This is a genomic window from Streptomyces tanashiensis (assembly GCF_014648895.1).
GTDB classification, from domain to species: domain Bacteria; phylum Actinomycetota; class Actinomycetes; order Streptomycetales; family Streptomycetaceae; genus Streptomyces; species Streptomyces tanashiensis.
On record NZ_BMRZ01000008.1, the window covers coordinates 1 to 56,022 of the forward strand.

General features: G+C 73.2%; 51 protein-coding genes and 3 pseudogenes (1 of these 54 only partly in view). 30 read left to right on the forward strand and 24 right to left on the reverse strand.

From position 1 onward, the window contains the following. Positions 1-149: 149 nt before the first annotated feature. Together IE237_RS23210 and IE237_RS23215 are read right to left on the reverse strand one after the other, a co-directional pair. Complete coding sequence (locus tag IE237_RS23210; RefSeq protein ID WP_189804267.1) at positions 150-506, reverse strand: DUF4118 domain-containing protein; 357 nt, start codon at positions 504-506, stop codon at positions 150-152. A gap of 111 nt (positions 507-617) precedes the next feature. After that, positions 618-2,456, reverse strand: a complete 1,839-nt coding sequence (locus IE237_RS23215; protein ID WP_189804023.1) for an APC family permease — start codon at positions 2,454-2,456, stop codon at positions 618-620. Between the two features lie 157 nt (positions 2,457-2,613). Between IE237_RS23215 and IE237_RS23220 the strand changes: the two genes are divergently transcribed. The 3 genes from IE237_RS23220 to IE237_RS23230 all read left to right on the forward strand — a co-directional run bounded on the left by IE237_RS23220 (position 2,614) and on the right by IE237_RS23230 (position 6,723). After that, positions 2,614-3,123 (forward strand): MarR family winged helix-turn-helix transcriptional regulator, encoded by a 510-nt coding sequence (locus IE237_RS23220; RefSeq protein ID WP_189804024.1) that lies wholly within the window; start codon positions 2,614-2,616, stop codon positions 3,121-3,123. Between the two features lie 105 nt (positions 3,124-3,228). Further along, positions 3,229-4,329, forward strand: coding sequence for a substrate-binding domain-containing protein (locus IE237_RS23225; protein ID WP_189804025.1), 1,101 nt, complete (start codon positions 3,229-3,231; stop codon positions 4,327-4,329). 228 nt (positions 4,330-4,557) lie between these two features. Next, positions 4,558-6,723 carry an ATP-binding SpoIIE family protein phosphatase gene (locus IE237_RS23230; protein WP_189804026.1) on the forward strand — a complete coding sequence of 722 codons (2,166 nt, stop codon included), beginning with the start codon at positions 4,558-4,560 and terminating at the stop codon, positions 6,721-6,723. Between the two features lie 433 nt (positions 6,724-7,156). Here IE237_RS23230 and IE237_RS23235 read toward each other — a convergent pair whose 3' ends face one another. Beyond that, the gene (locus IE237_RS23235) at positions 7,157-8,122 is read right to left on the reverse strand and encodes a pirin family protein (RefSeq protein WP_189804027.1); all 966 of its coding nucleotides are present in this window, start codon (positions 8,120-8,122) and stop codon (positions 7,157-7,159) included. Positions 8,123-8,225: 103 nt separating this feature from the next. Between IE237_RS23235 and IE237_RS23240 the strand changes: the two genes are divergently transcribed. The 4 genes from IE237_RS23240 to IE237_RS23255 all read left to right on the forward strand — a co-directional run bounded on the left by IE237_RS23240 (position 8,226) and on the right by IE237_RS23255 (position 10,896). Further along, entirely contained in the window at positions 8,226-8,570 is a 345-nt protein-coding gene (locus IE237_RS23240; protein WP_189804028.1) for a tetratricopeptide repeat protein, read from the forward strand. A 186-nt stretch (positions 8,571-8,756) separates the two neighbouring features. After that, positions 8,757-9,131 (forward strand): DUF6153 family protein, encoded by a 375-nt coding sequence (locus IE237_RS23245; protein WP_308433106.1) that lies wholly within the window; start codon positions 8,757-8,759, stop codon positions 9,129-9,131. Positions 9,132-9,239: 108 nt separating this feature from the next. Continuing rightward, positions 9,240-9,893, forward strand: coding sequence for a DUF305 domain-containing protein (locus tag IE237_RS23250; protein WP_189804030.1), 654 nt, complete (start codon positions 9,240-9,242; stop codon positions 9,891-9,893). A gap of 121 nt (positions 9,894-10,014) precedes the next feature. After that, positions 10,015-10,896: a F510_1955 family glycosylhydrolase gene (locus tag IE237_RS23255; RefSeq protein WP_189804031.1), complete on the forward strand. Its 882-nt coding sequence runs from the start codon at positions 10,015-10,017 to the stop codon at positions 10,894-10,896. Between the two features lie 280 nt (positions 10,897-11,176). On the opposite strand, the gene IE237_RS23260 is transcribed toward IE237_RS23255, so the two are convergent. Both IE237_RS23260 and IE237_RS23265 read right to left on the reverse strand, forming a co-directional pair. Further along, complete coding sequence (locus tag IE237_RS23260; protein WP_189804032.1) at positions 11,177-12,838, reverse strand: amidohydrolase; 1,662 nt, start codon at positions 12,836-12,838, stop codon at positions 11,177-11,179. Between the two features lie 35 nt (positions 12,839-12,873). After that, positions 12,874-14,274 carry a purine-cytosine permease family protein gene (locus IE237_RS23265; RefSeq protein WP_189804033.1) on the reverse strand — a complete coding sequence of 467 codons (1,401 nt, stop codon included), beginning with the start codon at positions 14,272-14,274 and terminating at the stop codon, positions 12,874-12,876. Positions 14,275-14,445: 171 nt separating this feature from the next. On the opposite strand from IE237_RS23265, the gene IE237_RS23270 reads away from it, so the two are divergent. Further along, the gene (locus IE237_RS23270; RefSeq protein WP_189804034.1) at positions 14,446-15,084 is read left to right on the forward strand and encodes a TetR/AcrR family transcriptional regulator; all 639 of its coding nucleotides are present in this window, start codon (positions 14,446-14,448) and stop codon (positions 15,082-15,084) included. A 43-nt stretch (positions 15,085-15,127) separates the two neighbouring features. On the opposite strand, the gene IE237_RS23275 is transcribed toward IE237_RS23270, so the two are convergent. Continuing rightward, entirely contained in the window at positions 15,128-16,570 is a 1,443-nt protein-coding gene (locus IE237_RS23275) for a dihydrolipoyl dehydrogenase family protein (protein ID WP_189804035.1), read from the reverse strand. 113 nt (positions 16,571-16,683) lie between these two features. Here IE237_RS23275 and trxA point away from each other — a divergent pair, with 113 nt between their 5' ends. Further along, entirely contained in the window at positions 16,684-17,049 is a 366-nt protein-coding gene (gene trxA / locus IE237_RS23280) for a thioredoxin (RefSeq protein WP_189804036.1), read from the forward strand. Between the two features lie 89 nt (positions 17,050-17,138). Here trxA and IE237_RS23285 read toward each other — a convergent pair whose 3' ends face one another. The 3 genes from IE237_RS23285 to IE237_RS23295 form a co-directional block, all read right to left on the reverse strand. Then, the gene (locus tag IE237_RS23285; RefSeq protein WP_189804037.1) at positions 17,139-18,326 is read right to left on the reverse strand and encodes a thiolase family protein; all 1,188 of its coding nucleotides are present in this window, start codon (positions 18,324-18,326) and stop codon (positions 17,139-17,141) included. Positions 18,327-18,475: 149 nt separating this feature from the next. Next, positions 18,476-18,745, reverse strand: a complete 270-nt coding sequence (locus IE237_RS23290) for a hypothetical protein (protein WP_189804038.1) — start codon at positions 18,743-18,745, stop codon at positions 18,476-18,478. A gap of 125 nt (positions 18,746-18,870) precedes the next feature. After that, the gene (locus IE237_RS23295) at positions 18,871-19,905 is read right to left on the reverse strand and encodes a LacI family DNA-binding transcriptional regulator (RefSeq protein WP_189804039.1); all 1,035 of its coding nucleotides are present in this window, start codon (positions 19,903-19,905) and stop codon (positions 18,871-18,873) included. A 156-nt stretch (positions 19,906-20,061) separates the two neighbouring features. On the opposite strand from IE237_RS23295, the gene IE237_RS23300 reads away from it, so the two are divergent. The 4 genes from IE237_RS23300 (at position 20,062) to IE237_RS23315 (ending at position 23,865) form a co-directional block, all read left to right on the forward strand. After that, positions 20,062-21,330, forward strand: a complete 1,269-nt coding sequence (locus IE237_RS23300) for an MFS transporter (RefSeq protein ID WP_189804040.1) — start codon at positions 20,062-20,064, stop codon at positions 21,328-21,330. 78 nt (positions 21,331-21,408) lie between these two features. After that, the gene (locus IE237_RS23305; RefSeq protein ID WP_189804041.1) at positions 21,409-22,116 is read left to right on the forward strand and encodes an alpha/beta fold hydrolase; all 708 of its coding nucleotides are present in this window, start codon (positions 21,409-21,411) and stop codon (positions 22,114-22,116) included. Between the two features lie 41 nt (positions 22,117-22,157). Further along, positions 22,158-22,361, forward strand: coding sequence for an NfeD C-terminal domain-containing protein (locus tag IE237_RS23310; protein ID WP_403537084.1), 204 nt, complete (start codon positions 22,158-22,160; stop codon positions 22,359-22,361). An 82-nt stretch (positions 22,362-22,443) separates the two neighbouring features. Further along, positions 22,444-23,865 carry a flotillin family protein gene (locus tag IE237_RS23315; RefSeq protein WP_189804043.1) on the forward strand — a complete coding sequence of 474 codons (1,422 nt, stop codon included), beginning with the start codon at positions 22,444-22,446 and terminating at the stop codon, positions 23,863-23,865. A gap of 62 nt (positions 23,866-23,927) precedes the next feature. On the opposite strand, the gene IE237_RS23320 is transcribed toward IE237_RS23315, so the two are convergent. Together IE237_RS23320 and IE237_RS23325 are read right to left on the reverse strand one after the other, a co-directional pair. Next, complete coding sequence (locus IE237_RS23320) at positions 23,928-24,098, reverse strand: hypothetical protein (RefSeq protein WP_189804044.1); 171 nt, start codon at positions 24,096-24,098, stop codon at positions 23,928-23,930. Between the two features lie 77 nt (positions 24,099-24,175). After that, positions 24,176-25,006, reverse strand: a complete 831-nt coding sequence (locus IE237_RS23325; RefSeq protein WP_189804045.1) for a TIGR02452 family protein — start codon at positions 25,004-25,006, stop codon at positions 24,176-24,178. 210 nt (positions 25,007-25,216) lie between these two features. Here IE237_RS23325 and egtA point away from each other — a divergent pair, with 210 nt between their 5' ends. The 4 genes from egtA to egtD are packed head-to-tail and all read left to right on the forward strand — an operon-like array spanning position 25,217 to position 29,512. Next, positions 25,217-26,476: an ergothioneine biosynthesis glutamate--cysteine ligase EgtA gene (gene egtA, locus IE237_RS23330; RefSeq protein ID WP_189804046.1), complete on the forward strand. Its 1,260-nt coding sequence runs from the start codon at positions 25,217-25,219 to the stop codon at positions 26,474-26,476. Then, on the forward strand, positions 26,473-27,798 hold the full coding sequence (gene egtB, locus IE237_RS23335; RefSeq protein ID WP_189804047.1) for an ergothioneine biosynthesis protein EgtB: 1,326 nt from the start codon (positions 26,473-26,475) through the stop codon (positions 27,796-27,798). The genes egtA and egtB overlap by 4 nt, the downstream gene beginning before the upstream one ends. Then, on the forward strand, positions 27,798-28,550 hold the full coding sequence (egtC, locus tag IE237_RS23340) for an ergothioneine biosynthesis protein EgtC (protein ID WP_189804048.1): 753 nt from the start codon (positions 27,798-27,800) through the stop codon (positions 28,548-28,550). The genes egtB and egtC overlap by 1 nt, the downstream gene beginning before the upstream one ends. Continuing rightward, on the forward strand, positions 28,547-29,512 hold the full coding sequence (gene egtD / locus IE237_RS23345; RefSeq protein ID WP_189804049.1) for an L-histidine N(alpha)-methyltransferase: 966 nt from the start codon (positions 28,547-28,549) through the stop codon (positions 29,510-29,512). The genes egtC and egtD overlap by 4 nt, the downstream gene beginning before the upstream one ends. Here the strand turns inward: egtD and IE237_RS23350 are convergent. From IE237_RS23350 to IE237_RS23360, 3 genes are all read right to left on the reverse strand, one after another. Then, on the reverse strand, positions 29,407-30,411 hold the full coding sequence (locus tag IE237_RS23350; RefSeq protein WP_189804050.1) for a lysophospholipid acyltransferase family protein: 1,005 nt from the start codon (positions 30,409-30,411) through the stop codon (positions 29,407-29,409). The two genes, egtD and IE237_RS23350, sit on opposite strands and share 106 nt — an antisense overlap. After that, complete coding sequence (locus IE237_RS23355) at positions 30,408-31,223, reverse strand: GNAT family N-acetyltransferase (RefSeq protein ID WP_189804051.1); 816 nt, start codon at positions 31,221-31,223, stop codon at positions 30,408-30,410. The genes IE237_RS23350 and IE237_RS23355 overlap by 4 nt, the downstream gene beginning before the upstream one ends. Before the next feature lie 138 nt (positions 31,224-31,361). Further along, complete coding sequence (locus IE237_RS23360) at positions 31,362-32,612, reverse strand: extracellular solute-binding protein (RefSeq protein WP_189804052.1); 1,251 nt, start codon at positions 32,610-32,612, stop codon at positions 31,362-31,364. Positions 32,613-32,890: 278 nt separating this feature from the next. Here IE237_RS23360 and IE237_RS23365 point away from each other — a divergent pair, with 278 nt between their 5' ends. Continuing rightward, positions 32,891-33,106, forward strand: coding sequence for a dodecin (locus tag IE237_RS23365; protein ID WP_189804053.1), 216 nt, complete (start codon positions 32,891-32,893; stop codon positions 33,104-33,106). An 81-nt stretch (positions 33,107-33,187) separates the two neighbouring features. Here the strand turns inward: IE237_RS23365 and IE237_RS23370 are convergent, their stop codons facing one another. Continuing rightward, positions 33,188-33,676, reverse strand: a complete 489-nt coding sequence (locus IE237_RS23370) for a phosphatase domain-containing protein (RefSeq protein WP_189804054.1) — start codon at positions 33,674-33,676, stop codon at positions 33,188-33,190. 196 nt (positions 33,677-33,872) lie between these two features. On the opposite strand from IE237_RS23370, the gene IE237_RS23375 reads away from it, so the two are divergent. Continuing rightward, entirely contained in the window at positions 33,873-34,703 is an 831-nt protein-coding gene (locus IE237_RS23375; protein ID WP_189804055.1) for a glycoside hydrolase domain-containing protein, read from the forward strand. A 173-nt stretch (positions 34,704-34,876) separates the two neighbouring features. After that, positions 34,877-35,539, forward strand: a complete 663-nt coding sequence (locus IE237_RS23380; RefSeq protein WP_189804056.1) for a deoxynucleoside kinase — start codon at positions 34,877-34,879, stop codon at positions 35,537-35,539. A 65-nt stretch (positions 35,540-35,604) separates the two neighbouring features. Here the strand turns inward: IE237_RS23380 and IE237_RS23385 are convergent, their stop codons facing one another. From IE237_RS23385 to IE237_RS23400, 4 genes are all read right to left on the reverse strand, one after another. Further along, the gene (locus tag IE237_RS23385) at positions 35,605-36,363 is read right to left on the reverse strand and encodes an ABC transporter ATP-binding protein (protein WP_189804057.1); all 759 of its coding nucleotides are present in this window, start codon (positions 36,361-36,363) and stop codon (positions 35,605-35,607) included. After that, positions 36,360-39,176, reverse strand: a complete 2,817-nt coding sequence (locus IE237_RS23390; protein WP_189804058.1) for an ABC transporter permease subunit — start codon at positions 39,174-39,176, stop codon at positions 36,360-36,362. Before IE237_RS23390 ends, IE237_RS23385 begins: the two co-directional genes overlap by 4 nt. Before the next feature lie 12 nt (positions 39,177-39,188). Next, entirely contained in the window at positions 39,189-40,436 is a 1,248-nt protein-coding gene (locus tag IE237_RS23395) for an ABC transporter substrate-binding protein (protein WP_189804059.1), read from the reverse strand. A gap of 91 nt (positions 40,437-40,527) precedes the next feature. Next, positions 40,528-41,205: a class I SAM-dependent methyltransferase gene (locus IE237_RS23400; protein ID WP_189804060.1), complete on the reverse strand. Its 678-nt coding sequence runs from the start codon at positions 41,203-41,205 to the stop codon at positions 40,528-40,530. A 215-nt stretch (positions 41,206-41,420) separates the two neighbouring features. Here IE237_RS23400 and IE237_RS23405 point away from each other — a divergent pair, with 215 nt between their 5' ends. The 4 genes and pseudogenes from IE237_RS23405 to IE237_RS23420 form a co-directional block, all read left to right on the forward strand. After that, positions 41,421-41,960, forward strand: a complete 540-nt coding sequence (locus IE237_RS23405) for a YbhB/YbcL family Raf kinase inhibitor-like protein (protein ID WP_189804061.1) — start codon at positions 41,421-41,423, stop codon at positions 41,958-41,960. A 101-nt stretch (positions 41,961-42,061) separates the two neighbouring features. Further along, positions 42,062-42,958, forward strand: coding sequence for an AraC family transcriptional regulator (locus IE237_RS23410; protein ID WP_189804062.1), 897 nt, complete (start codon positions 42,062-42,064; stop codon positions 42,956-42,958). A 210-nt stretch (positions 42,959-43,168) separates the two neighbouring features. Beyond that, positions 43,169-43,309: pseudogene (locus tag IE237_RS23415) on the forward strand (LLM class flavin-dependent oxidoreductase); the annotation flags it as partial. 142 nt (positions 43,310-43,451) lie between these two features. Further along, positions 43,452-43,607 (forward strand): annotated as a pseudogene (locus IE237_RS23420) (thioredoxin-disulfide reductase); the annotation flags it as partial. 198 nt (positions 43,608-43,805) lie between these two features. On the opposite strand, the gene IE237_RS23425 reads toward IE237_RS23420, so the two are convergent. Continuing rightward, the gene (locus tag IE237_RS23425) at positions 43,806-43,952 is read right to left on the reverse strand and encodes a hypothetical protein (RefSeq protein ID WP_189804063.1); all 147 of its coding nucleotides are present in this window, start codon (positions 43,950-43,952) and stop codon (positions 43,806-43,808) included. A 243-nt stretch (positions 43,953-44,195) separates the two neighbouring features. Between IE237_RS23425 and cseB the strand changes: the two genes are divergently transcribed. The 6 genes and pseudogenes from cseB (at position 44,196) to IE237_RS23455 (ending at position 51,908) form a co-directional block, all read left to right on the forward strand. Then, positions 44,196-44,918: a two-component system response regulator CseB gene (cseB, locus tag IE237_RS23430; protein WP_370468250.1), complete on the forward strand. Its 723-nt coding sequence runs from the start codon at positions 44,196-44,198 to the stop codon at positions 44,916-44,918. After that, positions 44,915-46,174 (forward strand): ATP-binding protein, encoded by a 1,260-nt coding sequence (locus IE237_RS23435; protein ID WP_229842844.1) that lies wholly within the window; start codon positions 44,915-44,917, stop codon positions 46,172-46,174. Before cseB ends, IE237_RS23435 begins: the two co-directional genes overlap by 4 nt. A 437-nt stretch (positions 46,175-46,611) precedes the next feature. Continuing rightward, a complete protein-coding gene (locus IE237_RS23440) occupies positions 46,612-47,565 on the forward strand; it encodes a D-alanyl-D-alanine carboxypeptidase family protein (protein ID WP_229842845.1) in 954 nt (317 codons plus the stop codon). Further along, a complete protein-coding gene (locus IE237_RS23445) occupies positions 47,562-48,650 on the forward strand; it encodes an endonuclease/exonuclease/phosphatase family protein (RefSeq protein ID WP_189804065.1) in 1,089 nt (362 codons plus the stop codon). The genes IE237_RS23440 and IE237_RS23445 overlap by 4 nt, the downstream gene beginning before the upstream one ends. Before the next feature lie 265 nt (positions 48,651-48,915). Next, positions 48,916-49,455, forward strand: a pseudogene (locus IE237_RS23450) (LLM class oxidoreductase); the annotation flags it as partial. An 83-nt stretch (positions 49,456-49,538) separates the two neighbouring features. Then, entirely contained in the window at positions 49,539-51,908 is a 2,370-nt protein-coding gene (locus tag IE237_RS23455) for an ATP-binding cassette domain-containing protein (protein ID WP_189804066.1), read from the forward strand. A gap of 14 nt (positions 51,909-51,922) precedes the next feature. On the opposite strand, the gene melC2 is transcribed toward IE237_RS23455, so the two are convergent. The 4 genes from melC2 to IE237_RS23475 all read right to left on the reverse strand — a co-directional run. Next, a complete protein-coding gene (gene melC2 / locus IE237_RS23460) occupies positions 51,923-52,750 on the reverse strand; it encodes a tyrosinase MelC2 (RefSeq protein WP_189804067.1) in 828 nt (275 codons plus the stop codon). A 21-nt stretch (positions 52,751-52,771) separates the two neighbouring features. After that, positions 52,772-53,152: an apotyrosinase chaperone MelC1 gene (gene melC1, locus IE237_RS23465; protein ID WP_189804068.1), complete on the reverse strand. Its 381-nt coding sequence runs from the start codon at positions 53,150-53,152 to the stop codon at positions 52,772-52,774. Positions 53,153-53,480: 328 nt separating this feature from the next. Beyond that, positions 53,481-54,230 (reverse strand): succinate dehydrogenase/fumarate reductase iron-sulfur subunit, encoded by a 750-nt coding sequence (locus IE237_RS23470; RefSeq protein WP_189804069.1) that lies wholly within the window; start codon positions 54,228-54,230, stop codon positions 53,481-53,483. Next, positions 54,227-56,022, reverse strand: partial view of a fumarate reductase/succinate dehydrogenase flavoprotein subunit gene (locus tag IE237_RS23475; RefSeq protein WP_189804070.1) — the 3' portion only. Its footprint extends 145 nt past the window's final position; 1,796 of the gene's 1,941 nt are visible here — the last part of the coding sequence; its start codon lies beyond the right edge, outside the window; the stop codon is at positions 54,227-54,229. The genes IE237_RS23470 and IE237_RS23475 overlap by 4 nt, the downstream gene beginning before the upstream one ends.

Consider the following 56,022-nt stretch of genomic DNA (forward strand, 5'->3'; position numbering starts at 1 on the left):
CCGCGCCACCACCGCCTACGGCGACATCACCGCCCGCAGCCTCTAACCCACCCCCGCCCCCCCAGTCCCCCAGTCCCCCAGTCGGCGTCCTGAGCGGATGGGCGGCGTACCCCCGACACCCACGTCGGCATACGCCGCCCCCTTCGCGTTCACGGCCTCGGGGCCGCGCCGACCGCGCCGTCGTCCAGCACCGAGGCTGCCTGAGCGGCCAGATCGGCGGCGACCAGGCCGACGTCGTCGGAGGAGGTGGCGGAGCGGGCCAGGCGGGTGGTGCCGTGCAGCCGCTCCAGATGGGTGGCGTCCGTGACCGCGACCCGCTTCATCGTCCGTCCGTGTGCCGCCAGTTGGGAGACCATCAGGCCGACCGCGAGGAGCAGGACGGCGATCTCGACGTCGGCGCGGTCCTGGATGTGGAAGCTCTGGTACGGCTCGGTGTGGAACAAGTCGAACCACGCGGCGGCCGACAGGGCGGCGAGCGCGCCGGCGAAGCGGTTGCCGAACGCCAGTCCCTCTCTGCCCCCGACACGTCAAGCCTCCGCCCGGTGCGGCGTGGAGGGCACCGGGCGGAGGAGTCCTTGACGGATCTCTGACGACAGACCCTGAAGGGGCGGTCGCGGTCAGCAGCGGAAGCGGAGCCGGCAGACGACGGCGTTCGTGTCGCGGCGGACGGCGTGGGCGACGACCGCGCCGCGCTGGTTCTGCAGGGCGCGCTGCCAGAGGCGCTCGGGTTCGGCCTCCGGGATGAGGACGGTGACCCGGGTGCCGGGTTCGGTCGTTCCCAGGTCGCGCACGTACACCGTGATGGGCCGGCCGAGGGAGCGGCGCTCGGAGGGGAGCCGTACGAGAGGAACGCCGGGGTTCCACAGGGCCCAGTCGCGTTCGAGGGCCTCGGTGGCCTCCTGGTCCTCGAGGTCGGGGTGGCAGACGGTGAGGGCGCGGACCTCGTCACCGAGGGAGACGGCGGCGGTCAGGGCCTCGCTGGTGACGCGGGTGAGGGAGGAGACGGGGACGAGGACGAGGGAGCGTTCGCGGTGCGGGGGCTCGGGGATCCGGCCGACGCCGAGGCGCTCGCCGATCTTCCCGTACGCGCGGTGCACGGCTTCGAAGGCAAAAACCAGGACCGGGAGGGCGATGACGATCAGCCACGCGCCGTCGTGGAACTTGGTGGCCGTCACGACGACCGCGGAGACACCGGTGAGGACGGCACCGAGACCGTTGAGCACGGACTTCGCCATCCACTTGGGTCCGCGTTCGCGGCGCCAGTGGAGGACCATGCCGGTCTGGGCGATCGTGAAGCCGACGAAGACGCCGATCGCGAAGAGCGGGACGAGCGTGTTGGTGTCACCGCCGGAGAAGACCAGCAGTCCGGCGGAGACGACGGCGAGCCAGACGACGCCGTGGCGGTGGACCTGGCGGTCCGCCTTCAGGCCGAAGACGTGCGGCAGATAGTTGTCGCGGGCGAGGAGCTTCAGCAGGACGGGCAGGCCGCCGAAGGAGGTGTTCGCGGACAGCGCGAGCAGCACCATCGTGGCGAACTGGATGACGTAGAAGGCCCAGTTGTGGCCGAGGGAGGCGTCGGCCAGCTGCGCGAGGACGGTGACGCCCTCGACCGGCTGGAGCCCGAAGCGGGAGATCAGCACGGACAGGCCGATCAGCATCACGCCGAGCAGCGCGCCCAGCGCGACCTCGGCGCGCATGGCCCGTCTGGCGGCGGGGGCACGGAACGACGGCACCGCGTTCGCTATCGCCTCCACACCGGTGAGCGCGGAGCAGCCGGAGGCGAAGGCCCTGAGGAGGAGCAGGGCGCCCACGGTGGTGGCGTTGTCGGCGAGGACGGAGGCGTGGCCGTCGGAGGCGGCCGTGGAGACCGGTGCGTCGCGGAAGAGGCCGACGACGATCAGTACGAGGATCGCGCCGATGAAGACGGCGGTCGGGAGGATGAACGCGCGTGCCGAGTCGACGATCCCGCGCAGGTTCACTCCCGTGATGAGCACGAGCACGGCCAGGCAGATCCACAGGCGGTCCCCGTAGAGCTCGGGGAACGCCGAGGTGAGGGCGGCGACACCGGCCGTCACGGCCACCGCCACGTTCAGGACGTAGTCCAGGACCAGGGAGCCGGCGGCCACGAGGCTCGTCCGGCGGCCCAGGTGCGCCCTGGCGACCGCGTAGGAGCCGCCGCCGTCCGGGAACGCCGCGATGACCTGCCGGTACGAGGCGACCAGGACGGCCAGCAGACCGGCGATGGCCAGCGTGACCGGGAGCGTGAAACCGAGGCCGTAGCCGCCTGCCGCCGCGAGGACGAGCACGATGGCCTCGGGGCCGTACGCGACCGAGGCCATCGCGTCGAGCGACAGCGCGGCAAGCCCGGTGACGGCCGTCAGCTTGTGGCGCGCGCCGGTGTCCGGGGGCTCCCCGACGGCGGGCGTGGCCCCGTTCTCGATGGTCAGAGCGGACATGCGGGGTGGTCTCCTTCGTACTCAGGTCCGCTCAGGCTCTCCCCCGGCCGGCGTGGTTCCCGGACTTCCTTGCGCCTTCTTGGCGCCGGGCACCCGTCCCCTCACGCCTTCTTGACGCGAGCGGCCTCGTGCCACGCCCGGAGGTACCGTCGTGATCATGGAAAACGCGATCACGAATCCCTCGGCCGGCAGCCCCACCGACCAGGCACCGGCCGACCCCTCCGCCACGGACGACATGCTCGCCACCCAGCCGATCGGCTACTGGAGCGGGCTCGCCCACACGACGGTCACCCGGCATCTGCGGGACGCCATGGCCAGGATCGACGTGACCCAGCCGCAGTACTGGGTGCTCAACCGCGTCGACGGCGGGCCCGCGGCCCCGACCCGGGCGGAGGTGGTGGCCCAGCTGACCCCCCTCGCCGACGGACCGCACGAGATGTCCCGGGTCGTCGACCAGCTGAACCACCGGGGCTGGCTTCGCATCGACGCCGAGGAGCGCCTCCACCTCACCGAAGCGGGGGAGGCGGCCCGGGTACGGCTGCGCGCGATGGTGACCGGGTTGCGGGCCGTGGTCCACAGGGGCATCAGCGACGAGGAGTACGTGGCCGCGCTGAAGGTGCTCCGCACGATGGTCGCCAACGTCGAGGGCGAGAGGGGAGCCCCGTAACGCGAGGTTCGATATCAAGTGAAGACCGTCGAGACTTTCACCCCGCACCACCGCGACCCCAGGACTGATATCGTTTGACACCCGAGGGGCGGAGGGGAGCACGGAATGCTTGCGGAGGACCGGCAGCGCGCGATCGTCGATGCGGTGCGGGAGCGGGGCTCGGTCAGGATCAGCGAGCTCGCAGAGGAGCTGAACGTCGCGGCCGTCACCGTGCGCGGCGACGTGCGCGAGCTGGCGCGGCGCGGCAAGGTCACCCGCGTCCACGGCGGGGTGGCGTGGCCCTCCGAGCGGTCGGAGGACAGCCTCTCGGGGCCGGCCTCCGGCGGAGCCCTCGCGTCGGCCGAGGAGCCGTCGGACGGGCGCGCGGCGCGGCAGCCCGCCCGGACGTACAGCCTGGGCATGGTGGTCCCGCACTCGTCGTACTACTACCCGGAGGTCGTCAGCGGCGCGAAGGCCGCCGCGGAGTCGTTCGGCGCGACGCTCAGCGTGGAGGTGTCCCAGAACGCCTTCGCCGAGAAGGCCCTGGTGACCAGGATGCTGCGGTCGGGCGTCGACGGACTGCTCCTGACGACGGCCGAGGACCCCCGCACCTCGCCCGCCACCGAGGCCTGGCTGAGGGAGCTTCCGGTCCCCGTCGTCCTCGCCGAGCGCCGTGTCGGATTCGACACGGGCGCCGTCGAACACGTCGCCACCAACCACGAGTTCGGCGCGTACCTCGCCCTGCGCCATCTGACCGCCATGGGCCGCGAGCGCATCGCGCTGCTGCAGTTCGCCACCCTGACCTCCCCCATGCTGGAGACCGGGTACCGGCAGGCCCTGGCCGCGCTGAACCTGGAGCCCCGCTCGTCCGAGGTCCCCAGCGTCCTCTCGGAGAACGACCCCGCGGACCTCGACGACAAGTGCGCCCAGCTGGTGCGCTGCGTGAAGAGCGGCCAGGTCGACGCGGTCCTGGTCCACAACGACTCGATCGCGCTGCCGCTGGTGAGCCGGCTCCAGGCCTCCGGGATCCGCGTCCCCGACGACCTGGCCGTCGTCACCTACGACGACGAGCTGGCCGCCCTCGCCGACCCCCCGCTCACCGCCGTCGCGCCGCCCCGCCGCGCGGTGGGCGCCGAGGCCGTGGAACTGCTCGTCAGGAGACTGGAGGACCCCGACCGGCCGGCGCACCACCTCATGCTGCGTCCCGCCCTGAACGTCCGGGGCTGACCGGCGGGACGGGCGTGTCCTGGACGCAACGTCACTCTTCTCGCGCCCCTTCCGGGTAAGTCAGTCGCATGACTGAGTAGAAGTGCTGCATGCAGACAGCGACAAGAGTCCAGACAGTCGAATTGGTACGGTGACCGAGTCCGGCGCTTACGCTGTGTCATCGGCTCGCCCGGACACCGTCAACCGCCCCCGGTGGCAGGCGTCCGCCCTCGTCCGCACAATTTCCCTATGGGGACCGATGTCGACGCGTTCCTGGCTCGTGTGGCTCGGGAGTTCAGGCCGCGGACGAACCAGTCGGCCGACGTCTTGCTGCGTCGCATACGCGACGAGGTTCCCGAGCCGTCACTCGAGGAGGACATCACCGCCCTCGTGGCCGAGGAGACGGCCGGACACGTCGCCGCGTTCCTGGACGTGCTCGAACACGGCGCCGACGCGGGCGATTTCACGGCGCTGCCCCAGGCCGTGGAGGTCGCACGCCGGTACGCCCGGAGCGGGGTGCCGATCAGTTCGCTCCTGCGCGCCTACCGGCTCGGCCACCTCACCATGCTCCAGCTGCTCCAGGCGGAGATCCCCCGGCTCACCGAGGACCGGGAACTGATCGACGCGGCGACGATGCGACTGCTGGAGGACGGGTTCGCCTACGTGGACCGGGGCTCCGAGCACGTCGTCGCGGCGTACCAGGAGGAGCGCGACCGCCGGCTCCAGCACCGGCTCACCCTCACGAACGAGGCCGGGCGGCGGATCGGCACCACGCTCGACGTCGGCCGCACCGCCCAGGAGCTGGCGGACGTCGGCACCACCGGCTTCGCCGCCCTCGTCACCGTCGACCTCCTCGACTCCGCCCTCGGCGGCGAGGAGGCGCGGACGCCGTCGGATCCGCCGCCGCTGCGACGCGTCGCCCAGCGGTCCGCAGCGGGCGACGACTCCGCCGCCCCACCCACCGACCGGCGCCGGACGCACACGTATCCGGTGGACTCGGAGCCGGCTCACGCGCTGGCCACGGGACACCCCCTGCTTCACCACGCCGCGGCGTCCGACACCCCCGACTGGTGGCCGCCGACCCCGGACCGGGAGCCCCTCCGCTTCACCTCGGCCCTGCTGCTCCCCCTGGTGGCCCGCGGCGACACCCTGGGCCTGGCCCAGTTCTTCCGCGACGAGAGCGCGGCGCCCTTCGACGAGGACGACCTCCTCCTCGCCCAGGAGATCGCGGCCAGGGCGGCCGTGTCCGTCGACAACGCCCGCCGGTACACGCACGAACGTTCCACGGCGCTCGCCCTCCAGCGCAGCCTGCTGCCGCCCCGCCCGGTGGAACAGTCCGCCGTCGTGGCGGCCTCCCGATACCTGCCGAGCGGTTCCCTCGCGGGCGTGGGCGGCGACTGGTACGACCTCATCCCCCTGTCCGGGGCCCGGGTCGCGCTCGTCGTGGGGGACGTCGTCGGCCGGGGGCTCCACGCCGCCGCCACCATGGGCCGTCTGCGGACGGCCGTCCGCGCCTTCGCCGACATCGACCTGATGCCCGACGAGCTGCTCACCCACCTCGACGACGTGGTCATCCGGCTGCAGCGCGAGGAGGCACGCGAGGACGGCGAGCTGGGCGCCACCTGCCTCTACGCGGTCTACGACCCGGTCTCCCGGATCTGCTCCCTGGCCAGCGCGGGGCACGTCCTGCCAGCCCTGGCCACGCCCGCTCCGGCGGCCGGATCCGACGACGGCGACACGGCCCCGCGGTCGGCCGAGTTCCTCGACATGCCCATCGGACCACCGCTCGGCCTCGGCGGACTCCCCTTCGAGACGGCACAGTTCGAACTGGCGGAAGGCAGCCTGCTCGCCCTGTACACCGACGGCCTCATCGAGCGGCGGACCCAGGACGTGGACGCCGCCCGCACCCTCCTGTGCGAGCTCCTCGCCCGGGCGCCGGGGACGCCGGACGAGGTCTGCGACCGGCTCCTCGCCGCGCTGCTGTCCGGCCGCCCCGCCGACGACGTCGCCCTGCTGGTGGCGCGCACCCTGGCGCTCGACCCGGGGCACGTCGCCACCCTCGACCTCCCGTCCGACCCGGCGGCCGTCTCCGGGGCCCGCCGGTTCACCTCCGAGACGCTGTCCGCCTGGGGACTCGAAGAGCTGGCCTTCAGTACCGAACTCGTGGTCAGCGAGCTCGTGACGAACGCGATCCGCTACGGCAAGAGCCCCGTCCGGCTCCGTCTCATCCGTCAGTCCTCCCTGACCTGCGAGGTCTTCGACGCGAGCAGCACCTCGCCGCACCTGCGCCGGGCCCGCACCTTCGACGAGGGAGGCCGCGGCCTGCTTCTCGTCGCCCAGCTCGCCGAGCGCTGGGGCACGCGGCACAGCCGCGAGGGAAAGGTCATCTGGGCCGAGCAGGCCCTGTCGCACTGAACACGTCGCCACCCAGAAGCCGCACAACGGCGGCTACAACTGCGTCGCGAGCCAGGTCGTCGTGGTCAGCGGGGACTGGACGCAGAAGGACCGGTTCCTGGCCCACCTGCGCGCGGCGCCGTCCGACGCCCCCGCGCGCCCCGCCTGCTACCCGGGCAGCGACGACGGGGTGGCCGGCGCCCTCGCGTCGTACGCCGACGCGGAACGCATCGGCAGCACGAACCTGATCGCGCATCCGCGCACCGTCTCCGCCCTCAGGCCCGCGCTCGACGAGGCGATCGCCGAGCTCCGCCACGGCACGATCGCGCTGAACGCCTGGACCGCAGTCGGCTGTCTGACGGCGACCGCCGGCTGGGGCGCCTTCCCCGGCCACACCCCCGACGACGTGCAGAGCGGCATCGGCGTCACATCGGCCCGGAGGAGAAGCACCGGATCAGCGCACGCGCCCCCGGGCCTTGAGCGGGGTCGGGGGGACCTCCGGGGCGTCGAGGCGGTCGCCGTCGTAGCCCTTGACCTCGCCGAAGCGGTCGCCCTTCATCCAGTCCTCGCGGGCCGTGCGGATCTCCTCGTCCGTGCGGCCCACGAAGTTCCACCACATGACGATCTCCTCCTCGAAGGGCTCGCCGCCGAGGAGCATCAGGCCCGCGTCCGTCGCGGCCCGGAGGGGGAGCTCGGTGCGGCCGCAGCCGAGGTAGAGCATGGAGCCGGGCAGTACGGGGACGCCGTCGACGTGGGCCTCGCCCGACATGGCGAGGACCGCGTACTCGAAGTCGGGATCCAGCGGCAGGCTCGTCTCGGCGCCCGCCGTGAGAGCGAGGTCGGCGCCGACGAGCGGGGTGTACGTGGTGCCCGGCGAGGCGGCTCCGTCGAGCGCGCCGAGGATCACCGTGGCCGTCAGGCCGGGCGCGGTGACCCGGGGCAGTTCGGCATGGTGCTCGAAGTGCGGTGCGACGTGCCGGTGGGCGTCGGGGAGGGCGACCCAGAGCTGTGCGCCGTGCAGGAAGCGGGCGTGCGGCCGGGGGCTCTCCTCCGAGTGGGAGATCGCCCGGCCGGAGGTCATGAGGCCCAGTTCGCGCGGGCGGATCGTCTGCAGCCCGCCCGTGGAGTCGCGGTGCAGCACCTCGCCCTCGTGGAGCCAGCTGACGGTCTGCAGGCCCATGTGCGGATGTGGCGGGACCTGCATGCCGGGCTCGTCTGCGATGTCGTCGGGTCCGTAGTGGTCGACGAAGGCCCAGGCTCCGACCATGCGCCGGCCCAGGTTCGGGAGCAGTCTGCGGACCTCGGTCGACTCGCCGAGCTGGACGCGGCGGGGGCTGAGCAGCTCCCGTACCGGTTCGGCGACGACGAAGCCGCGGCCGCCGCACACGGTCAGCGCGGCCTGACGATCGAGATTGCTCATGTCACTCAACCATCCTTAGTGGAATGTTCAACCAACTGGCGGTGTTGACCTGGTCGACCACCCCACAGGGTGGCAGATCCGGAGCTCTGGAAAGGGCGGGCAAGTGAGCGACACGTACTACGAGTTCGGAACGGCCGGGGAACGCTGGGACCGCGCTCAGCTGTTCTTCGAGGCGAAGGAGTACGGAACAGCCGTCCGCCTCCTGCGCGGCCTCGTCGCCGAGCACCCGGACCAGACGGCCCAGCGGCTCCTCCTCGCCCGCGCCTACTACCACTCCGCGCGGCTCTCGCAGGCCGAGACCGAGCTGCGCGCCGTCCTGGAGCGCGACCCGGTCGAGCACTACGCCCGGCTGATGCTCGGCCGCACCCTGGAGCGCCAGGGCCGGCCGGACGAGGCCGCGCCGCACCTGCGGATGGCCGCCGCCATGACGGGCGAGACCCTGTCCTGACCCCGGACCCCGTACCGGCCGGAGCCTGACCCGGCCTATGTCGTGACCCTGCCCCGACGTCGCCCCGGCGCCGCCCCGGCCCCGTCCTGACGCGCGACTGATACCCCCACACGGTATATTCGCCGCCGGGAGGTCATGACTGTGCGTACACACCGAGCGGAACGCGGTGGACGGGCGGGAGGTGCCGTGGCGCACCTCCTGCTCGTCGTCGTGCTCGCGCTCGGGGTGTTCCTCATGCACGCCGTCGGCCACCCCGAGGGCTCCGGCGGCGGCACGGGCACCGCTGCCGCCGCGCACCACGGCGCCGCGGCGCACGCCGCCGCCCCGCACGACGGCGGGGACTCCGACGTCCGGCACGAACCGGGTACGGGGATGGACATGACCACGCTCTGCGTGGCGGTCCTCGGCGTCTGGCTCCTCGCGGGACTCGTCCGGGCCGCGCTCGGACGCCGCCCCGACTGGCTCGCCCTCCTCCTCGCGCGGCTCACGCCCGCGCTCGGCCCGCACGCCCCGCCGCGCCGGCCCCCCGACCTCGCCCAGCTGTCCGTCCTGCGGATCTAGGCCGTACCGCCACCGCGGGAGCGCCCCGCGCTGCCCGTGAACGCATCGGCCTGCCCCTTTCCGTACGCGTACTCCGTACGTACGAACAGCACACGAGGTATCACCCACATGCGTGCCTTCACCCACCGCACCGCCCGGAAGTCCGCCCTCGCGGGCGCCGTCACCGCCACCGCCCTCCTGCTCGCCGCCTGCGGCGCCGAGGACGGCACGAGCGGGATGGACCACGGCGGCGCCTCCACGTCGGTCACCGTGTCCCCCTCCGCCACCACCACGCCGGGGGCCGGCGCCGAGGCCGGAGCGCCGGGCGCCTTCAACGACGCGGACGTCATGTTCGCGCAGATGATGATCCCCCACCACCAGCAGGCCCTGGAGATGGCGAAGCTCGCCGACGGCCGGGCCGAGGACCCCGAGGTCAAGAAGCTGGTCGCCGCCATCGAGCGGGCCCAGGACCCGGAGATCCAGAAGATGAAGGCCTGGCTGAAGGGCTGGGGCAAGCCCGAGTCCGCCGCCCACGGCTCCGGACACGGCATGTCCGGGATGATGTCCGACCAGGACATGCAGGACCTCGCCGCCGCCAAGGGCAAGGCCTTCGACCGCACCTTCGCCGAGCTGATGATCGCCCACCACGACGGCGCCGTCGCCATGGCGAAGGACGAGCAGAAGAACGGCCGCAACGCCACGGCCAGGAAGCTCGCCGACGACGTCGTGCGGACCCAGTCCGCCGAGGTCGCCCAGCTGCGGACGATCCTCGACCGGCTCTGAGTCATTCCTTCCCCTCCCCCGGCCACGCGCGCGCGTGCGTCACGGGCGGCCCGTCCCTCCCGGGGACGGGCCGCCCCCGCCGCCGTGCCCCGGGGACTCCCGTACCCCTGGCGAAAGAACGATGAAGACGTACTTCTCCGGCCGCTCGGCCGCACCTCTCGGCGCCGCCCTCGCCGCCGCCCTCGCCCTGACCCTCACCGCCTGCTCCGCCGGGGACCCGGCACCCGCCGACGACGCCGGATCGACCCTCAGCCACATCCACGGCCTCGGACTGCGTGGCGACACCCTCTACGTGGCCACCCACCAGGGCATCCACAGCCCGGACGCCGACGGGCGACCGGCCCTCGTCGGCGACCGCCGCGACGACTTCATGGGGTTCACGGTCACCGCCGGGGGCGACTTCCTCGCCAGCGGGCACCCTGCACCCGGCGACGACCGCCCCGCCGACCTCGGACTCATCGCGTCCACGGACGCCGGCCGCACCTGGCGGGAGAAGTCCCTGGCGGGGAAGGTCGACTTCCACGCCCTCGACACCGCGTCCGACGCCACCGTCTACGGCTACGACAGCGCCGCAGGTCTGCTGCGGGTCAGCCCCGACGGCGTCACCTGGGACGACCGCGCCGCGCTGCGCGCCCTCGACATCGCCGTCTCCCCCACCGCCCCGGACACCGTCCTCGCCACCACCGAGACCGGCGTGGTCCGCTCCACGGACGGCGGCCGGACCTTCGCCCCGGTCTCCGGGCGGGTCCTCGCGTACGTCTCCTGGGCCGCCCCCGACGCACTCTTCGGCATCGACCCGGACGGCGTCCTCTTCCGGGGGACGGGCGGGGGAACCTCCTGGACACGGGTCGGCACCGTGCCGGGCGGCGCCCCGCAGGCGCTCACAGCCGTGGACGCCGGCCGCCTGCTCGTCGCGACGCAGGACGGGGTGTACGAGTCCCGTGACGGGGGCCGCCGCTTCGACCGGCGCATGGCGGCGGAGTCCGGGGACGGCGGCCACTGAGCGGAACCTGCGGGCGCTGACCGGCGAGCCGGCGGGCGTGGCTCGGCAGCCGGGCCCCTACCGGCTGCCCTGGGCGCCCCGGCCGGCAGGCCGGGGCGCCCGGGCCGGCTCCCCACGCTCCCGGCCGACAGGCCAGCGCGCCCCGGCCGGCTCCCCAGGCCCCCGGCCGACAGGCCAGCGCGCCCGGGCCAGCTCCCCAGGCTCCCGACCGACTGGCCGAGGTGCCCCGGCCGAATCCCTATGCCCCCGGCCGACAGGCCAGCGCGCCCCAGCCTGCTCCCTAGGCTCCCCGCCCTCGGTCCACGACCACCTCGCCGCCGACCACGACCGTCTCCGCCACCGTGCCCGGGATCTCCTCGGGGGCGATCCGCAGGATGTCGCGGGAGAGGACGACGAAGTCGGCCAGCTTGCCCACCGTCAGGGAGCCCCGTTCGTGCTCCAGGAAGTTGGCGTAGGCCGAGCCCATCGTGTAGCCCTCGACGGCGGTGGCGACGTCGATCGTCTCGCCCGCCGTCCAGGCCTCGCCGCCGCCGGGCGGGCGGCGGGTGACGGCGGCGTGGATGCCGACCATCGGGTCCATCTCGGCGACGTTCCAGTCGCTGGAGAGGGCGAGGACCGCGCCGGCCGCGTGCAGGCTGCGCAGCGGCCAGGCCTTGTGCCAGCGCTCGGGGCCGACGTTCTCGGCCCAGTCCTGGCCGGGTCCGGCGATGTCGGGGGCGGCGTGCCGGGGCTGCATGCAGGCGACGACGCCGAGCGCGGCGAAGCGCGGGGTGTCGGCGGGGTCGAGGCACTCGACGTGGACGACCTGGTGGCGGGCGTCGCGCGGCCCGTTGACGGCGCGGGCCCGTTCGACGGCGTCGAGGACGGTGCGGATGCCCCGGTCCCCGGTGGCGTGGACGAAGCACTGGAAGCCGCGCGCGTCGAGCCGGGTGAGCAGCTCGGCGAACTCCTCGGGCGGGTAGAAGGTGTCGCCGCGGTGGTGGGAGCATCCGGCGTACGGCTCGAGGAGGGCGGCGGTGCGGGGCTCGACGACGTCGTCGATGTACAGCTTGAGCGGGCCCACCCGCAGCCGGTCGTCGGCGTACTCGTCGGCCGCGGCCTCGAAGGCGTCCAGGTCCGCCTCGGTGGTGCCGCGCGGGTGGAAGAGCGCGGCGACGATCCGGGAGCGCAGCCGGCCCTCGTGGCGGGCGCGCTCGAAGAGGGCGAGGTCGTCGAGGGAGTTCTGCGGCTCCACGACGGTGGTGATGCCGTAGCCGATGGCGTCGTCCAGGCTCTTGGCGAGCCGTCCGTACTGGCGGTCGGGCGAGGCCCAGGGGAGGCCGAGCTCGCGCAGGGCGCGGTGGCCCTCGCGGGAGAGGCCCTTGATCGCGAAGTCCTTGACGAATCCGGTGGGCTCGCCGGTGGCGGGGTCGGTGACGGCCCGCCCGAAGGGCAGCTCGGTGTGGTCGCGGTCGACGCCGAGCGCGCGGAGGGCCGCGGTGTTGAGCCAGGCGGTGTGGACGTCGTAGCTGAGGACGAGGGCGGGGGTGTTCCCGGTGGCCGGGTCGAGGTCGGCGGCGGTGGGCATCCGCCCGTCGGGTATCGCGGAGTAGTCGAAGGCCTCGGCCTCGATCCACGCGGCGTCGGGGTGGGCCTCGTGCCAGGTACGGATGCGCTCGTGGATCGCGTCGAGGGTGCGGGCTCCGGCGAGCTGGACGCAGGCGTCGTCGGAGCCGAGGCGCACGTGGTTGTGGGCGTCGACGAAGCCGGGCAGGACGAGTCGCCCGCCGGCGTCGAGGATCCGGGTGTCGGGGCCCGTCCAGTCGGCCGCCTCGGCGTCGGGGCCGATCCAGACGATCCGGCCGGCGCGGACGGCGAGGGCCTGGGCCTCGGGGAGCGCCGGGTCGACGGTGTGGATGCGGGCCCCGGTGAGGACGAGGTCGGCGGGGGCGGTGCGGTTCATGGGGTGGGACTCCGGTGTCGTACGAGGGGGGGTTACTAAACGGGGGTGACGCGCCCGCGGGCGAGGAGCACGTACACCAGGGCGGAGACGAGCGCGCCGAGGAGCGTGAGGTCCGCGCCGCCGAGCGGGGCGACGAGGGGGCCGGTCCACAGCTCGGAGTCGCAGGTGAGCGCGGAGAAGAGGAGGCCGGCGAGGAGCGCGGTCAGGCCGGCCGGGTGCCAGCCCGAGCGGTACCAGTAGGCGCCGCCGGTGTCCGCGTGCAGTCCGGCGGAGTCGTAGGTGCAGCGGCGCAGGACCATGTCGGCGAGGAAGACCCCGCCCCAGGGGGCGAAGACGATGATCAGGAGGGAGAGGAAGGAGAGGAGGGAGGTGGTGAAGTCGGTGAGGAAGAGCGCGCCGAGGGAGCCGACGGCGGTGACGGCGGCGCTGATGACGATGGCGCGGGCGCGGCTCCAGGGGATGCCGAGGACCTGGAGGTTCAGGCTCGACGAGTAGAGCGTGATGATCGAGTTGGTGACGGAGCCGCCGAGGACCAGGGCGAGGAAGAGGGGCTGGAACCAGCCGGGGAGGAGGCTCTCGGTGCCCGCGACGGCGTCGGTCATGTCGACCTGGGTCGCGGCGGCCACGCCGGCGACGCCGAGGGCGACGGAGGAGACGAAGCCGCCGAGGGCGCCGCTCCAGGTGAGGGCCTTGAGGCTGGTGGTGCGCGGCAGATAGCGGGTGTAGTCGGCGGGCATGGGGAGGTACGAGAAGGGCCCGGCGAGCATGACGACGAAGGCGAGGCTCCAGCCGGAGGCGCCGGGCGCGGCGGCGGGGGCCGCGGTGTCGGTGCCCGGCAGGACGAGGACGAGCAGGGCGGCGAAGCCGACGGCGAGGACGTAGGCCATCCAGCGCTCGGCGAACTGGACGGTGGCGTGGCCCCAGAGGGCGACGGCGAAGGTCAGCGCGAGGGTGACGGCGAGCGCGAGGGCGCGGGCGGCGGGTCCGCCGTGCCAGCCGAGGTCGGCGAAGAAGGCTTCGAGGGCGAGGGTGCCCACCACGGTGTTGACGATGGTGTAGCCGATGCTGACGATCCAGTTCAGCAGGCCGGCGGGCCAGTTGCCGCGTCGGCCGAAGGCGGCGCGCGAGATCACGAGGGTGGCGGTTCCGGTGCGCACTCCGCTGAGTCCGGCCGCGCCGATGGCGAGGAAGGAGAGGCCGCCGATCACGACGACGGCGGTGGCCTGCCAGAAGGAGAGCCCGAAGGCGACGGCGAGGGCGCCGTTGATGACGTAGGTGAAGGTGAGGTTCGAGCCGAACCAGAGCCAGAAGACGTCCTTGGCCCCGCCGTGCCGCTCGGCGTCGGGGATGGGGTCGATGCCGTGCTCCTCGACCTGGAAGACCTCGTCGGTCGCAGTCCGGCCCGTGGTCACGGGCGCCGTCTCGCGTTCGAGCACATCGCGCTCCTGTCGTGGATCGATCTTGAATGCTGTTCTAAGTTTTAGAACGGCATTCAAGATGTGCGATGGGTTCGGGCCACGTCAAGACCTTCGGAGGTTGCGGTTAAGGTCGATCCCGCAGGCAGAGGGCGCGGTGGACCCGCGACGTACAGGACGGGGACGGCGGCGGTGGCAGGCGCGGCACGACGGCGGGACGGACACGTCACCCAGGAGCGGATGCTGGAGGAGGCCATGGCGGCGATCGCCGAGAACGGCCTCGCCACTCTCACCATGTCGGCTCTCGCGGAGCGGCTCGGCACCAGCGGCGGCCACATCCTCTACTACTTCGGCAGCAAGGACCTGCTGCTGCTCGCCGCCCTCCGGTGGAGCGAGGCCGCGCTCGCCGAGGAGCGGCGCGCGCTGCTCGCCCGGCGGATCACGGCCGAGCGCAAGCTCGACCTCTTCCTGCGGCTCTACCTCCCGCGCGGCCCGCGCGATCCGCGCTGGACCCTGTGGATCGAGCTCTGGGCCCGCACCCCCGGCAACGCCGCACTCCGCGAGGCGCAGGCCGAACTGGACACGGGCTGGCAGGAGGATCTGGAGGCCCTGCTCGCGGCGGGCGCGGCGCGCCGGCGTTTCGCCCCACTGGACGCCGGCGCCCGCGCCTCGGAACTCCTGGCCCTGCTCGACGGGTTGAGCACCCGGGTCGTCCTCGGCCAGGAGACGGGGCCGGATCCCCGGCCCGCCCTGGAGACCGCACGCTCGGCGGCGCGCGCCCTGATCCCTCCGTACGAGGAGGACGACTCCTCAGCGGGCAAGGGGATGTGACCTCGCATCACTCTCCCTCCACCGCAAGGAGGGTGACAGGACATCAGCCCCGATAGGCCTCCAGGAGACGCAGCCACGCCTCGCTCAGCGTCGGATACGCGGGGACGGCGTGCCACAGACGCGCGATCGGCACCTCGCCGACGACGGCGACCGTCGCCGAATGGAGGAGCTCTCCGATGCCGGGCCCGACGAAGGCGGCGCCGAGGACCACCTCCCGCTCCAGGTCCACGACCATCCGGGCGTGCCCCCGGTACCCCTGGGCGTACAGGTCGGCACCGGCGACCTGCCGCATGTCGAGGTCCACGGCCCGCACCCGGTGGCCGGCCCGCTCCGCCTCCGCGAGCGTGAGCCCGACGGAGGCCGCCTCGGGGTCGCTGAAGACGACCTGCGGCACGGCGGCGTGGTCGGCGGTGGCCGCGTGCGCGCCCCACCGTCCGGCGTCCAGGGAGTCGTCGCCGTGCGCGCGGGCGGCGATCGCGGCGCCCGCGATCCGTGCCTGGTACTTGCCCTGATGGGTCATGAGCGCACGGTGGTTGACGTCGCCGACGGCGTAGAGCCAGTCGGTTCCGGTGACCCGGAGGCTGTCGTCGACGTCGAGCCAGGAGCCCGGGGTCAGGCCGACCGTCTCCAGGCCGATGTCCTCGGTGCGCGGCCTCCGGCCGGTCGCGAAGAGCACCTCGTCGCCCTCGACGTGGTCGCCGCCCTCCAGGACCACGGTGACCGGCCCGGTTCCCCCGTCCCGTACCACCGCGCTCACCGCCGCGCCGGTACGGATGTCGGCGCCGCGCGTGACGAGCGCGGCGGCCACGTGCTCGCCGAGGAACGGCTCCATGCGCGGCAGCAGCCCTCCGCCCCGTACGAGCAGGGTCACCTTCGCGCCCAGCGCCTGCCAGGCGGTGGCCATCTCCACGCCCACCACTCCCCCGCCGACCACGACGAGCCGCTCGGGCACCCGGTCGGCGCTGGTCGCCTCGCGGCTGGTCCAGGGGTGCGCCCCGGGCAGTCCCGGCAGCTCCGGGAGGAGGGCGCGGGTGCCGGTGCAGACGACGACGGCGTGCCGGGCGGTGAGCACATGACGCTCGCCCTCGGGGCTCGTGACCTCGACCCGGCGCGGCCCGAGGAGCCGGCCGTGGCCCCGGAGGACCCGGACGCCGATCGAGTCCAGCCAGTCGATCTGGCCGTCGTCCTTCCAGTGGCCGACGACGTCGTCCCGGTGGGTGAAGACCTCCATCGCGTCCAGCGGCCCGTAGACCGACTCGCGCAGCCCGGCGACCTTGCGGGCGTCGGAGCGGGCGATCGCGGGGCGCAGCAGTGCCTTGCTGGGCATGCACGCCCAGTACGAGCACTCGCCGCCGATCAGTTCGCTCTCGACGATCGCCGCGGTGAGGCCGCCCGCCCGCACCCGGTCGACGACGTTCTCGCCGACGGGGCCCGCGCCGATCACCACCACGTCGTAGCCGTGCTCGTCTTCCACCGTTCGTGTCATGGGTCCCAGTCTGGTGGCAGCGGTGCGGAATAGCGCGGCTCGATACGCCGTTGTGCCGGGCGAGTCCCCAGGGGACCGTGAGGACACCGCCAGGAGACCGAAAGGCAGGCAGCATGAGCACCGTAGAGCTCACCAAGGACAACTTCGACGAGATCGTGAGCGGAGGCGACTTCGTCCTGATCGACTTCTGGGCTTCCTGGTGCGGTCCCTGCCGTCAGTTCGCCCCGGTCTTCGAGGCCGCGTCCGAGCGCCACCAGGACCTCGTCTTCGCGAAGGTCGACACCGAGGCGCAGCAGGAGCTCGCGGCGGCGTTCGAGATCCGCTCGATCCCGACCCTGATGATCGTCCGCGACAACGTGGCCGTGTTCGCGCAGCCCGGCGCCCTGCCGGAGGCCGCCCTGGAGGACGTCATCGGGCAGGCCCGCAAGCTGGACATGGACGAGGTCCGCAAGTCCATCGCGGACGCGCAGGCGAAGTGACCCACCGCGAGGGGGGTACGGGAGAACCTCCCGTACCCCCCTCGCGTCATGTCCGCGGGCTCGTCGCCCTCACCGCTCCGGCGCCGGCGTCACCGCTCCAGGACCAGCGCGAGGCCCTGGCCGACGCCGATGCAGAGCGCCGCGAGGCCCGTTCCGGAGCCGGCGGCCGCGAGCTGGTGCGCCACCGAGCCGGCCAGGCGCGCACCGGACGCGCCCAGCGGGTGCCCGATCGCGACCGCCCCGCCGCGAGGATTCACGATCTTGGGGTCGAGTTCCGGCCATTCCGCGAGGCAGCCGAGCGCCTGGGCCGCGAAGGCCTCGTTGAGCTCGAAGGTCGTCAGGTCCGCGAAGGAGCGCCCGGCCTTCTCCAGGGCCCGGCGCACCGCCGCGACGGGGCCGAGGCCGAAGAGCTGGGGCTCGATCCCGGTGACGGCGGAGGTGCGGATCCGGGCGAGCGGTTCGCGGCCGGTCTCGCGCAGTCCCTCCTCGTCGACGAGGAGCAGGGCGGCCGCGCCGTCGTTGAGCGGCGAGGAGTTGCCCGGGGTGACGGTGCCGCCGTCGGGGCGGAAGGCGGGCTTGAGCTTGGCGAGGGCCTCCATGGACGTCGTGTCGCGGATGCACTCGTCGCGGGTGAGGTCCACGCCCGCGTACGGGACGACCTCGTCGTCGTACAGCCCCTTCGCCCAGGCCTCGGCGGCCTTCTGGTGGCTGGCGAGGGCGAAGGCGTCCTGCTGTTCGCGGGTGATGCCGTGCCGGTCGGCGACGAGCTCCGCGCCCTCGCCCAGCGCGACCGTCCACTCGGCGGGCATCCTCGGGTTCGTCATGCGCCAGCCGAGGGTCGTGGAGTGGAGCTGCTGGTGGCCGGCGGGGAAGGCCCGCTCGGGCTTCTGCAGCACCCAGGGGGCGCGGGACATCGACTCGACGCCGCCCGCGATCGCCACGGAGGCGTCGCCGAGGGCGATGGCGCGGGCCGCCTGGATCACGGCCTCCAGGCCGGAGCCGCAGAGGCGGTTGACGGTGACGCCGGGGACGGTGACGGGCAGTCCGGCGAGGAGGACGGCCATGCGCGCGACGTCGCGGTTGTCCTCGCCCGCGCCGTTGGCGTCGCCGAAGTAGACGTCGTCCACGCGCGCGGGGTCGAGCGCGGGCGAGCGGTCGACGAGCGCGCGGACGACGTGCGCCGCGAGGTCGTCGGGGCGCACGGAGGCGAGGGCACCCCCGAACTTCCCGATCGGGGTGCGGACGGCGTCGACGATGTAGACGTCGCGGATGCTCATCGGTTCTCTCCCACGTGACCGGCGGAACGACTCTGTTCGCCTGGTGAAACAATCTTCGCCCGATGGGGCGCGGAGAGTCTCTGCCGGGCGGCCCGCCATGTCAACGGGCTGTTTCGGGACGTACCGCCGGTTCCGGACACGTGGGAAGGTCAGCCTGGCGCGGCGAGGCGGACCAGGGCAGTGAGGCCGTAGTCCAGCTCCCGGCCGTCGACGAGCAGCGCCTCGACGGTGCCCGTCTCGGGGTCGATGTCGGCGCGGATGCCGTGTCCCTCGTAGATCGGATAACCCGACTCGCCGTGCCGTCCGGTGGCCTCGACGACGGCCGAGCGGACGGCGCTGTCCGCGACGGTGGCACCGCCGCGGTCCTCGACGTGCGCGGGCACCAGCAGGATCTCGAACCGCTTCGGAACTGTGCTCATGCACCGAAGCTAAGCGCTCGGCCGGGCTCCCGCCGGGCGACGCCGGCTCCCGTCCTACCGGGCGACGCCGCTCCCGTCCTGCCGGGCGACGCCGCTCCCGCTCCTGCCGGCGGCGCGTCCCGCGCTCAGCTGGACTCCCGCCGGACGACCCGCGAGTCCAGCAGGTCGCGGGTGAGGGGCGCGGCGCCCGGTTCCCGTACGGCGCGGTCGACCAGCTCCGCCAGCTCGCGGCCGACCACCATGTCGATCCGTACGGTGCTCAGCCGGGGCCGCAGCAGCCGGCCCAGGAGCAGGTCGTCGGCGCCGATGACGGCGGTCTCCCCGGGGATGGAGATCCCGGCGTCCTGGAGCGACCGCATCAGGAGCATCGCGTACTCGTCGTTGTACGCGAAGACGCCGTCGAGGCCCAGCTCGCGCCACCGCGCGGCGAGCGCGTCGGCCGACTCCTCCTCGTACCGCAGCGGCAGGGGGACGACGGTGGCGCCGGCGCCCTCGGCCGCGCGGCGCGCGCCGTCGAGGCGGGGCCCGGAGAACATGGTGAGGCCCGGCTCCTCGGGCACGACGACGCCGATCCGGCGCCGGCCGGTCGCGAGGAGGTGCTCGGTGGCCACCTCGCCGACGCGTCCCTGGTCCATGACGAGGGCGTGGGTGCCCTCGACGCGCTGGGTGCCGAGGGTGATCACGGCGCGGGCCCCGGACCGCTTCAGGATCTCGACCCCCTGCCCGGTGAGCTCGACCTCGCCGAGGGAGACCACGGCCACCGGCCGCAGCTCGGCCCAGGCGCGGGCGGCCTCCTCGGCCTCCAGGCCGACGCTGCCGTACTGGACGACCGTGTAGTCGAGGCGGCGCAGGGCCCACTGGAAGTCGTTGAAGAACTGGCTGTACAGCGGCCCGACCGGGACGTGCGAGGTCGGGAGCAGCACCATGCGGCTGTGGCCCGCGCGCAGGCTGCGCGCGGCGGCGTGCGGCACGTAGCCCAGCTCCTCCGCCGCCTCGCGCACCCGCTGCCTGGTGGGCTCGCTGATGCGGACGGCCGAGGTGTTGTTCAGGACGTACGAGACGGTGGCCCGGGAGACGCCCGCGAGCCGCGCGACATCGGCGCTGGTCGGGACCGCACGCCCGGAGGGGCGTTCGGGGGACTGTTCGGTTGGCTGACTCATCGATCCGGCATCTTTCCAGAACAATCCGGCGCAGGGTCTGGCGGATGGCCGGATTTGGGTGCTACACAATGCTCACACGTGCCACTGACACGTGTCACCCCCCTTGTTCCATCCGTTCCTCGCCCCCTTTTCGGGCGATCTCCTCAGGAGGGCAAAGTGGCCCTTTCCTCCCCCGGGACCGGCTCCGACACGGGCGCCCCCGGCACCGCCGTCCCCGGCTCCCCCGCGGCCCCCCGGCCCACGCGCGGCCTGCTGACCCTGCTGCTCGCCGGCAACACCGCGATGTACGCGCTGTACATCGGCGTCCCCGGCATGCTCCTCGCGCTCCAGATCGAGGACATCGACCCCGCCGACAAGGTGGCGAACTTCGGCCTCGTCTCCGGGATATCCGCGATCTTCGCCACCGTCTTCAACCCGGTCGCGGGCGCCCTCTCGGACCGCTCGGGCCGGCGGAACCCGTGGATCCTCGCCGGCGGCCTGCTCGCCCTGCCCGTGATGCTGCTCCTCGGCAGCGTCCACACGATCCTGCTGGTCACCATCGCCTGGTGTCTGGGGCAGGCCGTCATGAACATCTACCAGGCGGCCATCACCTCCGTGGTCCCCGACCGGGTCCCCCTGGCCGCGCGGGGCAAGGCCTCGGCCGCCGTCGGCCTCGGCCTCCCCATCGGCTCCACGATCGGCGCCCTCGTCGGCGCGGCCTTCTCCGACCACTACCGCACCGGCTACCTCGTCTTCGGCGCGATCGTCGCCGCCACCGCCGTGCTGTTCACCGCCTGCGCCCGCGAGGAGCGGATGGCGCCGAAGGCGCCGCTGCCGGTCAAGGAGCAGATCGCGGCCTTCGGCAGCGCCCTCAAGGACCACGACTTCCGCTGGGCCTTCATCGGCCGCGCCCTGCTCGTCCTCGGCTACTTCGCCGTGGCGGGCTTCCAGCTGTACATCCTCAAGGACCACACCGACCTGCCCGCCGGGCTGAGCCCCGAGGAGGCCGTGGCGATCCTCATGCCGGTCAACTCCGTCGCCATGGTCGTCTCCACCGTCCTCGGCGGCTGGCTCTCGGACCGGTTCGACCGCCGCAAGCTCTTCGTCGGCGCCTCCGCCGTGCTCGCCGCCGCCGCGCTGCTCATCCCGGCCGTCTCGACGAGCTGGCCCGCGATGCTGGCCTTCTCCGTCGTCAACGGCCTCGGCTTCGGCTGCTACATGGCCGTCGACACCGCCCTGGTGACCATGGTGCTGCCCAAGGCCGAGGACGCGGCCCGGGACATGGGCGTCCTCAACGTCGCCAACGCCGGCCCGCAGATCGTCGCCCCCTTCGTGGCCTCCCTCGTCGTCTCGCTGAGTGGCGGATACACGGCGCTCTTCCTGGTCGCGGCCGTACTGTCGGTACTCGGCGCGCTGGCCGTGCGCCCCATCCGCAGCGTGCGCTGACCCCGTCGGCCGCGCACCGTACGCAGCGGGTGCCGGCCCAAGTCGGCGCCCGCCGAGCACCGCAGGAAAGGCGGCACCGTGCGCCTGCACACCACCACGTGGGGATCCGGCGACCGGACGGCCCTGCTCGTCCACGGCATCATGGCCGACCACCGCACCTGGCGCCGGGTCGCACCGGCGCTCGCGGAGCGCGGCTACCGGGTGATCGCCGTGGACCTGCGGGGACACGGGGCGAGCGACCGGGCCGCGGGCCCGGAGGCGTACGGCCCGGAGGACCACGCGGACGACCTCGCCGAATCCCTGCCCTCCGGGGCGGAGTTGGCGATCGGGCACTCGCTCGGCGGGCTCGTGCTCGCCCGGGCGGTGGAGCGCCTGGCGCCGGCCCGTGCGGTGTACTCCGACCCGGCCTGGCACCTGGCGGCCGGTCCCTGCGGCTACCGGGCCGAGCTGTTCGTCCGGGGCAAGTCGATGACCCGGGAGCAGATCAAGGGGTTCAACCCGCACTGGCCGGACGAGGACGTCGACGTGGAGATGGCGTCGGTACGGGACTGGGACGAGCGGACGGCGCACGGCCTGACGGCGTTCGTGGGCGCCGACATGTGGCCGGCCCGGCCCGTGGTGCCCTCCCTCGTCACCCTCGCCGATCCGAGCACGCTGGTCCGGCCGGAGCACGCCCGGATGCTGGCGGACCGCGGATTCGAGCTCCGTACGGTGAAGGGGGCGGGGCACACGATCCACCGGGACGACTTCGACGGGTTCATGTCCGCCCTGGAGGGCTGGATCTGACGTACCGTTCAGCCATGGACGAAGCGTCGATGGACAGCTCGATGGTGGGACTGCTCGGCCGGGTGACCGGCACCGTCGGCCCCGGCCTCGTCGGCGAGGTGATCGTCCGGATCCGCGGCGGAGCCGAGCACTTCCTCGCGCATCCCGCCTCCCCGAAGGAGCGGATCGAGGTCGGCACGGTCGTGATGGTCATGGAACATCTCCCTCCACGCACCGTCTATGTCACAGCCGCGTACGACAGTTGACCGAACCGTTGAGTGGCGCCCGCCACAGGCGCACACTCCCTTCACCGGGTCCGCTCGGCTCCGGTGAAGGGGGACCTTGTCCATGGGCATCGGCATTCTGGCGGGCGTCGTCGTCGGCGCGCTCGCCGTTCTGATCGGTGTGTTCAAAATGATGTGGCGCGTCGCGGAACCCAACGAGGCGCTGATCATCTCCGGTTCCAACCACAAGAACGAGGGCCTCGGCGCGGGCATGGGGTTCCGCATCGTCACCGGTCGCGGCACCCTCGTGCTCCCCGGCGTCCAGGCGGTGCGGAAGCTCTCGCTGGACCTCAACGAGACGCAGCTGTCCGTCGAGTGCGTCACCCACCAGGGCATTCCGCTCAAGGTCCGCGGTGTGGTGATCTTCAAGGTCGGCGACGACTTCGTGTCGATCGCCAACGCCGCCCGCCGCTTCCTCGACCAGCAGAAGCTGATGTCGGAGCGGGTGCACATCGTCTTCGCCGGTCATCTCCGCGCCATCGTCGGCGGGTTGACCGTGGAGGACATGATCCGTGACCGGGAGAAGCTGACCGGGCAGGCGCGGTCGGCCTGTGGCACGGAGATGGAGAAGCTCGGTCTGATCGTCGACTCGCTGCAGATCCACGAGATCGAGGACCCGACCGGGTACATCAAGAACCTGGCCGCTCCGCACGCGGCCGCCGTCCAGCGGGACGCGCGGATCGCGCAGGCCGAGGCGAACCGGCGGGCGACCGAGGCCGAGCAGCAGGCCGCGGCGCGGATGTCGGAGGCGACCCGCGACAGCGAGATCCTCCAGGCGGGCTACCAGGCCGAGCGGGACCAGGCCTCCGCGCGGGCCCGGCAGGCCGGCCCGCTGGCCGACGCCGCCTCGCGCCAGGAGGTCGTCGTCCAGGAGACCCGGGTCGCCGAACTGGAGGGTCACCGCAAGGAGCAGCAGCTCCAGGCGGAGGTCCGCAAGCCGGCCGACGCGATGGCGTACGAGACCCGGACGCTGGCCGCGGCCGAGCGTGACGCCCGGATCTCGGCCGCCGAGGCCGAGGCGAAGGAGACGGAGCTGGCGAGCGCGGCCAAGGCCACGGCGACCCGGCTCACCGGTGAGGCGGAGGCGGCGGCGCAGCACGCCAAGGGCCTCGCGATCGCCGAGGCCACGCGCGCGAAGGGTCTGGCGGAGGCCGAGGCGATCAAGGCCCGTGCGGCGGCGCTCGCGGAGAACCAGGAGGCCGTGGTCGCCCAGCAGCTGGCCGAGAAGTGGCCGGAGATCGTGTCCGCGGGTGCCTCCGCCTTCGGGAACGTCGACCAGATGGTGCTGCTCAACGGCGCCGACGGCATGGCGGACGTGTTCGCCAAGGCGCTGACCATGGGCGGTACGGGACTCGGTCTGGCCCGGCAGCTCCTCGCCACGATGAGCCCGGCCGCCCAGGAGAAGCTGGGCGGGGCGGCTCTGCCGGTTCCGCCGGCCCAGCGCTCGGAAGGGAGCGTGGAGATCCCGGTCGGCGACGGGGAGTGACCGCACGCGCGAGGGCCCGGTGCCACCACGGCACCGGGCCCTTTCGTGTGATGCGCTCGGCGTCAGTTGTGGCCGAACTTGCGCTCCTTGCGGTGGGACGCGTGCTCGACGAGGGGCATCGGTGCCTCTCTCGTGGGGGCCGGCGCGCTCTTCTCCTTCGCCGCCGCGTCGGTACGGTGCTCATGGCCGCCGGTACGGGCTCCCCGGTTCGTCCGGGTCTGTTTCTTGCCCACGATCGTGCCTCCCGTGACGGGTGTCGGACGGTGGTCCGTATCCCCTCAGCCTTGCACGGGGGCAGAAGACCCGCATGTCAGAGCGGGTCGCCGAGGACCCGCTCGAAGGCGGCGAGCGTGGGTGTGCCGGAGGCGCGGTCCAGGACGGCGAAGACGATCTCCTCGAAGTGGCCGGCGAAGCGGCCCTCGCCCGTGAGGAGCGCCTTGAAGGCGCCGGCGACCTCGGCCGGGTCGTTCCGGAAGACTCCGCAGCCCCAGGCGCCCAGGACGAGCCGGCGGTATCCGGCTGCGGCGGCCGTCTCCAGGACGCGTTCGGCGCGGGAGGCGAGGGCGGCGGGCAGGCGGTCGGCGAGCTCGGGGGTGTTGCGGCGGACGACGCCCGCGTTGGGCGCGGGGGAGGTGAGGAAGCCGACCGTGAAGGGCTCGGCGAGCAGGGTGCCCCGGTCGTCGCGGAAGACGGGGACCCGGGGCGAGTGGATGACCCGATCGGTGTAGAGGGCGTCCCTCTCGGCGCGGTGGTGGGCGTAGTAGGCGGGGGCGCGCAGCAGGGTGGCGTGGAGGGCGGAGGCCCGGCAGAGGGCCTCCTCCTGGGCCTGGGCGCCGTTGAGGTAGCCGCCGCCCGGGTTGCGGGCCGAGGCGAAGTTGAGGACGGCGACCGGGCGGGTGGTGTCGGCCGCGGTCATCCGGCGGGCCGCCGCGAGGCTGCTCTCGGGGGTGACGGTGAGGGTGGGCGTGCGGTCGGTGTCCGGGGTGACCGGGACGGGTTCGGGGCCGTGGAGGCGGGTTCCGGACAGGGCCGCGGCCAGGTCCTCGATCAGGGAGACCGTCCGGCCGTCGGGGGCGCGGTAGTGGCCCGCCGCGACGATCTCCTCGGTCCGCCGCGCGATCTCGCGCAGTCGTGCACTCATGCCCCTCAGCATGATCGTTTCGTTCCGGTGGGGACAAAGGGTTTTCCGTGGGTTGCCGGGGCTGCGGGGAATTTTGGACGGGTGGGGGCACAGGGGGCGCGTGCGGGCCGTCGGGGGCGCTCTTGCACGCCGCCCGGTGGTGGCTTTAGGTGGAAGCAGCAACTCACCGGGACGGGTCCTCGCGGGACCCCGAGACCAGGAGGTGCACGGATGTCGCCGAGCGGCATACCGCGTGGCGGCCCCCCTCTCACCGAGGCGGAGGCGGAGGACCTGCTGCGATGTATCTGCTTCAAGACCGGCCCGCCCCGCACGGTGGGGGTGGAGCTGGAGTGGCTCGTGCACGAACTGCGCGATCCCCGCCTTCCCGTACGGCCGCCGAGACTCGCGGCCGCGCTGGACACCGTACGGGCCCTGCCTCTGGTGTCGGCCCTGACGTTCGAACCCGGTGGGCAGCTGGAGCTCAGCTCGCGCCCGGCCGGCTCCCTCATGGAGTGCCTCGACTCGCTCGCCGCCGATCTGGCCGCGGTGCGGGCGGCGCTCGGACCGCTCGGTCTCACCCTCAGCGGATACGGGGTGGACCCCTGGCACGCGCCGCGCGGCCGGGTGCTCCACGAGCCGCGGTACGACGCGATGGAGACCGCGCTCGACCGGACCGGACCGGCCGGGCGGGCGATGATGTGCGACTCGGCCTCGGTGCAGATCTGCCTCGACGCCGGGCTCGAGGAGCCGGGCCCGCTCGGGTACCACCGGCGCTGGCAGCTCGCCCATCTGCTCGGGGCGGTGCTCGTGGCGGCCTTCGCCAACTCTCCGGTGCACGGTGGGCGCCGCACCGGCTGGCGCTCGACGCGGCAGGCGCTGTGGACGGATCTCGACCCCCGGCGGGCGCTCGCGCCGCCGCCGGACGGCGAGCCGCGCGCGGAGTGGGCGGCGCACGTCCTGGACACTCCGGTGATGTGCGTACGGGCCGAGGAGGGTCCGTGGGCGGTGCCGGAGGGCCTGACGTTCCGGGACTGGCTGCGCACGGACGTCCCCCGTCCGGCCGACGCCGACGACCTGCGCTATCACATGACGACCCTGTTCCCGCCGGTGCGGCCGCGCGGTCATCTGGAGCTGCGGATGGTGGACGCGCAGCCGGGCCCGGACGGCTGGATGGTGCCGGTGGCGGTGACGACGGCCGTCTTCGACGACCCGGAGGCGGCGGAGACCGTGTACCGGGCGGTGAAGCCCCTCGCGGAGCAGGCGGGTCCCGGTCCCGCCCCGCGCAATCCGCTGTGGCGGGCGGCGGCCCGCGACGGCCTCGCCGATCCCGGGCTGCACGCCGCCGCCCGGGCGGTGTTCTCCGCCGCGCTCGACGCGCTGCCCCGGATCGGGGCGAGCGAGGAGGTGCGGCGGGCCGTCGCCGCCTTCCACGAGCGGTACGTGATCCCCGGGAGCTGCCCGGCCGACAACCTCCAGGTGGTGACGTCATGACGGCGACCGAGACGGGCGCCGGGCCCGAGGCCCTGCGGCGGCGGGCCCTCGACGCCCTCACCACCGCGCGGGACCGCACCGCGCTCCTCACCTCCTGCGTGGAGGACGGCGAGCTCACCGCGCAGCACTCGCCCCTGATGTCGCCGCTGGTCTGGGATCTGGCGCACATCGGAAATCAGGAGGAGCAGTGGCTGTGGCGGGCCGTCGCGGGGCGCGACGCGCTGCGGCCCGAGATCGACTCGCTGTACGACGCCTTCCAGCACCCGCGCGCCTCCCGTCCTTCGCTGCCGCTGCTCTCGCCGGTCGAGGCGCGCGGCTACGCGGCGGACGTCCGGCTCCGGGTCCTCGACGTGCTCGAACGGACCCCGCTGGAGGGGCGGCCGCTGCTCGACGCGGGCTTCGCCTTCGGCATGATCGCCCAGCACGAACAGCAGCACGACGAGACGATGCTGATCACCCATCAGCTGCGGAAGGGGCCCGCGGCGCTGACCGCTCCCCCGCCCCCGGTCCTGCGGTCCGGTCCGCTGCCCCCCGAAGTCCTCGTCCCCGGCGGCCCGTTCACCATGGGCACCTCGGACGAGCCGTGGGCCCTGGACAACGAACGCCCCGCGCACGCCCGCGTCGTCCCCGCCTTCCACATCGACACGACCCCCGTCACGAACGGCGCCTACCTCGCCTTCATGGCCGACGGCGGCTACACGGACCGACGCTGGTGGCGGCCGGAGGGCTGGGCGCAGATACGGGAGCACGGCATCGGGGCTCCCCTGTTCTGGCGCCGGGACGGCGGCCAGTGGCTGCGCCGGCGCTTCGGGGTGACGGAACCGGTGCCCGAGGAGGAGCCGGTCCTGCACGTCAGCTGGTACGAGGCGGACGCCTACGCCCGCTGGGCGGGGCGACGGCTCCCGACCGAGGCGGAGTGGGAGAAGGCGGCCCGTCACGACCCGGTCTCCGGGCGCTCCCGCCGCTATCCGTGGGGCGACGCCGATCCGGGCCCCGCGCACGCGAACCTCGGCCAGCGGCACCTGCGGCCCGCGGCGGCGGGCAGCTATCCGGCGGGTGCCTCGCCCCTCGGGGTTCGGCAGCTGATCGGTGACGTGTGGGAGTGGACGGCGAGCGACTTCCTGCCGTACCCGGGCTTCACGGCCTTCCCGTACAAGGAGTACTCGGAGGTGTTCTTCGGGCCGGAGTACAAGGTGCTGCGGGGCGGTTCGTTCGCGGTGGACCCGGTCGCCTGCCGGGGCACCTTCCGCAACTGGGACCTGCCGGTGCGGCGCCAGATCTTCTCCGGCTTCCGGACGGCGCGGACCGCGGAGCTCGACTGATGTGCCGTCATGTCGCTTACGTGGGCGGGCCGGTGGCGCTGGGAGAGCTGCTGGTCCGGCCGGTGCACGCCCTGCTGCGCCAGTCCTGGGAACCCCGTACGCAGGACAGCGGAGTGGTGAACGCCGACGGCTTCGGCGTGGGCTGGTACGGCGAGGGGGATCCGGTGCCCGCGCGGTACCGCCGGCCCGGCCCGATCTGGGGCGACCTGTCCTTCGCCGACCTCGCCCGGGTGGTGCGCTCCGGCGCCTTCCTCGGGGCGGTCCGGGGGGCCACGCTCCCCGGCGCCGACGGGGAGGCCGCGGCGGCGCCGTTCACCGCCGGGCCCTGGCTGTTCAGCCACAACGGCGCGGTCGGGGGCTGGCCGGACTCCCTCACGGCGCTCGCCGCCGCGCTGCCCGCCGGGGAGCTGCTGCGCCTGGAGGCGCGCACGGACTCGGCGCTGCTCTGGGCGCTCGTGCTGCACCGGCTGCGGGCCGGTGACGCGCCGGGGGCCGCGCTGGCCGACACGGTGCGGGAGGTCGCGGCCGCGGCCCCCGGCTCCCGGCTGAACCTGCTGCTCACCGACGGCGAGCGGATCGCCGCGACCGCCTGGCGGAACAGCCTCTGGTACCTGACGGGCCCCGGCCGTGTGGTCGTGGCCTCCGAACCGTACGACGACGATCCGCGCTGGCGGGAGGTGCCCGAGCACACGCTCGTCACCGCCGATCGCGCCGATGTCACCCTCTCCCCGCTCAAGGAGCCGTCCGCGTGAGCCCGTTCCAGCTGACCCGCACCCTCGCCGCGGACGCCGCCGGCGCCGATCTTCGCGCCGACGTCCTCCACGGACTGACCCGCTCCCCGAAGGAGCTGCCGCCCAAGTGGTTCTACGACGCCCGGGGCAGCGAGCTCTTCGAGGAGATCACCCGGCTGCCCGAGTACTACCCCACGCGCGCGGAGCGGGAGATCCTGGCCGCGCGTGCCCCGGAGATCGCCGCCGCGACCGGCGCCCGGACGCTGGTGGAGCTGGGCTCCGGCTCCTCCGAGAAGACACGGTTCCTGATCGACGCGCTGCTGCCGGATCTGGACGCGTACGTGCCCGTGGACGTGAGCGAGTCCGCCCTGACCGGGGCGGCCGAGTCGCTGCTCGCGGACCGGCCGGGGCTGTGGGTGCACGCCCTGGTCGCCGACTTCACCCGGGGGCTCGCGCTGCCGGGGACGCCCGGGCCGCGTCTGGTGGCCTTCCTCGGGGGCACGATCGGCAATCTGCTCCCCACCGAGCGGCACACCTTCCTGCGTTCGGTCCGCGCCATGCTCACGCCGGGCGACGCGCTGCTGCTCGGCACGGACCTGGTGAAGGACGAGGCGACCCTCGTGGCGGCCTACGACGACGCGGCCGGGGTGACGGCGGAGTTCAACAAGAACGTGCTGTCCGTGATCGACCGGGAGCTGGGTGCGGACGCCGATCCGGCCGCCTTCGACCACGTGGCGGTCTGGGACGCCGAGCGGGAGTGGATCGAGATGCGGCTGCGCGCCCGCCGCGCGCTGACCGTGAAGATCCCGGAGCTGGATCTCGTGGTGCCGTTCGCGGCGGGCGAGGAGATGCGGACGGAGGTCTCGGCGAAGTTCCGTCAGGCGGGTGTACGGAAGGAGCTGGCGGCGGTCGGCCTCGAACTGACCCGCTGGTGGACGGACAGCGAGGACAGGTTCGCGCTGTCCTTGGCGACGGTGGGCTGAGGGACGGTCGGGCGAGGGACGCCGGGCTCGGGGGCGGTCTGCTCGGGGACGGTCTGCTCGGTGGCGGTCTGCTCGGGGACGGTCGGGCGGGCGACGGCCCGCTCGGCCGCGGCGGCCAGGGCACGGCGGTCCGGATACTGGATGCTGGATATCGGATCCAGTATTCGGATACTGGCCACCATGCGCCGCGCCGTGACCACCCTCCACAGCGACGCGCCGAGCGGATCGTCCCCGACGTACGCGGCGGCTCCGGTCGGCCCGTAGTCGAGCCGTACCGGAAGCACGGCGGATCCACTGTCCAGAGCGGCCTGGAACGCGGCGGGCCGGAAGCGCCCCCGCGCCCGCCCGCACCAGGTCGATCCCTCGGGGAAGACCACCACCCGGCCCCCGTCGGCGAGCACCCCGGACATCGCCCTGACGGTGGCCGGCAGGGCCCGGAGCCGGTCCCGGTCGATGAAGAGGGTGCCGCCGAGCGCAGCGAGCGTGCCGAGCACGGGCCAGCGGCGGACCTCCGTCTTGGCCACCATCCGGCCGGGCAGCACGGCGGCGACGAGGGGGATGTCCAGCCAGGAGACGTGGTTGGCGACGACGAGGAGCGGGCCGGTGACCGCGTCGGCCGTCCCCTCGTACCGCACGCGTACGCCGAAGGCGCGGACGACCGCCCGCACCCAGCTCCGGACGAGGGCGAGCCGGGCGGCCGCGGGGAGCAGCCCCGCGGCCGGGGCGAGCAGGACGCCGACGAGGACGGCGCCGATCCCGGCCGTCAGCCGGGCCGCGGCGAGGACGGCACCGGCCCGCTCGGCCGGGTGGTCACGGCCGGTCTCCGGGTGGGCGGCGCAGCGGCCCGGGGTGCACGGCGCCGTGGGGAGCCACGGCGGGAGTGCCGTGGAGCCGTTCACCGCGCCGGGGCGAGCGAGAGGAAGTGGTTGAGGTAGCGCGGGTTCGTGCGGCGCAGCGAGAGCAGCACGTAGAGGTCGGCGACGCCGAAGTCGGGGTCGTGCGCGGGGGCGCCGCAGACCCAGGCGCCGAGCCGCAGATAGCCGCGGAGCAGCGGGGGGAGTTCGGTGCGGCCTTCGGGGCGGGTGATGCCGTCGGGGCTCCACAGCTTGTGCGGGGTGACCCAGTACTCCTCGGGGGCGAGGTGCTTGGCCTTGACGGTGTCCCAGGTGGCGGCGGCCAGGGTGCCGCCGTCGGCGAGCGGGATCGAGCAGCAGCCGGCGAGCCAGTTGTGGCCGGTCCGGGTCATGTAGCGGGCGAGGCCGGCCCAGATGAGGGCGATCACGGCGCCGTTGCGGTGGGCGGGGTGGACGCAGGAGCGGCCGACCTCCACCAGGTCGTGCCGGACGGGGGCGAGCCGGGTGAGGTCGAACTCGCTCTCGGAGTAGAGGCGCCCGGCGACGGCGGCCCGGTCGGGCGGGAGGATCCGGTAGGTGCCGACGACCTCGCCGGTGCCCTCCTCCCGAACGAGGAGGTGGTCGCAGTACGCGTCGAAGGCGTCGGTGTCGAGGCCGGGCTCGGGACTGTCGAGCAGGGCGCCCAGCTCACCGGCGAAGACCTGGTGGCGCAGCCGCTGGGCGGCCCGTACGTCCTCCTGGTCCCGGGCGAGACCGACGACGTACCGGGGCGTGGGCGGCTCGGCCGGGGCCTGCGGCTGTGCGGGGACGGCCTGGGCCTGTGCGGGGACGGCGAGCGTGGGCGTCGGTGCGGACATGGCGGGCTCCTCCGGCGGACGGAAGGGGAAGGGGCGGGACCGGGCCGCGTGAGCGGTGGCCCGGCTCCTTACTTCTTCCGTCACCGGCTGGATTCGACATGACCGTCCGGGGGCTCGCGGGTGTGCGAACGCTGAATGCTATTCGGCGAGGGTGTCCGTGATCGCGGTCGAGGCCTCCTTGGCCGCCTTGACGGGGTTCTCGCCCTGGAGGACGGCCGTCATGTACGGCTTGATGGGGTTGTCGGCCTCGACGTTCGCCCACTGCGGGGAGTTGGGGGTGGCCCGGCCGCGCGCGGCGCCCTTCGCCATGACGGCGGTGGCCTCCTGGCCGGCGACGACGGAGGCGAGCCCCTTCTTGTTGGGCACGTAGCCCATGGCGCGGGCGAGTTCGGACTGCCACTTCTCGCCCGCGAGCGCCTTGACGACGTCGAGGGCGGCGCCGCGCTGGGGTGCGTTCTCCGGGATGATGAGGTCGGAGCCGCCGGTGAAGACGGCGCAGGGCTGGCCGGCCTTCTTGCCGGGTATCGGGAAGTAGCCGAGCTTGTCCTTGAGGTCCGGGTTGGCCTTGAGGATGGCGGCGACGGCGCTGGGCGTGGCGATGAGCTGGGCGACGTCGCCCTTGGCGAAGACGTCGGCCTGCGGCGGGGTCTGCTCGTCGGCGTTCTTCGGGCCGGCGCCGAGGGCCTGGAGGTCCTTGTAGAAGGCCATGCCGCGCTGGGCGGCCGGGCTGTCGAGCGCGCCGGTCCACTGGCCGCCCTTGTCGACGGCGAGTTCGCCGCCCTCGTCCCAGATGAAGCCGGCGAGGGTGTACCAGTCCTGTCCGGCGAGGTAGATGCCCTGGGTGTCGTTCTTGTTGAGCTTCTCGGTGTCGGCGAGCCACTGGGAGCGGGTGGCCGGGAGCTTGTCGATCCCGGCGTCCTCGAAGAGGTCCTTGTTGTAGATGACGATGCGGTTGGCCGCGTACCAGGGGATGCCGTACTGGGCTCCGGCGATGCTGCCGGGCTCGGCGAGACCGGGCAGCCAGTCCTCGCTGCCGAGGTCGCGCACGGACTCCAGGGTGAGGTCGAAGAGCTTCTCGGTGTCGGCGTACTGGGCGACCTGGGTGTTGCCGACCTCGATGACGTCGGGGCCGCCGGAGCCCTGGATGGCCTCGGTGACCTTCTTCCCGATGCCGGTCCACTCCTGGATGGTGAACTCGAGCTCGACCCCGTCGTGCTCCTGCTCGTACGCCTCGGTGAAGCGCGAGAGGAAGTCCTCGCTGACGCTGTCCCGCATCAGCCAGATGTTCACGGTCTTCGTCCCGCCGTCGCCGCCCGGCAGCATCCCGCAGCCCGCGAGGGCGAGCGCGGTGGCGGCGGCCAGGGGGCAGGCGAGATGGCGGTTCTTCACGTAGGTCACCTTCTGCGGTTCAGCACAGGGTCGTGCGGCATGGGGGCTGACCCGACATGGGGGGACCGAACGGGGTGTTCGCGCGGGTATGTGGCCTGGATTCTGGTCTGGACCAACGAGATGGTCAAGTCCTTGACGATCCCGTTCCGCACCCGGACGGACGATCTGTTCCGTTACCGTCGGTAGTTACTCGCGGGTCGCGTCGGCCCCCGTCGTGTCGCGCGCCGACGCGCCCTGGGGCACCGTGGAGGGAACGCACCGAGAGGAGTTCGGCCCCCATGTCGAATCACACCTACCGCGTCACCGAGATCGTCGGCACCTCCACCGAGGGCGTCGACGCGGCCATCCGCAACGGCATCAAGCGCGCCTCGCAGACCCTGAGGGGACTCGACTGGTTCGAGGTGACGCAGGTACGCGGCCACCTCGTCGACGGCGCGATCGAGCACTACCAGGTCGGCCTGAAGGTCGGCTTCCGCCTGGAGGACGAGGACTGACGGGGTCCGCACGGCCCCCCGACGCCGGGGGGCCGACCGACGCCGGGGGCCGACCGGGCCCGGAACGACTCCCGGCCGGCGTCAGGTGCGGCCCTCCTTCTCCTGAGCCTCCCTCAGCGCCTCGGAGGGCTCCGCCCAACGGGCGCGTACGACAGGGAAGCCCGCCGCCTCCGCCGCGTCGCACACCGCGAGGTCGTCGTCGACCAGCATCCTGACCGTGCGGTCGGCGGCGAGGCGGCGCAGGATCTCCACCTTGGTCACCCGGGCGGGCCGGAAGTCCCGGTTGCGCCGCATGTGGACGGGCCCCGCCGGCAGCCCCTGCCCGGCCAGCCACTCCACGGTCGAACGGCGGCAGCGCTCGGGCCGCCCGGTGAGGTAGACCACCTCGCACTCCTCGGCCGCCTCGCGGCACAGCGCGACGCCCTCGTCCAGCGGCGGATCGTCGGGGGCCGCCGCGAAGAAGGCGTCCCAGTCCTTGGGCTTGCGCTCCAGGAAGTGCTGGCGGTGCGCGGTCGCGGCCAGCGTGTTGTCGAGGTCGAAGACGGCCAGGGGCCTGTTGTCCGATGTCACGGACCCAGCGTAGGAGCCGCGCGGCCGGGGGCGCCCGGGATCGCGGGCGGGCACGGAACACGGCGGGTCGGAGCATGCCCGGGACCCTGCCCGGGACCCCATTCCCAGCGCCGCACTCGGCTGCCGCGGTCCCTCGGACGCCGGATAGGGTGAGCGGGCTCCGGAGGGCCGGAGCCGGATCTTGTGTGGGGTGGGAATGTCGAAGCACCGACTGTCCAAGAAGGGGCGCTACATAGCCCTGGCGACGACGGGGGTCGCGGTCGTGGCCGCCGCCGGAGTCGCGGCGCAGACCTCGATGGCGGCTTCGGCGTGGCCGGCCCAGAAGACCTACACGGGCCGGGCCTTCGACGCCTGCACGGCGCCCTCGCTCACCGCGATGAAGGCGTGGAAGAAGGACGCGTACTACGGCGGCGTCGCGGTCTACATCGGCGGCAGGAACCGCGGCTGCGCCCAGCCCAACCTGACCAGGTCGTGGGTCAAGTCGGTCGACACGCTCGGCTGGCGGGTCATCCCCCTCTACGTCGGCGCCCAGCCGCCCTGCCAGAAGAGCGGGAACAAGGAGAGGTTCACCGCGGCCACCGCCGCCTCGGTCGGGGCGAGCAACGCCAACGACGCCGTCGCCAAGGCCTCGGCGCTCGGCATGAAGGCCGGCAGCCCGATCTACCTCAACATGGAGCCGTACGACATCGCCGACAAGGCGTGCAACGACGCGACCCTGGCCTACGTCCGGTCCTTCACCAAGACCCTGCGCGCCAAGACCTACCGCGCCGGCCTCTACGGCTTCAGCAGCTCCAGCGCCAAGGCGATCGCCACCGCCAAGGACCGCACCGACCTGCCGGGCAACCTCTGGTACGCGCTGTGGAACGGCCAGGAGACCACCACGAAGGACTGGCCCTGGGATCCCAAGCTGTACACCGACCACAGCCGGGGCCACCAGTACAAGGCCAACAGCAAGGAGACCCGGGGCGGTTACACCATCAACGTCGACCGCAACGCCTGGGACGCCCCGGTCGCCATCGTCGGCTGACCACCCGGTCGACCGTGTCGGTGACGGTGGGCGAGGCTCCCGTCACCGGCCGTCACGGGCGAAATCGTCATCTAAGATACAACGCGGTCGCGTGGCCACCGGCGTGCGTCTCAGTGGTGCGGAAGCCCAGCTCACCCGCCCATGAACAGAAGACCCCCAGGGAGAAGTGAGGTATGCCGGTGATCTGCGTCGGAGGCATGATCGGCATCGGCAAGACGAGTGTGGCCGAGGTGCTCGCCAAGGCGCTGGGCAGCGAAGTCTTCTACGAGAGCGTCGACGACAATCCGATCCTTCCGCTCTTCTACTCGGCGAGCCCCGAGGAGATCGAGGCCAAGCGCTACCCCTTCCTCCTCCAGCTGTACTTCCTCCAGACGCGCTTCGCCGCGATCAAGGAGGCGTACAAGCAGGGCGACAACGTGCTCGACCGCTCCATCTACGAGGACTGGTACTTCGCCAAGGTCAACCACGACCTCGGCCGCATCAGCTCCCTCGAGATGCAGGTGTACGAGGGGCTGCTCGGCGAGATGATGCGCGAGATCGACGGCCTGCCGTACCGCAAGGCGCCCGACCTCATGGTCTACCTCAAGGCGGACTTCGAGACGGTGCTGCACCGCATCGGACTGCGGGGACGCGACTTCGAGCAGGACGAGAGCCTCGTCGAGTACTACCGGACGCTGTGGTCCGGCTACGACGACTGGGTGCACAAGCACTACTCGGCCAGCGAGGTCCTCGTCGTCGACATGAACCACACCGACGTGGTCAACAACCCCGAGGACGCGGTCCGCGTGGCACAGCAGGTCAAGGACGCCCTGGCGGCCACCGGCCGCCGCGCCTGAGCCTCGGCTCCACGACGCCCCCGTCCGGGCCCGGCGGGCCCGGACGGCGACCGCCACCGGGAGCGTCAGGAGGGGTGATCGCCGTCCCCCCTGCCGGGACCGGCGCCGAGGTACGCCTCCCGCACCGCCGGGTCGGCGCGGACCTCGGCCGCCGTCCCTTCGGCGAGGACGCGGCCGAGGTCGAGCACCACCACGCGCGAACACAGCTCCATCACGAAGGCGACGTCGTGCTCGACGAGCAGCACCGCGCAGTTCTCCTCGTCGGCCATGTGCCGGATGACGGCCGCGAGTTCGCGACGCTCCCCTGCGGTCGTCCCGGACGCGGGCTCGTCCAGGAGCAGGACCCGGGGCGGATCGGCGAGCGCGCGGGCCAGCTCGACCATGCGGGCCCGGCCGACGGGCAGGCCGCCCGCGTACGATCCGGCGAGCTCGTCGAGCCCGCACTCGTGCAGCACGGCGGCGGCCCGCTCCCGGCGGCGTGCCGCGTGGCGCACTCCGCCGCGCCAGTCCTGCGCCACGACCAGATTGTCCTCGACGGTCAACTGACCGAAGAGCTGCTGGCGTTGGAAGGTCCTGCGGATGCCGTGCCGAGCCCGCCAGACGGAGGACCGGCGGGTGATGTCCGTACCGTCGTACGCGATCGCTCCCGCGTCCGGCCGCCGCATCCCCGACAGCACGTCGAACAGCGTCGTCTTGCCCGCGCCGTTCGGCCCGATGAGGCCGCAGATCTCACCGGGGCCGACCGAGACGGTCACGTCGCGCAGGGCGTGGACGCCGCCGAAGCGGACGTCGATCCCGCTCGCGCGGAGCAGGCCGGGGCTCATCGGCGGACCCCCGTCCCCAGGTAGGCCTCGGCGAGCCGCTCCCGGTCGACCTCGGACCGGGGCCCGGACCAGGCGATCTCGCCCTGTGCGAGGTACGCGACGGTGTCGGCGATGCCGAGCACCTCGGCCGCCTTCTCCTCGACGAGGAGAAGTGCGGTGCCGTGGTCGCGGAGTTCGGTCAGGAGGTGGAAGACCTCGTCCACGACGCGCGGCGCGAGACCGAGGGACGGTTCGTCGGCGACGAGGACCGCCGGTGGCCGTTGGAGGAGCGGGGCGAGGGCGAGGAGCTGCTGCTCGCCGCCCGACAGGGACCCGGCGGCGACCGTGCGGCGGGCGGCGAGCGCGGGGAACCGCGCGTACACCGCGTCGCGGTCCTCGGCTGCCGTCAGCTGCAGTGCCAGGTTGTCGTCGATCGAGAGCCCGGCGAAGATCCCCCGTCCCTCGGGGGCCAGCCGCACCCCGCGGCGCGCCCGGGCGACCGTCGCGTCGCGGGTGGCGTCCTCACCCCGTACCCGCACGAGACCGCCGGCCGGTCGCAGCAGTCCCGCCGCCACCCGGCAGAGGGTGGACTTCCCGGCCCCGTTGGGCCCGAGCAGGACCAGCACCTCTCCGCCGCGCACCGCGAGATCGACGCCGTGCAGCACGGGCGCGCCGCCGTAGCCGGCGCGCACGCCGCTCAGTTCGAGCGCGCTCGGCACCTCGCGGGGGCCGCCGCCCGTTCCCGTATCCCCGGCACCGACGACGCACGGCCCGGCCGTCCGCGCGGACGGGCGGTCGCCCTCCCCCGCCACGAGCGGTGCGGGAACGGTCCCCGTCGCGGGCCCCCGAGCCGCGAGGGCTGGGGGAACGGTCCCCGGGGCCACGCGGGGTGAGGGGACAGCGCCTGTCACCGCCGCCCGCTTCGCGGCCCGCCGGGCCGCCAGTCTCGACGGCAGCGCGGCGCAGTATCCGTCCGGGTCGTTCGCCAGCGCGAGCCCCGCCAGGCCGAAGAGGATCACCGGCAGATGCGCGGACTCCGTCACGTACGTCGTCAGCAGATGCGGGGCCGCCGCGAAGACCAGCCCCGCCACCACCGCGAACTGCGGTCTGCGCACCCCCGCGGCGACCACGACCGCCAGCCACACCAGGCCCGTCATCGCCGTGAAGTCCGTGGCCGTGATCCTCGTGTTGTACGAGGCGTAGAGCACCCCTCCGAAGCCCGCGAGTCCCGCCGACACCGTGAAGAGCAGGAGCTTCGTCCGTACCACCGACACCCCCGAGGCCGCGGCGGCCTCCGGGGCCGAACGGACCGCCAGCATGGCCCGGCCCCAGCGGGAACCGCGCAGCCGGGTGAGCAGCGCGACGAGCACCCCGCTGAGCAGCACGAGCGCGAGTCCCATGGCCCGGTCGTCGCCCAGGTCCACGGGTCCGGCGACCGGCCGCGGGATCTCCCAGCCGGTGTCGCCGTTGCGCAGCCACCCGAGCTGGAAGAGCACCTGATCCGCCAGGAAGGCGAGCGCCAGGGTGGCCAGGGCCAGTGACCTCCCTCCGAGCCGCAGGGCGGGCAGCGCGACCACCGCGCCGAGCAGGGCCGCCGCCGCCGTGCCGGCCGCCGCGGCGGCGACGAAGGGCCAGCCGTGGCTCATCAGCAGCCCCGCGACCAGGGCGGAGCCGGTCACGAACGTCCCCTGGGCCAGCGACACCATCGCGCCGAGACCGGTGACCACCGTGAACGACATGAACACGAGCCCGATCGCCAGCCCCTGGGCCAGGATCCCGCTCCAGAAGGGTGTGGTGACGGTGTAGAACGCCGTGCCGAGGAGCACGCCCGCGACCAGCCACGCGCCCCAGCGGCGGCCCCACCCCTTCCCGGCGAGGTACTCGGCCGGCGGTGGGTCCGCGGCCGCCGTGCCCGCCGCGCGGCGGCGGCGCCGCCCCAGGACGAGGAGACCGGCGAAGAGGATGAGGAACGGTACCGCCGTACGGAAGCCGGTGATGTCCTCGGCGAACGACGCGTACCCCGCCACCAGATTCTGCAGCACCCCGAGTCCGAGGCCGCCCGCGAAGGCGAGCGGCACCGACGCGAAGCGTCCGAGGACCGCGGCGGTGGCCGAGACGAACAGGAACAGCGTGTAGTCGTGCGCGGAGAGCCCGAGGAGCGGGGTCGCGAGGACACCGGCGAGGCCCGCGAGGCCGGACGACAGCATCCACGCGGTCGAGGACAGCCGGTCCGCGCTGATGCCCCGGAGTTCGGTCAGCGCACGGTTGTCGACGGCCGCGCGCAGCCGCAGGCCGAGCCGGGTGTGCCGCATCAGGATCCAGAGGCCCGCCGCCGCGAGGGCGGTGGCGATCCAGGTGATCAGCTGGTCGGAGTCGATGCCCACGCCGTCGAGCGGCTGCCAGGAGACCGCGGGGCTGGGCCCGACGCCCGGCAGCCCGAACTGGTTCTCGGCGGGCTGGACCGGGGCGCCCGCCCGCTCCAGGAGTTCGACCACCCACAGTCCTGCCGCGGGCAGCGCGACCAGCAGACCGATCGTGGCGACGATCTGGGCCGTCTCGCCGACCCCGGCCAGCTTTCTGAACATCAGCCGGTCCAGGCCCCAGCCGAGGCCGGGCGCCACCACGCACACCAGGAGCAGAGCGGTGGGGACGGCCGGCCAGCCGAAGCCGGAGTGGAGCTCGTAGAACGCCAGCGCGCACAGATAGGCGGTGGCGCCGTGCGCGAAGTTGAAGAGCCCGGAGGCGGAGGAGGACAGCACGAGGCCGGTCGCGAGCAGCGCGTACAGCGCGCCCGAGACCAGCCCGCTCAGGACGAAGCCCAGTAGGTCACCCACGCGGCGCGCCCCTCAGCCGAAGGGGATCGGCGGATAGCACCTGAAGGGCACCGCCACCTCGTACCGCCCGTTCTTCAGCCGGACGAGCGCTCCGCAGCCGAAGCTCTCCTTCTGGCCCTTGGGCTCGGCGCGGTCGCCCACGAGCGTCCCGGTGTCGGAGAAGCCGGCGGCGGCCTTCTGGAAGGACTCGACGGTGAGGTCCTTGCCGGCCTTCGCGGCGATCGACAGGAAGAGGTCGGCGCTCATGTACCCCGTCATGGCATGCATGTTGAGGGGTACGTCCTTGCCTCCGGCGGCCTTCCTGATGTCGGCCTTGAACTGTCGCATCGCGGGGCTGTCCGACTCGAAGGGCTGGAACTGCAGCAGCACGTGCACCCCGTCGAGGGCCTGCTTCGTCGCGTCCTTGGCGAGCAGCCCGGGGTCGTAGTCGGTGGGGTCGGAGATGACCCCCTTGTAGCCGGACCGCTTGAGCGCGGTGAACAGGCCGATGTTGTACGGCGTCTGCATCACGGAGACCACGGCGTCGGGCGCTCGGCCGCCGGGGCCCGAGCGGAGGATCTCCTTGGTGTACGCCGACCAGTCGCTGGGCATCGAGGTCGCCGGCACCGCGGCCTTGGCGTACGCGACCTGGAAGCCTGCCGCCTTGAAGCCCTGGGTGAAGGTACGGATGCCGAACTTCCCGGCGTCGTTGTCGCCGGCGATCAGCGCGACCGACTTGCCGCGCGCGCCGCCGAGGACGGCCGCGAGTCCTTCGGGCCAGGTCTGGTTGAGGGTGCCGCCGGGCGTCGGGACGAGGCAGCCGTTGAAGCCGTAGAGATGCGCCGGCCCGCAGAACGAGGGGAGGGTGCCCCAGCCCACCGTCGGGACCTTCTGGGCGTCGAGGAAGCCGGCCCCCGCGAAGGTGACCGAGCTCATCGGGGAGACGGCGAAGACCTTGTCCTGCTGCACGAGTCTGCGGGCCGCGGCCAGGTTCCTGGCGGGGTCCTGGCCGTCGTCCTCGGCTCCCAGGTACTCGATCCTCCGTCCGTTGATCCCGCCCTCGGCGTTGGCCCGGTCGTAGCGGGCCCGGGCGCCGAGGTCGGTGTCCTTCTTGGAGTAGCCGCTGGCGGTCGTCATGGAGACGATGCCGCCGACCCTGATCGAGTCTGCGGTGACTCCGCGGACGGAGGAGGGGGCGGTTCCTCCGCTCGAAGCGGAGTTGCAGGCGGTGACGAGCAGCAGGGCGAAGGTGGCGGCGATGACGCGCAACGGTCGAGGCACGGGCGATCCCTCCGTCGGGGACCGCATTCTGTGACCGGGCCGATGAACCGTCAATAACTGATACACCATCAATTGACGATGCGTCAGGAAATCAGACCGCCGGTGCACCGCCCTCCGCGGGGGCCGGGCGGCGGGCGTAGGTGAAGAGGTGGTCCTCGGGAGCCGCGCGGTCGTCGTCCGGGTCGAAGACCGACAGCTCGTGGTGGAGCACGTCGAGGCCGCAGTCCTCCCGCTGGAGGCGCAGGTACTCCTCGACCGAGAAGCTGGAGACCCTGACCGGGCGCTCCATCCAGACGATCTCCACGTCCTCCACGTCCGCCGGCACGGTCGCCGTGACCAGGAAGCCGCCCGGCGCGAGCCAGCCCGCCAGGCGCTTCAGGGTGGCGGCCGCCTCCGCCCGGCTCATCATCATCAGCGGGAAGAACGCGCACACCGCGTCGTAGTGGCCCTCGGGCGCGTCGAAGGCGCGCACGTCGCACTGCTCGAAGCGGGCCCCGGGCACCTGTGCGCTCGCGAGGGCGACCATCTCGCCGGACACGTCGATGCCGGTCACCTCGCAGCCGGCGCGCGCCAGCAGGTCGGCCACCGGGCGTCCGGTACCGCTGCCGACGTCGAGGACCCTGGCCCCCGCCCCCAGCCGTGCCGTGAGCCACTCGACCGCCTCCAGCTGGGCCGGCAGCCGGACGAAGGCGTGCTCGTACTCGATCCCCAGGCCGTCGAACAGCTCCGCCGCCGACACCGGCCGCCCCTCCGTACCGTCGTGGTCCATTCCGAGTCCCTTCCGTCGCGGGGTGCGTACCTGGGGTTTCGTACCACAGGCGGGACTCCCCGCCCCCCGCTTTCCGGCAATGCGGAGAGCCGCTCACAAAGGTTGCGACTCCTTGCACGATCCTCCTGACGGCCGGTCCGTGGCGCCTGATCCGTGTTCAGATCGGGAACGTCCGGTCCGGACCATCCCATCGAGAGCGTGAAGAGGAACCAGCAATGAGCGACCCGACGAATCGTCGTCCGCTGCCGCACGACTTCCACCCGCCGGTGCCCGAACTGTCGGTCGGCAGCGAGGACCTGACCCACGGCGGCGTCCTGCCGGAGGCGCACGTGTACGCCAAGGGGAACTCCTCGCCGCAGCTGGGCTGGTCGGCCGGGCCCGAGGGCACCCGGGGCTACGCGGTCACGTGCTACGACCCCGACGCTCCGACCGGCAGCGGGTTCTGGCACTGGACGGTGTTCGACATCCCGGCGGATGTCACCGAGCTCCCGGCCGGAGCCGGGACCGGGGACTTCACGGGGTTGCCGGCGGGGGCCGTGCAGGCCCGGAACGACTACGGCAGCAGGGACTTCGGCGGGGCCGCGCCGCCGCCGGGGGACGGTCCGCACCGCTACGTCTTCACGGTGCACGCCGTGGACCGGGAGAAGCTGGGACCGGACGCGGACGCGTCACCGGCCCTCGTCGGCTTCCATCTCCGCTTCCGCACCGTCGCCCGCGGTCAGCTGATCGCCGAGTACGAGGAGGCCGGGGAGTAGCCACCCCCGATGCGCGACCGGCCTGTCACGATCTCCGCGCGTCCTTGCACGATCCTCTCGCCTGCGGGAGGACGATGCGAGGCTCGTGATGAGATGGGATCATGTCCCTCGACGAGCTTCGCGACCTGCTGGAGCGGCACGCGCGGCCCGACCTGACCACGGCCGTCGACGGCGTCCGGATCTGCCGGGCCGAGCCGGGAGCCGAGCCCGAGTACACGATGTCCGGCGTGATGCTGGCGGTCATCGCCCAGGGCGCCAAGCGGCTCGCCCTGGGCGACCGGGTGTACGAGTACGGAGTCGGCCAGTATCTCGTCACCTCGGCCGATCTGCCGGTGACCGGACGCGTCGCACCGGGCGGGCCGGAACTCGGTTTCGGGATGACGCTGGAGCCCGCCGTCATCGCGGAGCTGATGCTGCGGGCCGGACCTGGTGACCTGCCGCGTTCGACCGCCTCGCCCCGGCCGGGGATCACGGTCAGCGAGGCCCCGGCGGAGCTCATCGACGCGATCGTCCGCCTGCTGCGGCTGCTGGACCGGCCGCGCGACCGCCGGGTCCTGGTCCCCTTGATCAAGCGCGAGATCCTGTGGCTGCTGATGACGGGAGAGCAGGGCGAGGCGGTCCGCCAGCTGGGACTCGCGGACAGCAGCCTGAACCACGTCACCCGGGCGGTCGACTGGATCCGGGACAACTACACCGAGTCCTTCCGCGTCGAGGACCTGGCGCAGTCCTCCGGGATGAGCGTCTCCGCGTTCCACCGGAACTTCCAGTCGGTGACGGCGATGAGCCCGATCCAGTTCCAGAAGCAGATCCGCCTGCAGGCGGCGCGACTCCTGCTGGCCAACCGCCCGCACGACGTGAGCGGCGTCGGCCACCGGGTGGGGTACGACAGCCCCTCGCAGTTCAGCCGCGAGTACAAGCGCCAGTTCGGTGCGCCGCCGAGCATCGACGCGGCACGCATGCGCGAGCGCGTCGCCCACGCGGCCGCCGCGGCGCCCTGACCGCGATCGACCGCGATCCTCGGCACGGCCGACCGCCCCTGGCAGCGGGCCGCGCGACACGGCTGCCCGTGGACCCGGCCTGAGCCCGACCCGGTCTGCCCCCGGCCCGGCCGACCCTCGACCCGGTCTGCCCTCGCCCCGTCCCGCCCCCGTCCCGGGCGCCGGGAGGGCGACCGGGAATCCCTGCCGGCCCAGCGCGTTGAAGCCTCCGTGAGCACCTGCCCCGATGGCATCCGCTTCTCCGTCCTCGACCGCTCCCGCACCCGGGAGGGCGAGGACGCTCCTCAGGCGCTGCGCGACACCGCGCGCCTCGCGCGGGAGGTGGAGGCCCTCGGCTACCACCGCTTCTGGGCGCACCGTGCACCCTGCTAGCGAGATACCTTGCAGGTCAGAGCCACTAGACCTCCCTACCGGCCGCCAGCCGCCATGCGACCGCTTCAAACCAAGGCCGCGCCCTCGTGAGCACCATCAAGCACCGCCCCGGGGTCCTCGCGCCGGCGACGTCGTCGTCGTCGTCGTCGACCACACCTACCGCCAAGCCATCACCACAGCCGGCTCCGGCTGCGCAACGCCCCTCGACGCCGAGCGCTACCTCGCCGCCCTCAGCGACAGCAGCACCAACGTCGACATGGCACAGGTCGACGCCTGACTGACTGGCCCCCACCCGCGGGTGGGGGCCAGCGTTCACGCCACCGACGTACGGCCCCGGCTCTTCCACGCGGCCTCCGCATCACAGCCGAGGTCGCTTCGAAGCCGGCCGGATGGCCGAGCGCGCCGCTGGCCGCCAGCGTCGCGCACGTCGAGCACTCCCCCAGACGAAGGCACTGCCTCCGCAGCGCGAACTGCTTCAAGCGCCAAGCCGCTTGTGCCGTGAGAGCAACTCGCCGAAGAACGTGTGCAGCATGGCGGAAGCATCTGGGCGAGCAAGCTCGTGGCCGCCGAAGCGGTAGATGTCGTAGCCCATGAGGCTGAGCCGCCGGTCCTCGGCGGCCATCTCCGAATAGAGCCTGGGCGACGCCTTCCCGGTTGCGTCGGAGCGGCTGCCGCGCCACCGGTGTCAGGCTCGCCGCCTCCGTGTCCGCACCCGCTCGGATGTGTGTCGGCCACCGCGCGGTGGTGTATCAGGCGTGTATCAGCCCAGGTCGGAGGCGTGCCGACGGCCCTCCGGCCGTGCCGGAGGTGCGTGAGGGTGAGGCATGATGGAGGACCTGTCCCGTCCCGTGCCCGAGGGATGTACATGTCTGATTCCGTGTCGGCGCCCGCGCCCGCGCCCGTGACGGTCCTGCTCGTCGAGGACGACGAGGTGATCCGGCGGTCCGTCGCGATGGCCCTGGAGCGCTACGGCTACCGCGTGCTCGTCGCGGCCGACGGACTGACCGGGCTCGAACTCTTCCGGGAGGGGCGGCACGACCTGCTGCTGCTCGACGTGATGCTGCCGGGCCTGGACGGCATCGGGCTGTGCCGGCGCATCCGGGAGACGGCCACGGACCCGATCCTGATGATGTCGGCGCGCGGCGACGCCCTCGACGTGGTGTCCGGCCTGGAGGCCGGGGCCGACGACTACGTGGTCAAGCCCGTCGACACCCCTGTCCTGGTGGCGCGGATCCGTTCGCTGCTGCGCCGGGCCGCCTTCGTGCCCCCGGTAGCCGAACCGGCCGGCCCCGCGGAGCCGGCCGGCCCGCTGGTCTTCGGCGACCTCTCCCTCGACCCTGCGGCCCTGGAGGTCCGCAGGGGCGGCGAGCGGATCGCTCTCGCCCCCACCGAGCTGCGGCTTCTGCTCGAATTCGCCGCGCACCCCGGGATCGTGCTGGACCGTCAGACCCTGCTGCGCGAAGTGTGGGACTACGGCTGGGACGGCGACACCCGGGTCGTCGACCTGTGCGTGCAGCGACTGCGCAAGAAGATCGGCGCCGAGCACGTCGAGACGGTCCGGGGCTTCGGCTACAAGTGGAAGCGGTGAGCGGGGGTCCCCGGGGAGCGGACAGGGGCCTGGTGCCGCACTTCCGCTCGCTGCGCTGGAAGATCGTCCTCCTGGCGGCGCTGGCCTGTGCTTCGATGGCGCTGACGGTCGGCGTGCTGGTGCACGACTCGGTGCTGCGGCGGTCCATGCACGAGGGCGCGGGCAGGGCCCACGTGGCGCTGGCGACAGCCTTGGAGGACGCCACGGTCGCAGGTGAGGACGGGCCCCGGGTGTCCCCCGGGGAGCTGCCCGAGGCCCTGCTGAGGCAGGTCGAGCACGGCGGCGAGGCCACACTCTACGAGAACGAGCCCCCGGCCCCCGTCTTCTGGGCGGCCCGGCGGGAGGGCGGGAAGTTGTACGCGGTCGAGGTCGACATGACCGCCGACCTGCTGACCCGGCAGGCCTTGGACCGTCACATGTGGAAGTACTCGCTGCTCACGCTGGGCGTCGTCGTCCCCGCCACGGCCCTGGCGACGGAGCTCCCCGCCCGGCGGCTGCGCCGGGTGGCCCGCACGGCCCGCCGCATCACGGCGGGCGACCTCGACGCCCGGACGGGGACGGTCCGCGGGGGCGACGAGGTCGCCGAGATCTCGGCCGTGGTCGACTCGATGGCCGACAGCCTCCAGCAGCGGATCGACACCGAGCAGCGCTTCACCGCCGACGTCGCACACGAGCTGCGCACCCCGCTGATGGGCCTGGTCACGTCGGCGGAACTGCTGCCCGAGGGCGAGGTGACGGACATGGTCCAGAGTCGGGTGCGGGTGCTGCGCGACCTGGTGGAGGACCTCCTCGAGATCTCCCGGCTCGACGCGGGCGCCGAGACGTCCCAGCCGGGACCGGTCGACCTGGCCGCCCTCGTCCGGGACTCGGTGGCGCGGACGGGCCTCGCGGCGCGGGTGACCGAACGGGAGGCGGCAGTGGTCGAGTCGGACCCCCGGCGCCTGGACCGTATCGTCTCCAACCTCGTCGTCAACGCCCACCGGCACGGCGCAGGCCGGGTGGAAATCGCCGTCGCCGGCCGGACGGTGACGGTCCGGGACCACGGCCCCGGCTTCCCGGCCGACCTGCTGTCCCACGGCCCCCAGCGGTTCCGTACGGGCTCGGCCGAGCGGGGGCACGGGCACGGCCTGGGCCTGACGATCGCGTCCGGCCAGGCGAGGGTGATCGGGGCGACCCTGGACTTCGCCAACGCCCCGGACGGAGGGGCGGTCGCGACCCTGAGCCTGCCCCAGGACGGGCCACCTTCCGAGGTGTGACCCCATCCCTGGGACGGCCCGCCGGCGGGTGGCCCGGCGGTACCGGGACGGCCTGCCCGTCGAGGCACGATTCGGCGTCCCCGGGAGCTCCGCCTGTCGGGGCCGGCCCCGTTCCCGGGACGGCGCACCGGCCGGTGGCCCGGCCGTACCGGGACGGTCTGCCTGCCGGCGAACGACCCTCGCCGTCCCGGGCCGGTCGCCTGTCGGACGTTCCCGCCCTCGGGCACTCGCTCCGCGTCGCCCGGCCGGGCCGCCGCCACACCCCGCCGATGCGTCGAACTCGCCGGCCAGCGCGCGTCCGCTCGCCGCCGCCCCGTTGATACACGACCGATGGGTTCCCGAGCGCGGGCCGAGCTCTCCCGACCGTGGGGCGGAGACCTCGTCCCCGGAGTCTTGCTGCCGTACCGATCCCGTACCGCAGCCCCTGGAGGCGGCCCGTGTCCCTTCCCCGTACCCCCCGTCATCGCCTCGTCAGCGGTGCCCTTTCCCTGGCCCTGCTGACGGCCCTGGGCATCGCCGTAGCCTCGCCCTCCGGTGCGCCTCCGATGACGGGTGACGAGCGACTGCCGGTTTCCGATGTCGGCCCGCTCCCGTGGCCGCAGGACGGCCAGAGCGCCGTCGAGCTCGAAGGGACCGGTTCGCTGGGCGAGCGGGGCGGGCATCGGCCAGTACCGATCGCGAGCCTGACGAAGGTGATGACCGCCTACGTCATCCTCAAGGAGCACCCGCTGCGGCCTGACGAGGGAGGTCCCCTGATCGAAGTGGATCGGACGGCCGCGTACGAGGCGGGGGTCGGCGGCGAGTCGACCGTCCCTGTACGGCCTGGCGAACGCTACTCCCAGCGCCGGCTGCTGGAACTGCTCCTGATCCCCTCCGGAAACAACGTCGCCCGTCTGCTGGCCCGCTGGGACTCCGGCAGCCAGGCGGCCTTCGTGGCGAAGATGCGGCGCGCCGCCGGACGGCTCGGCATGAAGGACACGGTCTACACGGGGGCGAGCGGCATCGAGCCGACGACCACGAGCACCGCGGCCGACCAGGTGAGGCTGACGCGGGCCGCGATGGAGCACCCGGTCTTCCGGGAGATCGTGGCCACCCGCGAGACCACCGTCCCCGGCCTCGGGACGATCACCAACACCAATCCCCTGCTGGACACCCCGGGCGTTCTCGGCGTCAAGACCGGCTCCAGCACCCCGGCGGGCGGGAACCTCCTGTGGGCCTGCGAGGTGCGCGTCGGCGGTACGCCCCGGCTGCTGGTGGGCGCCGTCCTGCACCAGCGGGCGAACACGACGCCCGCCGAGGGGCTCCGCGCCGCAGTCGACGCCAGCCGCGGCCTGCTCACCGCCGTCCGCGACCGGCTGGCCGCCGCCGGAACGGAGGGCCGGGGACGATGACCGCGACGACACGCCCGGACCCCGCCGCGGCGCCGGACGGCACGGCGGCACGGTCCCTTCCCTCCACCGGGGCGGGCGGCACGACGGTCGGCCCGGACCGCGCCCCCGGGGCCTCGGACCGCGCGGCGGACGCCGGGGCGCGCCGACGATGGTGGCGACGCCGCGGGGTGGCGGTCACGGGCTGCTCCGTCCTCCTCGCGGTGGGCGTCGCGGGCCACGGGCTGCTCCCCAGGCTGCCCGGACGGCTGAGCAGTCTGGCCGAGACCCTGCTGCCCTGGAGCGCACTGGCCGTGCCCGTGCTGGTGGCCGCGGCCCTGCTGCGGCGGGCGCGGGTGGCGGCGGCGGTGGCCCTCGTGGTGCCGGCGGCGGCCTGGCTGGCGGTCTTCGGCGGGGCCCTCGCCGACAAGACGTCCCCCGGCGGGGACCTCACGCTGGTCAGCCACAACGTCAACCAGGCCAACCCCGACCCCGAGGGAACCGTGCGAAGCCTGCTCGCCGCCGGGGCGGACGTACTGGCGCTGGAGGAGCTGAGTCCGGCCACGGCGCCCGCCTACGAGCAGGCCCTCGCGGAGGCCTACCCGTACCACTTCTACCAGGGCACGGTGGGCCTGTGGAGCGTCCATCCGCTGAGGGACGCGCGGGCCGTGCCGATCATGCCGTGGACGCGGGCGATGCGGGCCACGGTGGACGCGCCCGGCGGGCGACTGGCCGTGTACGTCGCCCACCTGCCGTCCGTCCGCGTGGGCCCGGCCGGATTCACCGCCGGGGCGCGCGACGAGGCGCTGGGCCTGCTTGCGGCGGAGGTACGGGCCGAGCCCGTCCGGCGCGTCGTCGTCATGGGCGACCTCAACGGCTCCACCGACGACCGCGCACTGCGGCCCCTCACCGACCGTCTTGCCTCAGCACAGGCCGCGGCGGGCGCGGGCTTCGGCTTCACCTGGCCGGCGCGCCTGCCGGCCGTCCGGATCGACCAGATCCTTCTCGGGGGCGTCCGGGCCGCTTCGGCATGGACCCTCCCCGCGACGGCCAGCGACCACCTTCCGGTAGCGGCCCGGATCCACCTCTCCCCGGACCCCGCTCCCTGATGATGGGTGGGTGGTCGTTGGGTGCGAGGTGGGGCGAAGCGGCGACCGCTCTTGTCCTCGCTGAGCGCTGGGAGGTTGCGGACACGGCATACGACCGTGCCCTCGTCGCCGAGCCCCCCAGGCGCCGCGCATCGCCCCGCAGCAGCGGGAGTTCACCCGCCCCAGGGGCAGCCCGCCGTTCCAACGGTACTCGGCCGAATCCGGGTCCCGGCTCACTCGGCCGGCCACGCACCCGCCCCACGGCGGTGGCCGCGGACAAGGCCTACCCGCCGAGGGCCTGCGGGTGCCGCCCTTCGTGCTCGCGACCGGGGAGGGCGCCGGGATCGCCGCGGCGGCCGGGCTGCCCCTGGTGATCGGTGACCTGCGCGGCCGGGACAGGCTGCTGAACGCCGTCGACACGTACCGCGCCTCGTTCCGCCCGTCCCCCTGGGCGGCCGAGCCGTACGTGGTCGTCGCGGGGACGGTCGCGGTGGCCGCCGCCGAGGCGGAGGCGCGGCGGCTGCTGATCCCGGAGGCCTGGTCGCTCGCGTACTCGCGGACCCGCGGCGTCTTCCCGGCGCTCGCCGCGCCCGAACGGATCGGGGTCCTGCCGATGACGGAGAAGCAGCGCGGCCTGTACGAGGCGGGGCTCGAAGGGCATGTGCACGGCACGGAGGAGCAGGTGGCCGAAGCGCTGCAGCGAGCGGTGAAGGAGACCGGGGCGCAGGAGGTGCTGGTCACCACGAGCACGTACGACCGGGCGGCGCCGAGCGAGTCGTACCGCCGGCTCGCCCGGGCCGTCGGTCTGACGCCGCGGATCCCCTGACGCATCCGCCCGTGTCCGCCGGGGTCGTCGCGACCCCGGGGGACCCATCGGGGCAAACGCGGACCATTCGATAAGGTCGCCCCATGCAAGACTCCCCCCACGATCCGTACGTCCGCGTCCGCGGTGCCCGTGAGCACAATCTCGCCGGGGTCGACGTCGACATCCCGCGTGACGCGCTCGTCGCGTTCACCGGGGTCTCCGGTTCCGGCAAGTCGTCGCTGGCCTTCGGGACGATCTACGCCGAGGCCCAGCGCCGCTACTTCGAGTCGGTGGCCCCGTACGCGCGGCGGCTGATCCACCAGGTGGGGGCGCCCGCGGTCGGTGAGATCACCGGGCTGCCGCCGGCGGTCTCGCTGGAGCAGCGCCGGTCGTCCCCGAACGCCCGCTCCTCCGTGGGGACGGTGACCACTCTCTCCAACTCCCTGCGGATGCTGTTCTCGCGGGCCGGGCGCTATCCGGCGGGTGCGGAGCGGCTCGACTCCGACGCCTTCTCCCCCAACACGGCCGCGGGCGCGTGCCCTTCGTGTCACGGCCTCGGGCTGATCCACGACACCAGCGAGGAACTCCTGGTCCCCGACCCGGATCTGTCGATCCGTCAGGGTGCGATCGCCGCCTGGCCGGGCGCCTGGCAGGGGAAGAACCTCCGGGACGTCCTCGACACCCTGGGGTACGACGTCGACCGGCCGTGGCGGGAGCTCGACGCGAAGGACCGGGAGTGGATCCTCTTCACGGACGAGCAGCCGGTCGTCACCGTGCACCCGGTGCGGGAGGCGGGCCGTATCCAACGCCCTTACCAGGGTACGTACATGAGCGCGCGCCGCTATGTGCTGCGCACCTTCTCCGACTCGAAGAGCCCGTCCCTGCGCACGAAGGCGGAGCGCTTCCTCACCAGCGCGCCCTGCCCGGCCTGCGGCGGCGGCCGGCTGCGGCCCGAGGCGCTCGCGGTCACCTTCGCCGGCCGGAACGTCGCCGAGCTCGCCGCGCTGCCGCTCACGGCCCTGTCCGCTCTTCTCTCGACGGCCGCGGCGACGGCGGCGGAACCCGCGGAGACGGCTCGGGTCCTCACCGAGGACCTCGTCGCGCGGATCGGCACGGTCACCGAACTCGGGCTCGGGTATCTCAGCCTGGACCGCGCCACCCCCACCCTCTCCAACGGCGAGCTCCAGCGGCTGCGGCTCGCCACGCAGCTGCGCTCCGGCCTCTTCGGCGTGGTGTACGTCCTCGACGAGCCCTCCGCCGGGCTGCATCCCGCGGACACCGAGGCGCTGCTCGTCGTCCTCGACCGGCTCAAGGCGGCCGGGAACTCGGTCTTCGTCGTCGAGCACCACCTCGATGTCGTACGGCACGCCGACTGGCTCGTGGACGTCGGGCCGCGCGCCGGTGTGCACGGCGGGCGGGTGCTGCACAGCGGGCCGCCGGAGGAGCTGGCCGGCGTCGAGGCGTCCGCGACCCGGCGGTTCCTCTTCGACCGGGCACCGGCGCCCGCGCGGGCCGTACGGGAACCGGCGGGCTGGCTGCGGCCGGGCCCGGTCACCCGGCACAACCTGCGGGCGGTGGACACGGCCTTCCCGGTCGGCGTCCTCACCGCCGTCACCGGCGTCTCGGGCTCCGGGAAGTCCACCCTCGTCGACGCGCTGACCGAGGAGGTGGCGGGCGTGGCACGCCTGGTGGCGGTGGACCAGCGGCCGATCGGCCGGACGCCGCGCTCCAACCTCGCCACGTACACGGGCCTCTTCGACGTCGTGCGCAAGCTGTTCACGGACACCGAGGAGGCCCGGGCGCGCGGGTACAAGGCGGGCCGGTTCTCCTTCAACGTGCCCGGTGGCCGCTGCGAGACCTGCCAGGGCGAGGGCTTCGTCTCGGTGGAACTGCTCTTCCTGCCCAGTACGTACTCCCCCTGCCCCGACTGCCGCGGCGCCCGCTACAACCCCGAGACCCTGCAGGTGCGGCTGCGCGGCCTCAGCATCGCCGAGGTGCTCGACCTGACCGTCGAGTCGGCGGCGGCGTTCTTCGACGACACCCCCGCGGCGGCACGGAGCCTGCGCGCCCTCCTCGACGTGGGACTCGGGTATCTGCGGCTCGGGCAGCCCGCCACCGAGCTGTCCGGCGGCGAGGCGCAGCGCATCAAGCTCGCCTCGGAGCTCCAGCGGCCGCGCGGCGCCCCCACGCTCTACGTGCTGGACGAGCCGACGACCGGCCTGCACCCGGCCGACGTGGAGGTCCTGATGCGCCAGCTCCACGGCCTCGTGGACGCCGGGCACTCGGTGGTCGTCGTCGAGCACGACATGGACGTCGTCGCCACCGCCGACTGGGTCGTCGACCTGGGTCCCGGCGGCGGCGACGAGGGCGGCCGGGTGGTGGCGGCGGGTCCCCCGGACCGGGTGGCGCGGGCGGCGGAGAGCCGCACCGCGCCGTACCTGGCCCGGGCCCTGGGGTTCGGCGAGCGGCGCTGACCGCTCCCCCGCGATCAGGCCGCGGTGTCGAACGTGTAGTGGCGGGTGTGGTCCAGCATGTCCGCCGGAGTCACGTCGTTCCACGGACGCATGGTGTCGCCGAGGTCGACGACGTTCGCGGTGCCGGCGGCCGGCAGGTACGTCGACCGGGGGTGGCGGGCCTGCCAGTCGGCCCACAGCTTGTCCACGAAGGCGTGGTGCATCCAGAACACGGGGTCGTTCGGGGAGACTCCGGTGGCCATCTGGCCGCCGACCCAGACGTGGACGCGGTTGTGGAGGTTCACCCCGCGCCAGCCCTCCAGGTGGTTGCGGAAGCCGTCCGACGAGCTGTTCCAGGGGGCCATGTCGTAGGTCTCCATGGCGAGCACGGAGTCCACCTCGGCGCGGGTGGGCAGCTGGCGGCCGCCGGCGCCCAGGTCGCGGCGGAGGTAGTCGCGCCCGTCGACGCGGACGTTGATCGTCCAGCGGTTCCCGGTGCGGGCGAACGGGCCGTCCGTCACCTGGCCGTCCCGGGCCCGGCCGGTCCCGCCGAGGAAGTCGGGCGCCCACAGCGAGGAGCGGGAGGTGCGGTCGGCGGTCCAGTCCCAGTACGGCAGGGTGACGGTGGCGTCGACGGACTGCAGGGCCTGCTCGAACTGTATGAGGAAGCGGCGGTGCCAGGGCAGGAACGACGGCGAGCGGTGGCCGACGCGGTCGCCGTTGTCGGTGTCGCTCATGATGAACGCGTTGTGCGTGGTGACGAAGGTGTCGTACTGCCCGGAGCGCTTGAGCTCCAGGAGGGCGTTGACGAAGCGCCGCTTCTCGTCGGCGGTGAGGGTGGCCTGGTTCTTGCGTACGGTCATGGTGGTGCGCTCCTGGATCGGTCAGGCGAGGGTGAGGGGAACGAGCGGGGCGCCCTGGAGTTCGCGGACGGCCGCGCGGGCCACCGCCTTGGGCGTGGCCACCGGCTCGTAGTGGTTGATCACGCTGATCCAGGTGCCGTCGGCGTTCTGCATGACGTGCAGTTCCTCGCCGTCGATCGTCACGGAGTAGCCGCCTCCGTGGTGTCCCCCGTGGTGGCCGCCGCCCGAGGGCCCGCCCTTGATGCGGCGGCCCTGGTAGACCTCGTCGAACGAGGCCGGGGCGGCCGCGGGAGCGGCGGCCCGGGGAGCGGCGACGGCCTGGCCGGCCAGGGCGAGGCCCGCGGCGGCGCCTGCCGCGCCGGCGGCGACGCCGAGGGCCCGGCGGCGGGTGATGCTGGACATGAAACCCCCAAATGGTCTGTGCGACCGGGGGGTTCGGTCATGTCCCCCCGGCGGTTCTCACCGGGGGGTTCGGTCATGCCCCCCCCGGCGGTTCTCATCAGTACCCGGGGGTGTCGGCGCGCCGGAAATCATCGGGGGCCGGTTGGCTGCGAAGTGGACAAGATGCCACGATAAGTACAGGTTTGAACGGAGTTGATCTTGCTGTCGCGCGGGACAGGAGCACCCCGGAGCGAAGATCCTACGGAGAAAGTGATCCTTTTGTGAATGATCTTCGGTTCCGGGGCGCGCGGTGTGGCGGAGCCCACGCCGCCAGACTGTCCGGATCCGGTCAGCCCCGGGGGGCCTTGCGGAGTGCCCGCAGCCACTCCTTGTTCATCGCCGCGATCGACGGCAGCGGGATGCCCTTCGGGCAGGCCGTGGCGCACTCGCCCGTCAGCGTGCAGCCGCCGAAGCCCTCGGCGTCCATCTGCGCCACCATGTCGAGGACGCGGGTCTCGCGCTCGGGGGAGCCCTGGGGCAGGACGTTGAGGTGGTTGATCTTGGCGGAGGTGAAGAGCATGGCGGAGCCGTTGGGGCAGGCGGCCACGCAGGCGCCGCAGCCGATGCATTCGGCGTGCTCGAAGGCGGAGTCCGCGTCGGCCTTGGGTACGGGGGTGGCGTGGGCCTCGGGGGCGGACCCGGTGGGGGCGGAGATGTAGCCGCCGGCCTGGATGACGCGGTCGAAGGCGGAGCGGTCCACCACCAGGTCCTTGACCACCGGGAACGCGGACGCGCGCCAGGGCTCGACGTCGATGGTGTCGCCGTCCCGGAAGGAACGCATGTGGAGCTGGCAGGTCGTGGTGCGCTCGGGGCCGTGCGCCTCGCCGTCGATGACGAGGCTGCACGCGCCGCAGATGCCCTCGCGGCAGTCGTGGTCGAAGGCCACGGGGTCCTCACCGCGCAGGATGAGGTCCTCGTTGAGGGTGTCGAGCATCTCCAGGAACGACATGTCGGGAGAGACCCCGTCCACCTCGTAGGTGGCCATGGCGCCCTCGGTGCCGGCGTTCTTCTGGCGCCAGACGCGCAGGTTGAGCCTCATGCGTAGCTCCGCTGGGTGGGGTGGACGTACTCGAAGGTGAGGTCCTCCTTGTGGAGGACGGGGGCGGCGCCGCTGAACTCCCAGGCCGCCGCGTACGCGAACTCCTCGTCGCGGCGGGCCGCTTCGCCGTCCGGGGTCTGGGACTCCTCCCGGAAGTGGCCGCCGCAGGACTCGGCGCGGTGGAGCGCGTCGAGGCACATGAGCTCGGCGAGCTCCAGGTAGTCGACGATCCGGTTGGCCTTCTCCAGCGACTGGTTGAACTCCTCGCCGGTGCCGGGGACCTTGATGCGGCTCCAGAACTCCTCGCGGATCTCGGGGATGCGGCGCAGGGCCTTGGTCAGGCCCTCCTCGGTGCGCGCCATCCCGCAGTACTCCCACATGAGTTCGCCGAGTTCGCGGTGGAAGGAGTCGGGGGTGCGGTCGCCGTCGACGGAGAGGAGGAGGTGGAGGCGGTCCTCGGTCTCGGCGAGGACCTCGCGGACCACCGGGTGGTCGTCGTCGAGGGGTTCGCTGGACGGGTGGCGGGCCAGGTAGTCGTTGATGGTCGCCGGCAGGACGAAGTAGCCGTCCGCGAGACCCTGCATGAGGGCGGAGGCGCCGAGCCGGTTGGCCCCGTGGTCGGAGAAGTTGGCCTCGCCGATGGCGAAGAGGCCCGGGACCGTGGTCTGGAGGTCGTAGTCGACCCAGAGCCCGCCCATCGTGTAGTGGACGGCGGGGTAGATCCGCATGGGGACCTCGTACGGGTTCTCGGCGGTGATCCGCGCGTACATGTCGAAGAGGTTGCCGTACTTCTCCTCGACCTTCGCCCGGCCCATCCGGCGGATCGCGTCGGCGAAGTCCAGGTAGACGCCCTGGCCGCCCGGGCCCACTCCCCTGCCCTCGTCGCAGACGTTCTTCGCGGCGCGGGAGGCGATGTCGCGGGGGACGAGGTTGCCGAAGGAGGGGTAGATCCGCTCCAGGTAGTAGTCGCGCTCGTCCTCGGGGATGTCGGCGGCGGGCCGCGTGTCGCCCTTGGACCTCGGCACCCAGATGCGGCCGTCGTTGCGCAGCGACTCGCTCATCAGGGTCAGCTTGGACTGGTGGTCGCCGGTGCGCGGGATGCAGGTGGGGTGGATCTGGGTGAAGCAGGGGTTGGCGAAGTACGCGCCGCGCCGGTGGGCCCGCCAGACGGCGGTGGCGTTGGAGTTCATGGCGTTCGTCGACAGGTAGAAGACGTTGCCGTAGCCACCGCTGGCGAGGACCACCGCGTCGGCGTAGTGGGTGGAGACCTCTCCGGTGATCAGGTCGCGGGCGACGATGCCGCGGGCCCGCCCGTCGACGACGATCAGATCGAGCATCTCCGTACGGGCGTGCATCTCGACGTTGCCGGCGGCGATCTGCCGGGAGAGCGCCTGGTAGGCGCCGAGCAGGAGCTGCTGGCCGGTCTGGCCGCGGGCGTAGAAGGTGCGGGAGACCTGGACGCCGCCGAAGGAGCGGGTGTCGAGGAGGCCGCCGTACTCGCGGGCGAAGGGGACGCCCTGGGCGACGCACTGGTCGATGATCTCGACGGAGATCTGGGCGAGCCGGTGGACGTTGGACTCGCGGGCCCGGAAGTCGCCGCCCTTGACGGTGTCGTAGAAGAGGCGGTGGATCGAGTCGCCGTCGTTGCGGTAGTTCTTGGCGGCGTTGATGCCGCCCTGGGCGGCGATCGAGTGGGCGCGGCGCGGGGAGTCCTGGAAGCAGAACTGGACGACCTGGTAGCCCTGTTCGGCGAGGGTGGCGCCGGCGGATCCGCCGGCGAGGCCGGTGCCGA

Excerpts from the sequence above, each read along its gene's own strand:
- IE237_RS23215 (WP_189804023.1), bottom strand. The coding sequence starts at position 2,456 with ATGTCCGCTCTGACCATCGAGAACGGGGCCACGCCCGCCGTCGGGGAG.
- IE237_RS23220 (WP_189804024.1), top strand. The coding sequence starts at position 2,614 with ATGGAAAACGCGATCACGAATCCCTCGGCCGGCAGCCCCACCGACCAG.
- IE237_RS23225 (WP_189804025.1), top strand. The coding sequence starts at position 3,229 with ATGCTTGCGGAGGACCGGCAGCGCGCGATCGTCGATGCGGTGCGGGAG.
- IE237_RS23230 (WP_189804026.1), top strand. The coding sequence starts at position 4,558 with ATGGGGACCGATGTCGACGCGTTCCTGGCTCGTGTGGCTCGGGAGTTC.
- IE237_RS23235 (WP_189804027.1), bottom strand. The coding sequence starts at position 8,122 with ATGAGCAATCTCGATCGTCAGGCCGCGCTGACCGTGTGCGGCGGCCGC.
- IE237_RS23250 (WP_189804030.1), top strand. The coding sequence starts at position 9,240 with ATGCGTGCCTTCACCCACCGCACCGCCCGGAAGTCCGCCCTCGCGGGC.
- IE237_RS23255 (WP_189804031.1), top strand. The coding sequence starts at position 10,015 with ATGAAGACGTACTTCTCCGGCCGCTCGGCCGCACCTCTCGGCGCCGCC.
- IE237_RS23260 (WP_189804032.1), bottom strand. The coding sequence starts at position 12,838 with ATGAACCGCACCGCCCCCGCCGACCTCGTCCTCACCGGGGCCCGCATC.
- IE237_RS23275 (WP_189804035.1), bottom strand. The coding sequence starts at position 16,570 with ATGACACGAACGGTGGAAGACGAGCACGGCTACGACGTGGTGGTGATC.
- trxA (WP_189804036.1), top strand. The coding sequence starts at position 16,684 with ATGAGCACCGTAGAGCTCACCAAGGACAACTTCGACGAGATCGTGAGC.
- IE237_RS23285 (WP_189804037.1), bottom strand. The coding sequence starts at position 18,326 with ATGAGCATCCGCGACGTCTACATCGTCGACGCCGTCCGCACCCCGATC.
- IE237_RS23290 (WP_189804038.1), bottom strand. The coding sequence starts at position 18,745 with ATGAGCACAGTTCCGAAGCGGTTCGAGATCCTGCTGGTGCCCGCGCAC.
- IE237_RS23295 (WP_189804039.1), bottom strand. The coding sequence starts at position 19,905 with ATGAGTCAGCCAACCGAACAGTCCCCCGAACGCCCCTCCGGGCGTGCG.
- IE237_RS23310 (WP_403537084.1), top strand. The coding sequence starts at position 22,158 with ATGGTGGGACTGCTCGGCCGGGTGACCGGCACCGTCGGCCCCGGCCTC.
- IE237_RS23315 (WP_189804043.1), top strand. The coding sequence starts at position 22,444 with ATGGGCATCGGCATTCTGGCGGGCGTCGTCGTCGGCGCGCTCGCCGTT.
- IE237_RS23325 (WP_189804045.1), bottom strand. The coding sequence starts at position 25,006 with ATGAGTGCACGACTGCGCGAGATCGCGCGGCGGACCGAGGAGATCGTC.
- egtA (WP_189804046.1), top strand. The coding sequence starts at position 25,217 with ATGTCGCCGAGCGGCATACCGCGTGGCGGCCCCCCTCTCACCGAGGCG.
- egtB (WP_189804047.1), top strand. The coding sequence starts at position 26,473 with ATGACGGCGACCGAGACGGGCGCCGGGCCCGAGGCCCTGCGGCGGCGG.
- egtC (WP_189804048.1), top strand. The coding sequence starts at position 27,798 with ATGTGCCGTCATGTCGCTTACGTGGGCGGGCCGGTGGCGCTGGGAGAG.
- IE237_RS23355 (WP_189804051.1), bottom strand. The coding sequence starts at position 31,223 with ATGTCCGCACCGACGCCCACGCTCGCCGTCCCCGCACAGGCCCAGGCC.
- IE237_RS23365 (WP_189804053.1), top strand. The coding sequence starts at position 32,891 with ATGTCGAATCACACCTACCGCGTCACCGAGATCGTCGGCACCTCCACC.
- IE237_RS23375 (WP_189804055.1), top strand. The coding sequence starts at position 33,873 with ATGTCGAAGCACCGACTGTCCAAGAAGGGGCGCTACATAGCCCTGGCG.
- IE237_RS23380 (WP_189804056.1), top strand. The coding sequence starts at position 34,877 with ATGCCGGTGATCTGCGTCGGAGGCATGATCGGCATCGGCAAGACGAGT.
- IE237_RS23385 (WP_189804057.1), bottom strand. The coding sequence starts at position 36,363 with ATGAGCCCCGGCCTGCTCCGCGCGAGCGGGATCGACGTCCGCTTCGGC.
- IE237_RS23400 (WP_189804060.1), bottom strand. The coding sequence starts at position 41,205 with ATGGACCACGACGGTACGGAGGGGCGGCCGGTGTCGGCGGCGGAGCTG.
- IE237_RS23405 (WP_189804061.1), top strand. The coding sequence starts at position 41,421 with ATGAGCGACCCGACGAATCGTCGTCCGCTGCCGCACGACTTCCACCCG.
- IE237_RS23410 (WP_189804062.1), top strand. The coding sequence starts at position 42,062 with ATGTCCCTCGACGAGCTTCGCGACCTGCTGGAGCGGCACGCGCGGCCC.
- IE237_RS23425 (WP_189804063.1), bottom strand. The coding sequence starts at position 43,952 with ATGGCCGCCGAGGACCGGCGGCTCAGCCTCATGGGCTACGACATCTAC.
- cseB (WP_370468250.1), top strand. The coding sequence starts at position 44,196 with ATGTCTGATTCCGTGTCGGCGCCCGCGCCCGCGCCCGTGACGGTCCTG.
- IE237_RS23445 (WP_189804065.1), top strand. The coding sequence starts at position 47,562 with ATGACCGCGACGACACGCCCGGACCCCGCCGCGGCGCCGGACGGCACG.
- IE237_RS23455 (WP_189804066.1), top strand. The coding sequence starts at position 49,539 with ATGCAAGACTCCCCCCACGATCCGTACGTCCGCGTCCGCGGTGCCCGT.
- melC2 (WP_189804067.1), bottom strand. The coding sequence starts at position 52,750 with ATGACCGTACGCAAGAACCAGGCCACCCTCACCGCCGACGAGAAGCGG.
- melC1 (WP_189804068.1), bottom strand. The coding sequence starts at position 53,152 with ATGTCCAGCATCACCCGCCGCCGGGCCCTCGGCGTCGCCGCCGGCGCG.
- IE237_RS23470 (WP_189804069.1), bottom strand. The coding sequence starts at position 54,230 with ATGAGGCTCAACCTGCGCGTCTGGCGCCAGAAGAACGCCGGCACCGAG.